General features: G+C 63.2%; 47 protein-coding genes (1 of these 47 only partly in view). 26 read left to right on the plus strand and 21 right to left on the minus strand.

From position 1 onward, the window contains the following. Nucleotides 1-253 precede the first annotated feature (253 nt). On the minus strand, nt 254-1,303 hold the full coding sequence (locus LFL96_RS30785; protein ID WP_281001664.1) for a LacI family DNA-binding transcriptional regulator: 1,050 nt from the start codon (nt 1,301-1,303) through the stop codon (nt 254-256). Nucleotides 1,304-1,495: 192 nt separating this feature from the next. Here LFL96_RS30785 and ugpC point away from each other — a divergent pair, with 192 nt between their 5' ends. The 6 genes from ugpC (at nt 1,496) to LFL96_RS30815 (ending at nt 10,744) form a co-directional block, all read left to right on the plus strand. Then, on the plus strand, nt 1,496-2,650 hold the full coding sequence (gene ugpC, locus LFL96_RS30790) for a sn-glycerol-3-phosphate ABC transporter ATP-binding protein UgpC (RefSeq protein ID WP_281001665.1): 1,155 nt from the start codon (nt 1,496-1,498) through the stop codon (nt 2,648-2,650). 11 nt (nt 2,651-2,661) lie between these two features. Next, nucleotides 2,662-4,662 (plus strand): beta-galactosidase, encoded by a 2,001-nt coding sequence (locus LFL96_RS30795; protein ID WP_281001666.1) that lies wholly within the window; start codon nt 2,662-2,664, stop codon nt 4,660-4,662. Nucleotides 4,663-4,731: 69 nt separating this feature from the next. After that, nucleotides 4,732-5,988, plus strand: coding sequence for an extracellular solute-binding protein (locus tag LFL96_RS30800; RefSeq protein ID WP_281001667.1), 1,257 nt, complete (start codon nt 4,732-4,734; stop codon nt 5,986-5,988). Between the two features lie 53 nt (nt 5,989-6,041). Next, a complete protein-coding gene (locus LFL96_RS30805; RefSeq protein ID WP_281001668.1) occupies nt 6,042-7,025 on the plus strand; it encodes a sugar ABC transporter permease in 984 nt (327 codons plus the stop codon). 10 nt (nt 7,026-7,035) lie between these two features. Beyond that, on the plus strand, nt 7,036-7,887 hold the full coding sequence (locus LFL96_RS30810; protein ID WP_281001669.1) for a carbohydrate ABC transporter permease: 852 nt from the start codon (nt 7,036-7,038) through the stop codon (nt 7,885-7,887). 214 nt (nt 7,888-8,101) lie between these two features. Beyond that, on the plus strand, nt 8,102-10,744 hold the full coding sequence (locus LFL96_RS30815) for a response regulator (protein WP_281001670.1): 2,643 nt from the start codon (nt 8,102-8,104) through the stop codon (nt 10,742-10,744). Nucleotides 10,745-10,824: 80 nt separating this feature from the next. Here LFL96_RS30815 and msrA read toward each other — a convergent pair whose 3' ends face one another. The 3 genes from msrA to LFL96_RS30830 form a co-directional block, all read right to left on the minus strand. Then, entirely contained in the window at nt 10,825-11,334 is a 510-nt protein-coding gene (gene msrA / locus LFL96_RS30820; protein ID WP_281001671.1) for a peptide-methionine (S)-S-oxide reductase MsrA, read from the minus strand. A 219-nt stretch (nt 11,335-11,553) separates the two neighbouring features. After that, complete coding sequence (gene bfr / locus LFL96_RS30825; RefSeq protein ID WP_281001672.1) at nt 11,554-12,030, minus strand: bacterioferritin; 477 nt, start codon at nt 12,028-12,030, stop codon at nt 11,554-11,556. 241 nt (nt 12,031-12,271) lie between these two features. Next, nucleotides 12,272-12,850, minus strand: coding sequence for a TetR/AcrR family transcriptional regulator (locus tag LFL96_RS30830; RefSeq protein ID WP_281001673.1), 579 nt, complete (start codon nt 12,848-12,850; stop codon nt 12,272-12,274). Nucleotides 12,851-13,207: 357 nt separating this feature from the next. Here LFL96_RS30830 and LFL96_RS30835 point away from each other — a divergent pair, with 357 nt between their 5' ends. Further along, nucleotides 13,208-14,317: an FAD-dependent monooxygenase gene (locus tag LFL96_RS30835; protein ID WP_281001674.1), complete on the plus strand. Its 1,110-nt coding sequence runs from the start codon at nt 13,208-13,210 to the stop codon at nt 14,315-14,317. Between the two features lie 212 nt (nt 14,318-14,529). Next, nucleotides 14,530-16,719 (plus strand): catalase/peroxidase HPI, encoded by a 2,190-nt coding sequence (katG, locus tag LFL96_RS30840; RefSeq protein WP_281001675.1) that lies wholly within the window; start codon nt 14,530-14,532, stop codon nt 16,717-16,719. 104 nt (nt 16,720-16,823) lie between these two features. On the opposite strand, the gene LFL96_RS30845 is transcribed toward katG, so the two are convergent. The 14 genes from LFL96_RS30845 to LFL96_RS30910 form a co-directional block, all read right to left on the minus strand. Further along, entirely contained in the window at nt 16,824-18,146 is a 1,323-nt protein-coding gene (locus tag LFL96_RS30845) for an MFS transporter (protein ID WP_281001676.1), read from the minus strand. A 186-nt stretch (nt 18,147-18,332) separates the two neighbouring features. Next, nucleotides 18,333-19,259, minus strand: a complete 927-nt coding sequence (locus tag LFL96_RS30850; RefSeq protein ID WP_281001677.1) for a glyoxylate/hydroxypyruvate reductase A — start codon at nt 19,257-19,259, stop codon at nt 18,333-18,335. A gap of 67 nt (nt 19,260-19,326) precedes the next feature. Continuing rightward, on the minus strand, nt 19,327-20,094 hold the full coding sequence (locus LFL96_RS30855) for a class II aldolase/adducin family protein (protein WP_281001678.1): 768 nt from the start codon (nt 20,092-20,094) through the stop codon (nt 19,327-19,329). Between the two features lie 344 nt (nt 20,095-20,438). Next, on the minus strand, nt 20,439-20,702 hold the full coding sequence (locus LFL96_RS30860; RefSeq protein ID WP_348638433.1) for a DUF1629 domain-containing protein: 264 nt from the start codon (nt 20,700-20,702) through the stop codon (nt 20,439-20,441). Between the two features lie 260 nt (nt 20,703-20,962). Then, nucleotides 20,963-21,550: a DUF1629 domain-containing protein gene (locus LFL96_RS30865; RefSeq protein ID WP_281001680.1), complete on the minus strand. Its 588-nt coding sequence runs from the start codon at nt 21,548-21,550 to the stop codon at nt 20,963-20,965. Between the two features lie 427 nt (nt 21,551-21,977). Then, nucleotides 21,978-22,472: an SMI1/KNR4 family protein gene (locus LFL96_RS30870; RefSeq protein WP_281001681.1), complete on the minus strand. Its 495-nt coding sequence runs from the start codon at nt 22,470-22,472 to the stop codon at nt 21,978-21,980. 12 nt (nt 22,473-22,484) lie between these two features. Continuing rightward, nucleotides 22,485-26,738 (minus strand): RHS repeat-associated core domain-containing protein, encoded by a 4,254-nt coding sequence (locus tag LFL96_RS30875; protein WP_281001682.1) that lies wholly within the window; start codon nt 26,736-26,738, stop codon nt 22,485-22,487. Nucleotides 26,739-26,753: 15 nt separating this feature from the next. Beyond that, on the minus strand, nt 26,754-27,227 hold the full coding sequence (locus tag LFL96_RS30880) for a DUF1795 domain-containing protein (protein WP_281001683.1): 474 nt from the start codon (nt 27,225-27,227) through the stop codon (nt 26,754-26,756). Nucleotides 27,228-27,283: 56 nt separating this feature from the next. Further along, the gene (locus LFL96_RS30885; protein WP_281001684.1) at nt 27,284-29,410 is read right to left on the minus strand and encodes a type VI secretion system Vgr family protein; all 2,127 of its coding nucleotides are present in this window, start codon (nt 29,408-29,410) and stop codon (nt 27,284-27,286) included. 479 nt (nt 29,411-29,889) lie between these two features. Beyond that, nucleotides 29,890-30,408 carry a hypothetical protein gene (locus tag LFL96_RS30890; protein ID WP_281001685.1) on the minus strand — a complete coding sequence of 173 codons (519 nt, stop codon included), beginning with the start codon at nt 30,406-30,408 and terminating at the stop codon, nt 29,890-29,892. Nucleotides 30,409-30,559: 151 nt separating this feature from the next. Beyond that, the gene (locus LFL96_RS30895) at nt 30,560-31,042 is read right to left on the minus strand and encodes a TonB family protein (RefSeq protein WP_281001686.1); all 483 of its coding nucleotides are present in this window, start codon (nt 31,040-31,042) and stop codon (nt 30,560-30,562) included. Between the two features lie 286 nt (nt 31,043-31,328). Further along, nucleotides 31,329-31,727 carry a biopolymer transporter ExbD gene (locus LFL96_RS30900; protein ID WP_281001687.1) on the minus strand — a complete coding sequence of 133 codons (399 nt, stop codon included), beginning with the start codon at nt 31,725-31,727 and terminating at the stop codon, nt 31,329-31,331. Continuing rightward, complete coding sequence (locus LFL96_RS30905) at nt 31,724-32,419, minus strand: MotA/TolQ/ExbB proton channel family protein (RefSeq protein WP_281001688.1); 696 nt, start codon at nt 32,417-32,419, stop codon at nt 31,724-31,726. Before LFL96_RS30905 ends, LFL96_RS30900 begins: the two co-directional genes overlap by 4 nt. A 30-nt stretch (nt 32,420-32,449) precedes the next feature. Then, nucleotides 32,450-34,606, minus strand: coding sequence for a TonB-dependent receptor (locus tag LFL96_RS30910; RefSeq protein ID WP_281001689.1), 2,157 nt, complete (start codon nt 34,604-34,606; stop codon nt 32,450-32,452). Between the two features lie 543 nt (nt 34,607-35,149). On the opposite strand from LFL96_RS30910, the gene LFL96_RS30915 reads away from it, so the two are divergent. The 7 genes from LFL96_RS30915 to LFL96_RS30945 all read left to right on the plus strand — a co-directional run bounded on the left by LFL96_RS30915 (nt 35,150) and on the right by LFL96_RS30945 (nt 41,776). Beyond that, complete coding sequence (locus LFL96_RS30915; protein WP_281001690.1) at nt 35,150-36,394, plus strand: cyclic nucleotide-binding domain-containing protein; 1,245 nt, start codon at nt 35,150-35,152, stop codon at nt 36,392-36,394. Between the two features lie 72 nt (nt 36,395-36,466). Continuing rightward, entirely contained in the window at nt 36,467-37,231 is a 765-nt protein-coding gene (locus LFL96_RS30920; RefSeq protein ID WP_281001691.1) for a flagellar motor protein, read from the plus strand. 7 nt (nt 37,232-37,238) lie between these two features. Further along, nucleotides 37,239-37,961: an OmpA family protein gene (locus tag LFL96_RS30925; protein ID WP_281001692.1), complete on the plus strand. Its 723-nt coding sequence runs from the start codon at nt 37,239-37,241 to the stop codon at nt 37,959-37,961. Nucleotides 37,962-38,116: 155 nt separating this feature from the next. After that, nucleotides 38,117-39,001, plus strand: coding sequence for a helix-turn-helix transcriptional regulator (locus LFL96_RS30930; RefSeq protein ID WP_281001693.1), 885 nt, complete (start codon nt 38,117-38,119; stop codon nt 38,999-39,001). Nucleotides 39,002-39,045: 44 nt separating this feature from the next. Beyond that, complete coding sequence (gcvA, locus tag LFL96_RS30935; RefSeq protein ID WP_281001694.1) at nt 39,046-39,996, plus strand: transcriptional regulator GcvA; 951 nt, start codon at nt 39,046-39,048, stop codon at nt 39,994-39,996. A gap of 62 nt (nt 39,997-40,058) precedes the next feature. Further along, the gene (locus LFL96_RS30940; protein WP_281001695.1) at nt 40,059-40,574 is read left to right on the plus strand and encodes a RidA family protein; all 516 of its coding nucleotides are present in this window, start codon (nt 40,059-40,061) and stop codon (nt 40,572-40,574) included. 2 nt (nt 40,575-40,576) lie between these two features. Next, nucleotides 40,577-41,776 carry an aminotransferase class V-fold PLP-dependent enzyme gene (locus LFL96_RS30945; RefSeq protein WP_281001696.1) on the plus strand — a complete coding sequence of 400 codons (1,200 nt, stop codon included), beginning with the start codon at nt 40,577-40,579 and terminating at the stop codon, nt 41,774-41,776. Nucleotides 41,777-41,859: 83 nt separating this feature from the next. Here LFL96_RS30945 and LFL96_RS30950 read toward each other — a convergent pair whose 3' ends face one another. Then, a complete protein-coding gene (locus LFL96_RS30950; protein ID WP_281001697.1) occupies nt 41,860-42,153 on the minus strand; it encodes a DUF1330 domain-containing protein in 294 nt (97 codons plus the stop codon). A gap of 262 nt (nt 42,154-42,415) precedes the next feature. Here LFL96_RS30950 and LFL96_RS30955 point away from each other — a divergent pair, with 262 nt between their 5' ends. The 3 genes from LFL96_RS30955 (at nt 42,416) to LFL96_RS30965 (ending at nt 45,260) form a co-directional block, all read left to right on the plus strand. After that, nucleotides 42,416-43,459, plus strand: a complete 1,044-nt coding sequence (locus tag LFL96_RS30955) for a helix-turn-helix domain-containing protein (RefSeq protein ID WP_281001698.1) — start codon at nt 42,416-42,418, stop codon at nt 43,457-43,459. A 295-nt stretch (nt 43,460-43,754) separates the two neighbouring features. Next, complete coding sequence (locus tag LFL96_RS30960; protein ID WP_281001699.1) at nt 43,755-44,345, plus strand: sel1 repeat family protein; 591 nt, start codon at nt 43,755-43,757, stop codon at nt 44,343-44,345. A 168-nt stretch (nt 44,346-44,513) separates the two neighbouring features. After that, nucleotides 44,514-45,260 (plus strand): hypothetical protein, encoded by a 747-nt coding sequence (locus tag LFL96_RS30965; RefSeq protein ID WP_281003908.1) that lies wholly within the window; start codon nt 44,514-44,516, stop codon nt 45,258-45,260. Here the strand turns inward: LFL96_RS30965 and LFL96_RS30970 are convergent. Continuing rightward, nucleotides 45,253-46,164, minus strand: a complete 912-nt coding sequence (locus LFL96_RS30970; RefSeq protein WP_281001700.1) for a LysR substrate-binding domain-containing protein — start codon at nt 46,162-46,164, stop codon at nt 45,253-45,255. The genes LFL96_RS30965 and LFL96_RS30970 overlap by 8 nt on opposite strands. 113 nt (nt 46,165-46,277) lie before the next feature. On the opposite strand from LFL96_RS30970, the gene LFL96_RS30975 reads away from it, so the two are divergent. Both LFL96_RS30975 and LFL96_RS30980 read left to right on the plus strand, forming a co-directional pair. After that, nucleotides 46,278-47,576, plus strand: coding sequence for an MFS transporter (locus tag LFL96_RS30975; RefSeq protein WP_281001701.1), 1,299 nt, complete (start codon nt 46,278-46,280; stop codon nt 47,574-47,576). Between the two features lie 82 nt (nt 47,577-47,658). Then, entirely contained in the window at nt 47,659-48,189 is a 531-nt protein-coding gene (locus tag LFL96_RS30980; protein WP_281001702.1) for a lipocalin-like domain-containing protein, read from the plus strand. Between the two features lie 194 nt (nt 48,190-48,383). Here LFL96_RS30980 and LFL96_RS30985 read toward each other — a convergent pair whose 3' ends face one another. Next, on the minus strand, nt 48,384-50,093 hold the full coding sequence (locus LFL96_RS30985; RefSeq protein ID WP_281001703.1) for a S53 family peptidase: 1,710 nt from the start codon (nt 50,091-50,093) through the stop codon (nt 48,384-48,386). A gap of 699 nt (nt 50,094-50,792) precedes the next feature. Between LFL96_RS30985 and LFL96_RS30990 the strand changes: the two genes are divergently transcribed. The 6 genes from LFL96_RS30990 to LFL96_RS31015 form a co-directional block, all read left to right on the plus strand. Continuing rightward, nucleotides 50,793-52,718: an SMP-30/gluconolactonase/LRE family protein gene (locus LFL96_RS30990; RefSeq protein WP_281001704.1), complete on the plus strand. Its 1,926-nt coding sequence runs from the start codon at nt 50,793-50,795 to the stop codon at nt 52,716-52,718. 111 nt (nt 52,719-52,829) lie between these two features. After that, nucleotides 52,830-53,162, plus strand: a complete 333-nt coding sequence (locus LFL96_RS30995; RefSeq protein ID WP_281001705.1) for a DUF2322 family protein — start codon at nt 52,830-52,832, stop codon at nt 53,160-53,162. 433 nt (nt 53,163-53,595) lie between these two features. Next, nucleotides 53,596-54,654: a glycosyltransferase family 2 protein gene (locus LFL96_RS31000; protein WP_281001706.1), complete on the plus strand. Its 1,059-nt coding sequence runs from the start codon at nt 53,596-53,598 to the stop codon at nt 54,652-54,654. A 194-nt stretch (nt 54,655-54,848) separates the two neighbouring features. Beyond that, a complete protein-coding gene (locus tag LFL96_RS31005; RefSeq protein ID WP_281001707.1) occupies nt 54,849-55,928 on the plus strand; it encodes a hypothetical protein in 1,080 nt (359 codons plus the stop codon). After that, the gene (locus LFL96_RS31010; protein ID WP_281001708.1) at nt 55,925-56,683 is read left to right on the plus strand and encodes a hypothetical protein; all 759 of its coding nucleotides are present in this window, start codon (nt 55,925-55,927) and stop codon (nt 56,681-56,683) included. Before LFL96_RS31005 ends, LFL96_RS31010 begins: the two co-directional genes overlap by 4 nt. Then, nucleotides 56,680-57,671, plus strand: partial view of a hypothetical protein gene (locus tag LFL96_RS31015; RefSeq protein WP_281001709.1) — the 5' portion only. It continues 154 nt past the right edge of the window; 992 of the gene's 1,146 nt are visible here — the first part of the coding sequence; it begins with the start codon at nt 56,680-56,682; the stop codon falls past the right edge of the window. Before LFL96_RS31010 ends, LFL96_RS31015 begins: the two co-directional genes overlap by 4 nt.

The following is a 57,671-nucleotide window of genomic DNA, read 5'->3' on the forward strand; positions in this document are numbered from 1 at the left end:
CTTTGCGGGGATATCTGCAGAGACCGTGCCAACTGCATGGGAGGTGGGGGCGAACGCGGTGGCGTACGCGCGACGCTTGTGCGGCGAGGGTTCGCGAGTGCGGGGCCGGCGCGGGGAGCGGCGTTATGCAGCGCTTGCTACGTAACGCGCACGCGAGTGTTACGGGCGTTACGGGCCTTTGGGGTGTGATGGAGATGAGGGGACGTGGCTTGCGTGCGAAGGTCGCGACAATCCTGAGGACCGTACGACGGCGTCACCGCGCGCGCGGCGCGCCGGTCGATGCGCGCACCACCAGTTCGGGCGGCGACGAAATGCGCATCGGCACCTCGCTCGTGCCGCGTCCCGCCTGCCCATACGACGACTCGATCAGCTCGCGCAACAGCGACACCGCGAGGCCGGCCACCTCGACGGTCGGCACGGCGACCGTCGTCAACGCGGGACGCGATTCGCGCGCGAGCTGAATGTCGGTGATGCCGATCACCGACAGATCGTCCGGCACGCGCAGACCGAGGTCCGCGGCGGCGTGCATCGCGCCGAGCGCCGGCAGGTCGTTGGTCGCGAAAATCGCGGTGAGTGCGGGGTCGGCTTCGAGTAGCGCGCGGGCTGCGTCATAGCCGCCTTGAACGGTATCCACCGCGTGCTGGACACGGCTGTCCGGCGCGGCCGCCGCGCCCATCACGCCCGCTGCGCTCAAGGCATCGACGAAACCCTGATACCGCGCCGCATGAATACCCGACGCCTTGCTGCCGACGATCGCACCGATCCGCCGATGCCCGAGCGTCAGCAGATGCGCGCCCGCCAGCTCCCCCGCGAGGCGGAAATCCACCGCGACGCACGGCAGGCCGGGCGGCTCGCTGGGCCGCTCCCACATGCACAGCACGACCGGCGTGCCGCGCGCTTCCGTGGTGTGCAGGTCGGCGAAATCGAGGTTCGCGTTCGTCACCAGCACGCCTTCGGACAGCGTGCCGGCAATCTGGTCGAGATACGCGCGGCCGGTCTGCGGATCTTCATTCGTATTGCAGATGATCACGAAGTGGCCGCTCTCGCGCGCCGCGCGTTCGACGGCCAGCGCGAACTCCGGATAGAACGGATTGGCGATGCTCGACACCATCAACGCGAGCGTCGGCGCGCGGCCCTCGGCGAGCGCGCGGGCGGCGAGGTGCGGACGGTAGCCGAGCGCATCGACGGCATCGAGCACCCGCTGGCGGGTCTGCTCGCCGACGCGGCCGCGATTGCGCAACACGTTGGAAACCGTGGCGGGGGTGACGCCGGCATGGCGGGCAACTTCGCTGAGTGTTGTCATGGCGCAATCAATATATGGGACGGCTGCCCGGCATTTGCATCGACGGCAAAGGCGGGGCACCATCTATCTCACAAACAAACGATATCGGAGACAGGCAACACCCAGCGATCGCATGCGGTCGATTTTTTTCGGGTTTGCTGATTAAGCGCTTAATCTCCGACTTCGAGCCGATTAAATCACGGAGTCGATGCGATGGCGAGCATTTCCTTAAGAGGCGTGCAGAAAGCGTATGGCGACGGCGCGCCGGTGATTCGCGACGTCGATCTGGAGATCGGCGAGAACGAGTTCTGCGTATTTCTCGGGCCCTCCGGCTGCGGCAAGTCGACCTTGCTGCGCATGATCGCCGGGCTCGAAGACGTGACGGACGGCGACCTGTCGATCGGCGGGCGCCTCGTCAACGACATCCCGGCCGCGCAACGCGGCGTGGCGATGGTGTTCCAGAGCTACGCGCTGTTTCCGCACATGACCGTGTTCGAGAACATGGCCTTCGGCCTGAAACTCGCCAAAACCCCCAGGGACGAAATCGACCGCAAGGTGCGGGAGGCTGCGCGCATCCTGCAACTGGAAGCGTTGCTCGAGCGCCGGCCGAAGGCGCTCTCCGGCGGCCAGCGGCAACGCGTGGCGATCGGCCGCGCGATCGTGCGCGAGCCCGGCGTGTTTCTGTTCGACGAACCGCTGTCGAATCTCGACGCCACGCTGCGCGGCCAGACGCGGATCGAAATCGCGCGGCTGCACAAGCAGTTCGCCAAAGCCAGCGTGGTCTACGTGACGCACGACCAGATCGAGGCGATGACGCTCGCCGACAAGATCGTGCTGCTGCACGCGGGCAAGGACACCGAGCGGTACGGCAGCATTGCGCAGATCGGTGCGCCGCTCGAGTTGTATCACCGGCCGCGCAGCCGCTTCGTCGCGGGTTTCATCGGCTCGCCGCGGATGAATTTTCTGCCGGGACGGGTCGCGTCGATCGATCGGCAAGGCGTGCTCGTGACGCTCGATCACACGTCTGAAAACGTGCGCGTGCCGGTGAATGGCGACGGCCTCGCCGTCGCGCAGCCGGTCACGCTCGGCGTGCGCCCCGAGCACCTCGAATTCGTCGATGCCGCTTCGGCCGCGACCGGCGACGCGGTGCTGACCCGCACGGTCTCGCTGGTCGAACAGCTCGGCGAACACAGCTACGTGCACCTCGATCAGCCCGGCGACACGGTCCTGATCGCGAAAGCGCCGGGCGACACGCGGCTCGAACCCGGCGCTGACGCCCATCTGCGCGTGCCGCATGCGGCCTGCCATTTGTTTACCGAGGACGGCTTCGCCGCCGCTCCGCTCGAATCCGTCGAACACTACGCATAGAGGACATTCGGATGCGCCTAGGAGTCTGTTATTACCCGGAACACTGGCCCGAGTCGATGTGGGCCGACGACGCCCGCCGCATGAAGGCGCTCGGCATCGAGCAGGTGCGGATCGCCGAATTCGCGTGGAGCCGCATCGAGCCGACGCCCGGCGAATACGACTGGGGCTGGCTGGACCGCGCGATCGACGTGCTCGGCGCGGCCGGCTTGCAGGTCGTCATGTGCACGCCGACGGCGACGCCGCCTAAATGGTTGATCGACCGTCATTCCGACATTCTCGCGATCGGTGCGGACGGGCGTCCCCGCGCGTTCGGCTCGCGGCGCCACTACGATTTTTCATCGCCGTCGTATTTCGTTGCGTCGGAGAAGATCTGCACGGCGGTGGCCGAGCGTTACGGCAAGCATCCAGCCGTCGCTTACTGGCAGACGGATAACGAATTCGGCTGCCATCACACGGTGGTCAGCTATTCGCCGGCGGCCGTCGGGCGTTTTCGCGAGTGGCTGAAGGCCCGCTACACGACGGTCGATGCGTTGAACCGCGCGTGGGGCACGGTGTTCTGGAGCATGGAATACCGCAGCTTCGACGAGATCGATGCGCCGGTCGCGACCGTGACCGAGGCGCATCCGTCGCATCGTCTCGACTATCGGCGCTTCGCGTCCGACGAGGTCGCGCGCTACAACCGCATGCAGGTGGAGATCATTCGCGCGCATTCGCCGGGGCGGCCGGTCGCGCACAACTTCATGCAGTTGTTCACCGAGTTCGATCACTACAAGGTCGCCGCCGATCTCGACGTCGCGTCGTGGGACAGCTATCCGCTCGGTGCGCTCGAAGAGCAATGGTTCGCGCCCGAGGTGAAGGCGCGCTGGCTGCGCAGCGGCCATCCGGACTTTGCGTCGTTCAATCACGATGTGTATCGCGGCATGTCGAAGCTGCCGTTCTGGGTGATGGAGCAGCAGCCGGGGCCGGTGAACTGGGCGTTGTGGAATCCCGCGCCGTTGCCGGGCATGGTGCGGCTATGGAGCTGGGAAGCGTTCGCGCACGGCGCGGGTTGCGTGTCGTATTTCCGCTGGCGCCAGGCGCCGTTCGCGCAGGAGCAGATGCATGCCGGACTGAATACGCCGGACAACCGGCTCGACATTGGCGGCAACGAAGCGGCCCAGGTGGCGGACGAGATTCGCGCGGTGCTGGCGGCGGATGCCGATGCGAACGCGACGATCCGCGCGAAGGTCGCGCTGATCTACGACTACGAAGCGAAGTGGCTGTTCGAGATTCATCCGCAGGGGGCGGACTTTCACTATCCGCGCTTCGCGTTCGAGTACTACTCGGCGCTGCGTGCGCTGGGTCTCGATGTCGATGTCGTGCCGGTCAATGCGCCGCTGGACGGTTACCGCATGATCGTGGTGCCGCCGCTGCCGGTGGTGCCGGACGATCTGGGCGCGCGGCTCGCGCATTCGGGCGCGCAGGTGGTGATCGGGCCGCGCAGCGGGTCGAAGACCGCCGATCTGCAGATTCCCGCGAATCTGCCGCCGGGCGCGTTGACCTCGGTGTTGCCGCTGCGCGTGTGGCGCGTGGAATCGATGCGGCCGAATGTGACGGAGGCGGTGCGCTTCGTCGATGGCGCGGACCGAGGCGAGGCAGCGGAAGGTGTCGACGGATACGCGCGGCATTGGCGCGATTTCATCGAAGCGGACACCCGCGCCGATACATCGCTCGACGTGATCGCAAGCTTTGATGACGGCCATCCCGCTTACGTGCAGAGCGGAACGTTCCACTACCTCGCGAGCCTGTTCGACGATACGCTGACCACGCGCCTCTTCGCGCGAATCGCCGCACAGGCCGGCCTCGACACGACGCAGCCCGGCGACACGATCCGCATCAGCCGGCGCGGCGCGCTGACCTACGTGTTCAACTACGGCGATCAGACGCATACGCTCGCCGATATCGACGACGCGGCGTTCGTGGCCGGGTCGCGCGCGGTCGAACCGCAAGGCGTCGCGATTTACCGATCCTGAACACGGCTTCCAGTCATTCCACGCAGCAAACACAACGACGCAAAACCAGGCACAAAGGAGACAGGCAACATGAAACTCAAACCGGGCAAGATGCTGTTGACACTCGCGCTGGCTGCGGCGGCCGCGGGAACGTCCGTCGTCGGCACGGCGGCGCACGCGGGCACGCTGACCGCCAACATCGCGTTCAAGGGCGCGAGTCAGCGCGCGGTCTGGCAAGCGGTCGTCGACGACTTCAAGAAGGCGCATCCTGGCATCGACGTGAAGGTGTCGTTCATCGACGAGGAGGCGTACAAGGTGCAACTGCCGGGCTGGCTCTCGACCGTCGCGCCGGACATCGTCAACTGGCACGACGGCGAGCGCATGGCGTATTACGCGCAGCGCGGCCTGTTCGAGGACCTGAGCGGCGACTGGGCGAAGAACGGCTGGAACGACATGTACGCGTCGACGAAGGAAGCCTCGTCGTACAAGGGCAAGCAATACGCCGCGCCGACCGTGTACTACTCGTGGGGGATGTTCTATCGCAAGGATCTCTTCCAGAAGGTCGGCATTGCCGCCGAACCGAAAACCTGGGACCAGTTTCTCGACGCCTGCAAGAAGCTGAAAGCCGCCGGCATCGCGCCGATCGCGGTGGCGGGCCGCGATTCGTGGACGCTCGCCGGCTGGTTCGACTATCTGGACCTGCGCCTGAACGGCAACGCGTTCCATCAGAAGCTGATGGCGGGCGATATCGCCTACACCGATCCGCGCGTGAAGAAGGTCTACACGACGTGGAAGCAATTGATCGACGCGGGTTATTTCATCGACAACTCGCTCTCCTACGATCTGGATGCGGTGCAGCCGTTCCTGTTCCAGGGCAAGGCCGCGATGATGCTGATGGGCACCTTCATCACCGGCGGGTTCCCGCCGAACGTGAAGCAGGAGATGGGCTACTTCCAGTTCCCGATCATCGACGCGAATGTGCCGACCGCCGAGGATGGTCCGGTCGAATCGCTGCATATTCCGTCGAAGGCGAAGAACAAGGCGGACGCGCATACCTTCCTCGCGTTCGTCGAAACGCCTGAGATCGGCGCGAAACTGGCGACGGGTCTCGGCTCGCTGTCGGCGAACAGCAAATCGCCGGAGCCGGAAGATCCGATCTCGAAGATCGGCTTCCAGATTCTGTCGAATACGAAGGGCGGCATTGCGCAGTTCTACGATCGCGACATGACGAAGGAAATGGCCGACGAAGGGATGAAGGGCATGCAGCAGTTCATCTCCGATCCGTCGAAACTCGACGCCGTGCTCGCGCAACTCGAACAGACCCGCAAGCGGATCTACAAGAAGTGAGCGGCGGCGGCCGCGAGGCCGCTGCTTCGTCATTTTTGCTACTCGACAGGAGAATGATCGTGTCGCAATCCGTCACCCGTCACACCGTCGGCGGTTCCGCCGAACCCGCGGGTCCGGGCTTGCCCGCGGCGGGCGGCGCGCTCGGCGGCCACCCGCGCCGGGCCGCGCGCCGGCGTGGACCGTCGCCGACCGCGCGCCGCCAGCGGCGGGCCGCATTCCTGTTCCTCGCGCCCGCCTGCGTGATGGTGGCCATCTATGTGATCTGGCCGATCCTGTCGACCATCCGTCTGAGCTTTTTCAACTGGGACGGGATGACCGAGCCGTCGTTCGTCGGGCTCGCGAATTACATCGAGCTGTTCCAGACGGCGACGTTCTATACGGCGCTGAAGAACAACCTGATCTGGCTGCTGCTGTTTCTGCTCGCGCCGCCGGCGGGTCTCGCGGTCGCGTTGTATCTGAACCAGGCGGTGGCGGGCATCCGCATCGTCAAGTCGCTGTTCTTCGCGCCGTTCGTGCTGTCCGGCGTGGTGGTCGGTCTGATCTTCTCGTGGTTTTACGATCCCACCTTCGGCCTGCTCGCGCTGATTCTCGGTCACGGCGTGCCGGTGCTCGGCGACCCGCGCTACGCGACGTTCGGGATCGTGTTCGCGGCGCTCTGGCCGCAAACGGCCTACTGCATGATTCTTTATCTGACCGGGCTGACGTCGTTGAACGCCGAACAGATCGAGGCTGCGCGCATGGAAGGCGCGCACGGCTGGTCGATGCTGTGGCACGTGATCCTGCCGCAATTGCGGCCCACCACGTTCATGGCGATCGTCGTCACCATCATCGGCGCGCTGCGCAGTTTCGATCTGATCTCGGTGATGACGGGCGGCGGTCCGTTCGAAAGCTCGACCGTGCTCGCTTATTACATGTACGACCAGGCGATCAAGTATTACCGCATCGGTTATTCGGCCGCGGTGGCCGTGGTGCTGTTCGGCATCATGCTGGTGTACATCGTCTATCACTTGCGGCGGATGCTGCGCGCCGAGCAATAAGGAGCCGTTCATGTTTCCGATTCCGATCGACAAATGGAAGCCGGCAACGCGCCGCGTGTACAAACTCACGTTGCCGCTCGCGCTGCTGATCTGGCTGCTGCCGATGCTCGCGGTCCTCGTCACCTCGGTGCGCTCCACCGAGGAGTTGAGCGAAGGCAATTACTGGGGCTGGCCGAAGCACTTCGCGATGATCGACAACTACCGCGAGGCGCTGACCACCTCGCCGATGCTGCATTACTTCTGGAACAGCGTCCTGATCACGGTGCCGGCCGTGGTGGGATCGATCGCGCTCGCCGCGATGGCCGGTTTCGCGCTGGCCATCTACCGTTTTCGCGGCAACTCGACCTTGTTCGCCACCTTCGTCGCGGGCAATTTCGTGCCGGTGCAGGTACTGATGATCCCGGTGCGGGATCTGTCGTTGCAGCTCGGTCTCTTCAATACGGTCAGCGCGCTGATTCTGTTCCACGTGTCGTTTCAGACCGGCTTCTGCGCGCTGTTCCTGCGCAACTTCATCAAGCAGCTGCCGTTCGAGCTGGTCGAGGCGGCGCGCATCGAGGGGGCGAACGAGTGGACGGTGTTCTTCAGGATCGTGCTGCCGCTGATTCGTCCCGCGCTGGCGGCGCTCGCGATCCTGGTGTTTACGTTCGTATGGAACGACTACTTCTGGGCGCTCTGCCTGACCCAGGGCGACGATGCCGCGCCGATCACCGTCGGCGTCGCCGCGCTGAAAGGGCAGTGGACCACCGCGTGGAACCTGGTGTCGGCGGGATCGATTCTGGCAGCGCTCCCATCGGTGGCGATGTTCTTCGCGATGCAGAAGCATTTCGTGGCGGGACTCACGTTCGGCGCGACGAAGGGATAGCAAGCTGAATGGCGGCGCCCGAACAGCCCGCGCATCGGCAAGATTTTCTGGTGATGGATGGAGAAGTTAGCCCGCCTCGCGCGGGCTTTTTTTCGTCCGCACGCGCTTTTGTCTCCTGGGGGCCGGATGGTATGCTGGGGCGGACGTGCCGGCATGTCATTCAACAAGAGCAGCTTCAGGTTCTGAAGCACGAACGACCAAGACAAAGAGCAACATGAAAGCCATTTCAGGAGGCCTCCGCTATCTCGACCGGGTGGTCACCGACGCCGCGAAAGTGTCGGACCATAGCGTGCTGGCGGTCGGGGTGATCGGGACGATCGGGCATCCGCTCTACTGGTTCTGGTGGACCTTCGTCGACCCGCAGCCAAATGAAAGCCTGGCGATGCGGGCGCTCGGCACGCTCGCCTGCGCGCTGCTGCTGTTGCGCCGCTTCTGGCCCGCGCCGCTCGCGCGTCTCCTGCCGTGGTACTACTTCGCGACGGTCGCCTATACGCTGCCGTTCTTTTTCACGTACTACCTGTTGACCAGTCATTATTCGATGCTCTGGTCGATGGCCGAATTGGGCATGATGTTCTTCCTGATCGCCATCTTCCCGTCGTTCGTTGCATTGGCAATCAATCTGGTGGTGGGCGTCGGACTGGCAATTCTGTGGGCGCGGCTAACGGTTCCACAGGCGGTCTATGTGGACGCGCATCTGTTTATCTACACGTATGCGCCGGTCTTTCTGTTCGGGATCGTCGCCGGCATTACGTTCAATTACACCAACGTGAAGCGTGTCGTCGCGCAGGCGCGCAATGGCGCGCTGCGGGCGCTGGCCAGTTCGGTCGCCAACGAGATGCGCGACCCGCTCAGCCAGTTGCGGCACGTGCTGGATCGCGTGGAAGAAAGTCTGCCGGCCGCCACGGATGAGAACCCGTCGCCGGTGCTGTCGCCCGACAAGGCGGCGCTGCTGTACCGGCATCTCGCGCATGGGCAACTGTCGATCGATCGCGGCCTGCGCATTATCGCCATGACGCTCGACGAAGTCAGCGCGCGGCCCATCGACTCGGACCGCTTCACCTACGTGAGCGCCGCGGCCTGCACGCGCAAGGCGCTCGACGAATACGGCTTCGGCGACCCGAAGGAGCGCGCCAGGGTGCGGCTCGTGGTGCTGGAAGATTTCACCTTCAAGGTCGATGAAACGGTTTACCTGTTCACGCTGTTCCACCTGATCAAGAACGCGCTGCATTTCATGTCGTCCGATCCGGCCGCGACGCTCACCTTGACGGTCGACCGGCAAGCGGTGCTGGTGCACGACACCGGGCCGGGTATCGCACCCGAGATGCTGCCGCATCTGTTCGAGGCGTTCCGCAGCACCGGTGACTCGGCCGGCGCCGGGCTCGGTCTCGCTTATTGTCAGCGGGCGATGCGCGCGTTCGGCGGCACGATCGGCTGCCGCTCCGAGCTTGGCAAGTTTACGCAGTTCACGCTGGAATTTCCGCCGGTGTCCGAGGACGACATCGCGGCTCACGAGCAGCGGGTGGTGGAGCGCGCCACGCCGTTCTTTACCGGCAAACAGATTCTGATCGTCGACGACGAAGTCGCGCCGCGCGACCGGGTACGGCGCGCGTTGCAGCGGGTGGGCGCGACCGTCAGCGAGGCGGCGGACGGCGCTGCGGCGTTGAATCTGCTGCGGGAGCCGACGCCGCGCGATCTCGTGCTGATGGACATCAACATGCCGGTGCTCGACGGCTACACCACCACCGAGAAGATCCGCGCCGACAGCGAGAGCCCGAACGCGAACGTGCTGGTCGTCGCGTACACGGTGGAGTTGGGCAACGCGGCCCGCGTGCTGGCGCGGCGAGCCGGCATGGACGAACTGGTCGCCAAGTCCGGCAGCACGGTCGATCTGATTCGCGCGTTGCAGGCCTTGCTCGAAAGCGGCAGCCGGCATCATCCGCCGCAGCGCTTCGAAGGCTTCACGGGCAGAACGATTCTGGTCGCCGACGACGATCCGTTCAGCCGGCGCGTCACGCGAGCCTATCTGGAGCGATGCGGCGCGAGCGTCATCGAGGCGGAACATGGGCGTGCGGTGCTCGCGCGTCTGCACGAAGGCGTGGCCGTCGATGCGATCGTGATGGACATGAACATGCCGGGCATGGGCGGCGTGGAAACGACCGCACTGATCCGCGTGCGTGCCGATGCTTATGCGCAGGTGCCGATCGTCGCGTTGACGAGCAATGCGGATATGGAAGCGGTGCAGCGCTGTCTCGCCGCGGGCATGAACGAGGTGATGATCAAGCCGGTGCAGATTGGTTCGCTGTACGCGTCGCTGTCCAGGCAGCTTGCGGCGCGGCAATTCGCGCCGCGACATGTCGAGCCGGAGGCGCGCGCGGAACGGGATGATTCGCTGGAAGTGGCTACGTCCACGCTGACGTCTATGTCTGCGTCGGAGTCCACGTCATTGCCGCAGACGGCGGCAAGCCAGGCCGTACCGCTCAAGGAGGGGCCGTTGCTCGACGAGAGGCACTTGCAGGAACTCGTCGCGCTGGATCTGCTGGATCAGACCTTCCTCAACGGCATCGAGCAGATCAGCGAGACGGTCGCGCGGCTCGCCGCGAGCGTCGCGGCGAACGATCTGCCGTCGACGCATGGCGCGCTGCATATCCTGCTCGGCGTCAGCGGCAATATCGGCGCGAAGGCGCTGCATCAGTTCGTGCGGCAGATCTATCCGCGCGTGGTGGACGGCGAGTGGCCCGCGCAGGCGGACTGGCTCGCGCAGATCTGCTCGCTGAGGGATCGCTCCGCGCCGGCGTTGCAGACGTATTTCGCGGCGGTGAAGGCGCAGGGCGATCGGCGGGATGCGCTGAGTGATTGAAGGCGATTGAGGCGATTGAGGTGAGCGGCCCGGTGATTCTGCTCGACGGCGTCGACGAACACCATCGGGCCACGGACATCCTAGGCTGAGGTGGTCGGCAGCTTCCAGCCTGCCCGCACGAAGTGGCACGTATAGCCGCCGGGGTTGTGCACCAGATAGTCCTGATGCTCGGGTTCCGCTTCCCAGAACGGGCCGGCCGGCACGATTTCGGTGACGACCTTGCCGGGCCACAGATCGGATGCATCCACGTCGGCCACGGTCTGCAAGGCGATCTGCTTCTGATCGTCGCTCAGATAGAAAATGGCGGAGCGGTAGCTCGTGCCGACATCGTTACCCTGACGGTTCTTCGTGGTCGGATCGTGGATCTGAAAGAAGAACTCGAGAATCCGCCGGAAGCTGATCCGCTCCGGATCGAACACGATCTCGACGGCCTCCGCGTGCGTGCCGTGATTGCGATAAGTCGCGTTGGGCACGTCGCCGCCCGAATAGCCGACGCGCGTGGACAGCACGCCAGGTTCGCGGCGCAACAGTTCCTGCATGCCCCAGAAGCAGCCGCCGGCGAGCAGGGCGGTCTCGGTTTGTGTCGTCATGTCGATCTCTCCTTGGATGGCGCAGTGTCCAGACTGTGCTATGTGCCGGCGAATGCGGTTCGCCAGTAGCCGGTCGATACGATACCGGAACGGCGACACTTGCGCAGCGCGGCAGCAAAGACCGCGGTGAGGTCGATCGTTGTAAGACGGGCGCGCGGGGCGCGTAATTGGCCGACGTCAATCGGCAAGCCGATGCCGCGCCGGGCAACGCCGATCAGCTCAGCTCGGCGAATCCATACCCGACTGCTGGTAATTCTGAATGCCGACCTTGTCGATCAGATCCAGATTCGTTTCGAGCCAGTCGATGTGTTCCTCGGTCTCGTCGAGGATGTGCACGAGAATTTCGCGGGAAATATAGTCGCGCACCGATTCGCAATAAGCGATGCCTTCCTTGCACGTCTGCTGCGAAATCTTTTCGAGCTTCAGATCGCACTCGAGAATCTCTTTCGTCTCTTCGCCGATCAGCAGCTTGTGCAGGTCCTGCAGATTGGGCAGGCCGTCGAGCATGAAGATCCGTTCGATCAGCAGGTCCGCGTGCTTCATTTCGCCGATCGACTCGTCGTATTCGTGCTTGCCGAGCTTGTCGAGACCCCAGTGCTTATACATGCGGGCGTGCAGAAAGTACTGGTTGATCGCGGTCAGTTCGTTCTTGAGTTGCGCGTTCAGATATTCGAGAACCTTGGGATCACTTTGCATATGACCTCCCTGGAGGAAACGGAGGGAACTGGCGACATGCCGGAGCGGGGCGGCCGGCGTTTCGCCGCGCATTCTTTCCGGTCGCTGTTGGTGACGGGTCTGATGATTGACGCGTCGCGCGCGTGTCCCGGACCTCGCTAGTCCAGCTTAGTGGATTGAACGGGCGATGCACAGAATGAGAATCGTTGTCGGAACGTAAGCGACGTGTAGGGGTTCGCGCGATGCCCTCAGCCGTAACGGCTCATGCGGAAACCGCGAGATAACCGAACACCGCTCGTTCGACACGCGCTACCAGCGCGTCGCTATCGTCCTCCTGATGCTGCCCCGCAGCATCCACCATCCCGTGAATGATGGCGAACAGATCGCGCGGCACGTGCGGCTGATTCGCGATCAAGGTATCGCCGAGACAGCGGCGGAAAATCGTTTTCATCAACGTATCGAGTTGATGCACCTCGTCGCTGACGGGCAAGCGCGCTTCCTCGGAATCGAGCAGACGGGCGAGGACCGGCCGCCGCAATTGATGCGCGACGGCGACGCGAATCAGCGCGCGCAGCAGATCGGCCTCGTCGGGCAGGTCGAGCAGGGCCTTCAGACTGACCGCGAGCGCCGCGTCCTCGCGTGCGATCAGCGCCTGCGTCAACGCGGTCTTGTTCGGGAAGTACTGATATAGCGAACCGATGCTCGCCCCTGCGCGTTCGGCGATCGCGTTGGTCGTATAGGCGTCGAAACCGCCGCGCTCCAGAATGCTCGCCGCCGCGTCGAGAATCGCCGCGACCGTGGCGGCCGCGCGCTGCTGACGCGGCAATTTGCGCGGGCTCACCGTGTCGTGATCCGGACTTTTCGCGGTTCGCGTGCGAGCGGTCGATGCCGTCGTGGCCTGGGTTTGAGACGTTTTTTTCGCTGCACGCATCGTTGCGGACCGGGTGGCAAGCCGAGGAAATGTGAGCTTGCCCGATTCCGCCCATTGCGTCGATGCGATTTTCGCCGGCTTGACCGCGCCACGCGGCCTTGTGTCCGCGAGCCGCGCGGCGCGGTCAAAGCGAGTAGGAGAAGCCGCCGCCTGCTCATACATTAGACCCACCCCATCAACGAGGAATCGACGCGATTCACCCGGCGTTTCCGGTGCGGCGGCAACCGGATGCAGGCAACGGGACAGGGCCGCGAGGAGCGAAGGTCGATGCGAGTCATCATTGCAGGCGGCGGGATTGTCGGACTGAGCGCCGGGATCGCATTCAAGACGATCGGCTGGGACGTGCTGGTCTGCGAGCAGGCGCCGGAAATCCGCGCGGCGGGCGCGGCGATCGGCTTGTGGCGCAATGCGCTCGACGTGTTCGACGAACTGGGCGTCGGCGAGGCCATCCACGCGATCGGCATGCCCATCGAAACGTGGTTCTACGACGCGGCCGGCGCGCGTTATCGCGCGCCCGGTTTCGCGCTGGCGGACCATGCGTTCACGCTGGTGCCGCGTCCCGAACTGAACCGTCTGCTGGCCGACGCGGTGGGGCGTGCCAACATTCGCGTCGATACCCGGGTCGTCGGCTTCGACGAGCAGGCGGATCATATCGACGTGACGCTGAACGACGGCACGCTCGAACGCGCGGATCTGCTGCTGGGCGCCGACGGCGCGTACTCCGCGGTGCGGGCGCAGCTGCTGCCGGGTCATGCCGCGCGGGAGCATTCTGGCCATCACGTGTGGCGCGGCATGCTGGCGGCCGGCGACGAACCCGCCGAAGGCTCGGTGCTGACTGTCGGCCACCGGCGCACACGCGGCGGTTACACGCGAACCTATGGCGATCAGGTCGTGTGGATGGTGAATCAGTTCGACAGCGCGACGCCTGCCGGCACGAAGAAGGACGAAGCGTTGATCCGCGCCGCGCATCTGAACGACAACGGCTGGAACGATGCGCTGGTGAAGCTGATCGAGCGCACGCCGGAAGCGCAGATCCTGCACAACCCGATCATGTTCGTGCCGCCGTTGCCGCGCTGGACCGCCGCGCGTGTCGCGCTGATCGGCGACGCGGCGCATGCGCTGTCGCCGCATATTTCGGCGGGCGGCACGCTCGGCGTGGAAGACGTGCGCGTGCTGGTGAACGCCGTGACGAAGCAGGGCGATCTCGCGGCCGCCCTGTCCGCGTATGAGGCGAACCGCATCCCGCATTACACGCGCGTTCACGAACTGGCCTACGCCGTTGAACTGGCACGCGACGCGCATGAATACGCGCGCGAGTATGCGACCTTCAGTCACTGGATGCTCAACGACGGTTATCGCGCCTCGCGCGCGGGCTGACATCCTGCGCGTCTTGCGAGCACATGCAACGCCGCGACGCTACTATGTCTGCCCGGCCCACGGACGCGTGACCATTAGGTTTTATTGGCGTGCCGCCATCAAGTAAACCTATTTCCGCCTTCGGTGGCGAGCCACTAGGATGTGGGCAGGACCCTTGCCCGACCCCACACGGGCAGGCCGCGTGTAGCACGAACGATCCCAGGAGGAAGCGCATGTCGACTGAAGCGAAGTGTCCGTTTAACCATACCGCAGGCAGTGGTACGTCAAATCGGGACTGGTGGCCCAATCAGCTGAACCTCAAGATCCTGCATCAGCATTCGTCCCTGTCCGATCCGATGGGCCAGGACTTCAACTACGCCGAGGCCTTCAACAGCCTCGACCTCGCGGCCGTGAAGCAAGACCTGCTGGCCGTCATGACCGACTCGCAGGACTGGTGGCCCGCGGACTTCGGTCACTACGGACCGTTCTTCATCCGCATGGCGTGGCACAGCGCCGGCACCTATCGCACCGGCGACGGCCGCGGCGGCGCGGGCTCCGGTCAGCAGCGTTTCGCGCCGCTCAATAGCTGGCCCGACAACGTCAGTCTCGACAAGGCGCGCCGCCTGATCTGGCCGGTCAAGCAGAAGTACGGCCGGAAAATCTCCTGGGCCGATCTCATCATCCTGACGGGTAACGTCGCGCTGGAATCGATGGGCTTCAAGACCTTCGGTTTCGCGGGCGGCCGCGAGGACGTGTGGGAGTCGGACGAAGACGTGTATTGGGGCACCGAAACCACGTGGCTCGGCGGCGACAAGCGCTACTCCGGCGTGCGCGATCTGGAGAACCCGCTCGGCGCGGTGCAGATGGGGCTGATCTACGTGAACCCCGAAGGTCCGAACGGCAACCCCGACCCGCTCGCGGCGGCGGTGGACATTCGCGAGACCTTCGCCCGCATGGCGATGAACGACGAAGAAACCGTCGCGCTGATCGCGGGCGGCCACACGTTCGGCAAGACGCACGGCGCCGGTCCCGCATCGCACGTCGGGGTCGAGCCGGAAGCGGGCAGCATCGAAGACCAGGGGCTGGGCTGGAAGAGCACGTTCGGCACCGGCAAGGGCAACGATGCGATTTCGAGCGGCCTCGAAGTGATCTGGACCACCACGCCGACGCAATGGGGTAACGGTTTCTTCGACAACCTGTTCGGCTACGAATGGGAACTGACGAAGAGTCCGGCCGGTGCGCATCAGTGGAAACCGAAGGGGGAAGCGGGCGCCGATACCGTGCCCGATCCGCACGATCCGTCGAAACGCCGCACACCGTCGATGCTGACCACCGACCTCTCGCTGCGCTTCGATCCCGCTTACGAAAAAATTTCCCGGCGCTTCCACGAGCATCCCGATCAATTCGCGGATGCATTCGCGCGGGCATGGTTCAAGCTGACGCATCGCGACATGGGGCCGCTTGCACGTTATCTCGGCCCCGAAGTGCCAGGCGAGGAACTGATCTGGCAAGACCCGATTCCCGCCGTCGATCATCCGCTGATCGATGCGCAGGACGCGGCCGCGCTCAAGGACAAGGTGCTGGTGTCGGGACTGCCGGTGTCGCAACTGGTGTCGACGGCGTGGGCGTCGGCATCCACGTTCCGCGGGTCGGACAAACGTGGCGGCGCGAACGGCGCGCGTATTCGTCTCGCGCCGCAAAAGGACTGGGAGGTCAATCAGCCCGCGCAACTGGCGAAGGTACTGGACACGCTCGAAGGCATTCAGCGCGAGTTCAACGCCGCGCAGTCGGGCGGCAAGCGCGTTTCGCTCGCCGATCTGATCGTGCTGGCCGGCAATGCGGGTGTCGAGCAGGCCGCCAAGCATGCCGGTCACGACGTGACGGTGCCGTTCTCGCCAGGGCGCATGGATGCGTCGCAGGCGCAGACGGATCCGGATTCGTTCGCCGTGCTCGAACCGCTCGCGGATGGATTCCGCAACTACCTGAAGGGCAAGTACACGATCACGGCCGAGGCATTTCTGGTCGACCGGGCGCAGCAGCTGAAACTTTCCGCGCCGGAGTTGACGGTGCTCGTCGGCGGCCTGCGGGTGCTCGATGCGAATTACGAACAGAGCCAGCACGGCGTGTTCACCGAGCGCCGCGAGACGTTGACCAACGACTTCTTCGTCAATCTGCTCGACATGCGCACGGAGTGGAAGCCGGTGACCGACGCGAAGGACGTCTTCGAAGGACGTGACCGCGCGACGGGCGATCTGAAGTGGACCGGCACGCGCGTCGATCTGATCTTCGGTTCGAATGCGCAGTTGCGTGCGGTGGCCGAGGTGTACGGCAGTTCGGATGCGCAGGAGAAGTTCGTCCGTGACTTCGTCGCCGCGTGGGGCAAGGTGATGAATCTGGATCGGTTCGATCTGGCCGAGGGTTGATCGGCACGTGATCGGGGACGCCGTCATCATCGTCGTTCATCTCTCCAGGATGATCGCTTGATGCGGCGGCCCGACTTCATCGAACCCGTTGATGACGCGCTAGCTCATGCCGCGTCGGCGGCTGGCACGATCCGCTCTGCTTCGATATCGCCTTGCCGGCTCTTGTAGCGCGCGAGGCCCACGATGCCGAACAGCGACACCGCCGCGAGCAACGAGAAGAACAACGCGAGCGGCAGCCATTGCCCTTGATAGCGCTGCGCGAGCATCGTGCCGATCAGCGGCGTGGTGCCGCCCGCGATCGTGCAGCACAACTGGTACGCGATCGAAATACCCGAGTAGCGCAGATGAGTCGGAAACGCCGCACTCATGAAGCCGGCCACCACCGCATACGTGGCCGACAACACCACGACCGCGAACGCGATACCCACGACGATCGCGACCGGATTCTGCGTATTGACGAGGATGAACATCGGATACGGCGTGAGCATCGACAGAATGGCCGCGCCGCTCAGGAAGCGGGCTTCGCCGATCCGCTCCGACAGCCACGCGGAAACCGGTTGCGACAGCAACTGAATCACGGTGACGATGAACAGGCAGTCGAGGATCAGCGACTTCGGCATCGACAGATAACTTGTGACGTACGAGATCATGAACGTGTTGGTGAAGAAGAAGCCGGCCGAACCGATCGTGGTGGCCGCCGCGGCGAGCAGGATCGGATAGCCGTGCGACTTCAACACGTCCTTGACCGGCGATTTCGCGGTTTCACGCGCGGCCTTCATCCGTTCGAACTCCGGCGATTCGTTGACGCCGACACGGATCACGAGACCGATCGTCAGCAGCGCGAAGCCGGCGAGAAACGGCAAGCGCCAGCCCCACGCGACGAAGCTCGCGTGATCGAGCGACGTGACGAGGCGAAATGCGATCAGCGACAGGATCAGACCCGCCGGACTGCCCATCTGCGGGAACGATGCGAAGAAGGTTTTGCGGCCTTCGGGCGCGTGTTCGCTCGACATCAGCACCGCGCCGCCCCATTCGCCGCCCACCGCGATGCCCTGCAGGATGCGCAACAGAATCAGCAGAACCGGCGCCCATACGCCGATCGATGCATACGATGGCAGCAGGCCGATGCCCGTCGTCGCGACGCCCATCAGGAACATCGTCAGCAAAAGCATTTTCTTGCGGCCGAGCCGGTCGCCCCAGTGACCGAATACCGCGCCGCTCAGCGGCCGCGCGATGAAACCGACCGCGAAGGTCGCGAACGATGCGAGCGTGCTGACGAAATGATTGGTGCTCGGGAAGAACACCTCCCCGAGCACGAGCGCGGCGGCGGTGGCGTATGTGTAGAAATCGTAGAACTCGACCGTCGTGCCGATGAACGCGGCAAACGCCGCGCGGACGGGCTGTGGAGCAGGTGCGGATCGGTGCATGGCGGACCCTTTGGCTGGGGATCGGAACGGATCGGAACGAATAGGCCGCAGCCTCGTGGCGCCTTGATCCGGCTGCGTGTGCGGTTGTTATCGCGTGCCAATATTCGTTTGCCAAATTGCGCTTTTTGATCTTCGGTATTAGCGCCGCTAATGTGGGACCTGGATGGCGGGGGCGAGCATGGGCGATCAGTATCCGCGCGCGATGTCGACGAGATTGAGCAACGGTTCGCCGCGCGCGAGACGCCGCGCGTTGTGCGCGATCTGCGTGCCGATCGTTTCCGAACTCGCGACGGATGCCATGTGCGGCGTCACGACGAGATTCGGCGCGCGCCACAACGGATGATCGGCGGGCAGCGGCTCGGTCGGGAAAACGTCGACGATGGCGCCGCCCAGTTGACCCGTGGCGAGCGCCGCGCTCAGATCCCCGGGCACCAGATGTTCGCCGCGACCGACGTGGATGAGCTTCGAGCCGGGCCGCAGTCGCGCGAAGGTCTGTGCGTTGAGCAGGCCGCGCGTTTCGGCGGTGAGCGGCAGCAGGCAGACGAGGATGTCGGTGGCGTCGAGAAACGCGTTCAGACTTTGAGCGCCCGCGAACGTCTGCACGCCGGGCAGATCGCGCGCATTGCGCGCCCAGCCGCGTACCGCGAAGCCGAGACGGTGCAGATCCAGCGCGACGCGGCTGCCGATTTCGCCGAGCCCCATGATGCCCACCGCGCACTGCGACGGATCGCGCTGTTCGTAGCGCAGCCAGCGCTGTTCGCGCTGATTGGCCAGTACGCGATCGAAGTGACGGTGATAGTGCAGCACGCCCCACGTGACGAATTCGCTCATTCCGCTTGCGTGCCTCGGATCGACGACGCGGCAAACCGGCACGGACGGCAAGGTGGGATCGGCCAGGATGTTATCGACGCCGGCCGCGATGCTGTGGACGAGGCGCAGGCGGGACAGCGCGGCGAGCGCCCCGGCGGGCGGGTTCCAGCAGACGGCGATTTGCGCGTCGGCGGCGGCGGGCGTGCCGTGCATCACGACGTCGAGTTCGGGGGCGGCGCGAAGAATCGATGGCATGAGATGTGACATGTCGTAGTCACGGCTCATCAGAACGAGTTTGGTCATGGCGCGAGGGTTCGCATGCGCGGGGCGCGCATGCGGGTCGTTGTCGAGGAAGGACGAAGCGGAAGGGTTAGCGGCGATAGTCGTTCTGCGGGTCTTCGATCAACCTGAGGGCGGCGCGCCACGCGAGCTGCGCGATCTCGGCGGAGTCGTCGCGGTTGAACTGGCTCGACGTGAGTTCGCAGACCTCGCGCGACGGGAGGCGCAGCGCGCTGCCGCCCGCGAGGGCGTTGATCTGCGCCTGGCATGCGCGTTCGAGGAAATAGATTTCGTGGAAGGCTTCGGCGGCGGTGGCGCCGCCTGCCAGCAGGCCGTGATTGCGCAGGATCATCGCCTTGTGCGTGCCGAGGTCGCGCACCAGGCGCTCGCGTTCGCCGAGGTCGAGCGCGATGCCTTCGTAGTCGTGATAGGCGAGCCGGCCGTAGAACTTCAGTGCATGCTGGCTGATGGGCAGAAGGCCTTGTTCCTGTGCCGCGACGCCGATGCCGGCGGCGGTGTGGGTGTGAATCACGAAATGCAGATCGTCGCGCGCGGCGTGCACGGCGGAGTGGATCGTGAAACCGGCGGCGTTGACGCGAAAGCGCGCGGGGTCTTCGGCGGCGCGATCGTCGATGACCTTGCCGGTGTGGTCGATCTTGACGAGATCGGAGGCGCGCATTTCGTGGAACAGCACGCCGTAACGGTTGATCAGGAACGTGGGGGTGTCGCCGGGCAGACGCGCGGTGATGTGCGTGTCGATCATGTCCGTCATGCGGAAATGCGCGATCAGACGGTAGAGCGCGGCGAGGTCTTCGCGGGTTTGCTGTTCAATGGTGGTCGATGATGAAGCGGCGAGCATGGTGGGGAGGGCTCCTCGTGTGGGCGCGTTGGGCGGGGCGATAGGGATAGTGGTGGGTGGAGTGTAGACGTGTCAAATTCGTTGTGTTTATTTGGGGCATTAGGGGGGTGAATGGGGGAGGGGGTGGTTTTGGGTGGTTTTGGGTGCTGCTGGGTGGGTTCCGCGGCCGCTTGCGAATCGAGCGTTCCGGTCGATTTTTCTGTCAGGCAATTAGAGCGCCGGCTTTTCCGGGCCTCGTCGTTGACTTGTTCAAGATGTGGCGTTTCGACGGACCACGTCCATGAGCCGTAACTGATCTGCTTTGGTTGGACACATTCACGCAACTTCGTCAGAGCGGCATCATATTATTTAGTTGAGCCGCGAGATAGCGGAGCTGGTTCTTCAAAATCAAACTCTCTTGATTTATTGTTTTGCGCTGCTTCCTTGAGCTTCTCAGAAACAAATGTCGAGGAAGGTTTCTCCTTTATTCGGAAAGTGTCGGCATTCTGAACTCGCTTCTCAATCAGGATAATTTTATTGAAGACTGCGGCTTGCGGATATGTCTTGAAGATCGATTCGTTCATATCAACGGCATCGTCTACGGTTCGAGTCACATGACAACTCTTCATAGATTAACCTCCACCGTTTCGGATGATTCGCCAGAGGGTAGAGCCTTTTGTAGGCGGGTAGGAATGCTTTTAGTGAGGAAGCAACTTTTGTAATGCTACTTCCACGCGTAGTAAGCCTTGGCTTCGTTTCGCTTTCGTGATCCAAAAAACCAATTCGGAAGCCGATTCAATGTACGGTATGTCTCCATCGATGTTAATTTTTTGTGCGGCCGTGGGATGATTCAGTAAGCTCGATCAATTTTTCCATGGGCCCGAAGTTGTTAAATATTAACTAGCGGAGTTAGATTGGCAAATAGTGAGGCCGATTGTATGGCTTCTGCGAGAGGTGATGCGATCACTGGATCAATCATGATTATGTTTTTGACAAAAAAGAAGGTTGCGTCACCAGCTTTCTGTTTGTCGATTGCGAGTGATTTAATATTTTTTATCGTAAAGCTGTCTGGATTTTCGCCGCGCTCTAGTCGACTTAGGGCGAGGGGTTTTCCAGCATATTCTGAATTTCGATAGTCAAAGCAATCTATTTTTTTGTTTGTGTGGATGAGAAAATACGTTTTTTCAGTTGACTTTCCATTGTGATAGTGCGTCTCGCATTTTTCGATCTGCGTGTCATTCTGAAAATCGTGGATTAATGACGCCAATTGTTCAGATGCAAAAAAAGCTCCAGACGTTGTCAGGAAAAAATCTGCTTTCAATTTTCGAACGGCTTTGTCCATCTTTACATGGATTTTGACGTCGCGGATGTCCACTGGAAGCCCCATCTGGTAGTAGCCGGCTAAACGAGGTACAAACTCCACGTCGCCGTCGACAAATCCCGTTTGGTACTCATGCCGCAAAATAAAATATTTCATATTAGACATTCTCTAACAACAAGATCGTGTTCCGGCTGGCCGTGGGTCAGTGCTTTGCAATCTAATGTTATCGGAACCCGAACTCATTTTCATGCTGCACTCGATCGATCCGATTTTTATTCGGCTTCGAAAAATCGCGTTCAGGCTGCATCACAATAAGATTCCAAGCGTCTGCGCCATGCAAATATTTTCCCAAAACGAGAGCTTAGTTGCGCTCATTGGAACGGTCGAGCCACGATTTACTGCCGCCCTGAGGTGGTTTCGAACGGTTCGACACTTCGAAGGTATCAAGGTGTGCTGCGTAACCGTTCGATACTGTTTTATTAGTAAGCTCAATCGATGCAGGTAAATGCTGGTCTGGAAGTTGGGATAAATATATTAAATTCACCCATTCGCCCGTATTCGGCCTGCGACCAGGAATGACGCGTTAAATTTTGTCTTCGTACTCGTCTTCACTTATCATTCCGTTAATAAAATCACTGAGAGAATTTGCTACAAATTCGATGGCTTCATTGTTATTGTCGTCGACTACGTCTCTGTTTAATAAATGAATTTTTTGGTCATCGAGGTCCATCAAAAAGGGGAATCCGCTAACATCAAATCCAAATGGGAGATATTTTTTGGGGTCAAACAGTCTTTGATGTTCGCCGAATTCAATGTACTCCTCTTCCAATGTTTCTTGTTTTTCTCGAGTCTTATATTTGATCGGATAAAATCCGTTAAAAGTTATTTCGTCGGCCTCCGACGGACTGCTGTCTTCGGGTACGTAGTACATTTTAAAAACGTCTGGCACTCCGCCGTTTCCACGTAGATAATGATCCCTCAAAGTTGAGGGGAAGGTTATATTGAATCTGGATTCAATATAACTAAAATCATCATTATTTAGCGGGGCGGCGAATTGAATTAGCTTAAGTCTAGACATGATTTTCTCCTGTTAGCAGCCACTGCTCTTGGTATCTCGCCAGCCTTTCTTCTCCGCAAAGGCTCTGGCTTCGGTTTTTCCGTATTTGGTTCCACTATATTTCTGATATTGAGAGACCCCGCCATCGTGGGAAATTGAGCTATGTATTTTTTTGTCCACAAACTGCATGGTGACTTCGCCGGTTTCTGGATTGAAATCGCTCATGTGATGCCAGGTATAATCCTGCGCCTCTGATCTTGGAATTCCAGATTTCAAAAACGCCTGCGTATCATCTAAGCCTCTCGCACCTTGCATTTTGATAGTTACAATGCTTTTTTGACCTTCACCCGCCGGGAAAAGACCATTTTCGGAAAAGTCGACGCTCGGTACTCGTGCAGCCCAACCAAGTGGATCAATCCACACCTTCGGATTCGGCGCATACCCATACAGATTCTCCCCACCCAACACCCCAATCGGATCCTGGCTAACAAACCGCCCCACATCCGGATCGTAATACCTGAACGTGTTGTAATGCAGCCCGGTACTGTCATCCGCATATTGCCCGGCAAACCGCAACGGTTGATCGGTCCGCGCAAGCGGCAACACATCCTCGCCATGCTCGACCTTACCCCACGCCGAATAATGCCCCGCCCAGGCTAATTCCCCGGCCTCATCCGTCACCTCCAGCGGCGCGCCGACGAGATCGGTGTGGAAATGATAGACACGCGCCTTGCGCTTCGCTCCCTCGATCACAACCGAAGCAAACGCTTCCGCAATGACCTCATCCACCCGCGCGACCGGCGAATACGCAGCCTCAGGGCTATACACATAGCTGCTCACACCAGTCTCGCGAATCTCCTGCACCATGCGCAGACCTTGCCATACGAAGCCGCGATGTTCAGGCGCGTGATGCAAACCGAACGTATCTCGCCGTGTCTCCGTTTTGGCGGTCCGTCGACCAAGCGGATCGTACTGAAAGCGCGCCTCCACGACACCGCGAATGTTTTCCGTGCGCACAGCGATCAGCCGATCCTGCGCGTCGTACTCGAAATGCTGAACCCGATTCGCGCCCTTGCGCTTCGTCGCGAGATTTCCCCACGCGTCATATTCAAAGCGCAGGTCTTGCCACATCCGCAGCCGGTTGCCTTCCACGTAACCCCGGCTGGCACGTTGCGCGTCATCGAGCAGATTGCCCGCTGCGTCCCATGCGAATGTCTCGACACTATTCCCTGACGCGCGGAACTGTCGCAACAACTGTCCCGCCGGATCGTATCGATACTGCGTGCTGCCGCGCAGACCGTCGTCCAGCTCAGCCAGTTCTCCATTCGCATCGTATCGATAGCTGCGCCAGAACTTGCCGGTCGATGCCTGGATCGCCTTCGTCGCGACATCAGCGGATTCCCACAGCCGGCGACCCAGCGGATCGTAACCCGTGCGATGCAAAAGGTGCCCTTGCGAGCGCGTCACTTCACGATGAAGATCGTCGCGCTCGAAATCGCTCACGACCTGATCGCCGCTTCGGATCTGGTGCACATGTCCCGAGCCGTAGCGCAGCGTGTCGATCGGTTGTCCGTGCGGGAGCGTGAGCGTCGTGACATGGTCCAGTTCGTCGAGCGCATAGCGCACCGCGCCGTGGACGCCATGCTCCGCGACCAATCGGCCTGCCTTGTCGTACTCGAACTTCAACGTGTCCGGTTCGATGCCCAGCTCAATGCCCGCGTCCGTCGGCACGCGTTCGACGGTAAGCAGCCGGTCGCCGATATCGCGGCTGTAGCGTGTGACTTCAGTCCCGGTGGATTGCGCGATCAGATTGCCCATTCTGTCGCGTTCGAACTGAACGACTCGCACAGGTCGATCAAGCGTGCCGCCAGGCTTGTTATCCACCAAAGATGGATCGGCCACACCGGTAGTTTCGATCGACCGCAAGTCGCCAGTTTCGTCATAGGCAAACCGCCGCATCAACCCATCAGGCCGAGTCTCCGATTGCAATCGCGCGCCTCGATCGTAGCTGAATATAAAGCGTGCGCCGGTATCGCTTGCGAGTTCCGTGAGCTGCCCTTCGCTGTCGTACCGATAGTGCAACCTGCGACCGGACGGGTCGACGGCTTCGAGTACCTGACCACGCGCGTTGCGCAACCATTGCCGGATTTTTCCGCCGGTACCAATATGCCGAACCGGCAAACCGGCCGGGTCATAGTCGAATGTTTCTTCGCTGCCGTCGGGCAGTAGTACGCGCAACGTTTCGCCAGTCGGCCGACGCGTGTAGTGCACGCGTTCGCCAATCGCATTCTCTGTCGCAATCAATCGGCCCAGCGCATCATACTCGTAGCGCGTGACCTTGCCGGAGCAGTCGGTGTATTCGACCAGTTCGCCGAGCCGGTTCCATTCGAGCGTCTTGCGTCCGCCGCGTGCATCGATATGTGCGTGGGGCAGGGCGGTCAGTGCTTCGGGATATTCGTATCGATCGGTTCGTCCCAGCGGATCGCGCGTGTTGAGCAACCGTCCTTGACGATCATAAGTGGCTCGCCAGATGCTGCCGTCGGGCAGCGTCACTTGCGCGGGCCGGAGGCTGTTGGCGTCGTAGCGCGTGAGCGTGGTGCGTCCGAGCGGATCGGTTTCCGCGATGATGCGTCCGGCGTCATCGTATTCGAACGCGATTTGTCGATCGCCGGGTAGATGCACAAGACTGGGAAAGCCCGCTTGACCGTATTCGATCGCGTAGCGAGCGCCATCCAGATCCGTGCATTCGATCACCTGGAACTGCGCGTCATATCGCCAGCGCGCTGTGCGGCCGTCCGCGTGGCGGACCCAGCTTTCGCGCGCGTCCACGTCGTAATCTAGCGTCCAGCGTTCGCCTTCGCTGGTATGCGTCGCGACGACGCGTGATTGACCGGCGACGTCTGCCCATTCATAGCCGCAAGTAAAGCCGAGTGCGTTGGTGTGGCTCGTCATCAAACCATCGGCATACGTGAAGCGACGGACGACCGCACCGTTGGCGTCGGTGACCGAAACGAGTTGGCCGTCGTCGTCATAACCGTACGCGACCTGTACGATACGTTCGCGGTCGTGGAGCGTTGAAACCGTCGCCAGCCGGCCACTCGTTGCCTCGTAGTCCAGCGCGACCTGCATGCCACCACTGGTCAGAATTTCGCGCACGCGTCCGAGGCTGTCGCGCTCATAGTGCAACCATTGTCCGGCCTGATCTTCCACGCGGCGCACCCATGCAACGCGGTCTGTCGTCGTGTCCAGTCTGCCGAAATCGTAGTAGGTCTCGCTCAGGTCGTAGAGCACGTAGCGGCCATCGGGCGTGCAGGTCAGATAGCGTTGTTCGCTTTCGCTGAACGCAGTATGGCCCGGCTGCACCAGCGGGAAACCGCTCTCGCGGCCTTGTGCATCGATGTACCAGAGCCGGTCGTCGCGTGCTTGCAGGCGCAGTTCCCACGGCAAAACCCAACCGCGGCCGAGTGTGCCGATCTGGCCGAGGTTGCTCGCGTAGAAGCGTCGCACGACGATCGGTAGCGGCCCTGGCACGGCAAAATCCGTTTCGTCTTCTGCGAGCAGTACTTTGCGGCCGGTGGTGATATCGACCGGATGTCCGAACAGGCCACCCATGACCCGACTGACGACTGGCGCGGCCACATAACGCCCAACGGCCTCGCCGATCACATAACCGCCGATGAATTTCGCGGCACACGGCAGGACGGCACGCGATAGTCCACCGGCCGCCTTGATGAGTCCTGCCAGGCCGCCGACGAGTCCAGCGAGTGCGAATGCCCAATCGACAGCGGTGCGCAGCCACGGCGGTACTTCGTCGTCGACGGGAAGATACGTCGCGGTGCCGCCGCCCATGAAGGTATTGTGCGAGCCGTCGCTGATCGATGCGCCGCACGTGATCTTGTCCTTCTTGCGCGCGGCGGGTTTGCCGTTGATGAATACGCCCGCCGAGCCCTGCGCGACCAGTGGCGTCGGACTGTGTTTGCTGCACGACACCGCGCTCGCCGTGGTGTAAGCGGCGGCTTGACCGTTGACGAACACATTGGACGAGCCTGTCGTTATCGACCCGCTTGTCGAGGTGAACATCTTGCCGATGGCTTCCCCTAAGCCAAGGATCGCGCTGGCTCCGATACCGGCCGCCAACCCCGCGAGCAACGCCACACCGAAGCCACAGGTGAAGGTGGCGAACGCGACCGCCGCGATCAGCGCGACGCCCAGCACCGCGCCGACCAGAAAGCCAGTCAACGCGCTGGTGTGCTCGATCGGATCGGTGACTCGTGCGGCTTCGAACATGCTGGGTCGCTCCGCTTAGAGCTGGACGGATTCGTCGGTGCTATCGGACGGCTGTTGATAACCGTCGAGCCAATCGCGCCACAACGTCTCGAAAGCCTCATCGAACGGGCGCGGACTCGACGCGGTGAGAATCAGCGCACGTCGCGGCGCCACGATAAATGCCGCTTGCCGTTGATGAACCGTGCGATCGCCGTTGCGGTAGCTCGCATCGATGCGCTCGCCCGTCAGAGCGGCTTCGCCGGCGCCAAGCTGTTCGGGCTCGCGGTTCAACAGCTTGTGACCCGGCATGCGCTTCCTGAGTTGGCTGAGCTGGCGATCGATATAAGCGGACAGCGTTTCGTCTTCATTCAGCCAGTCGCGCGCGACGCTGAGGTTCGGTTGCTTCGCCGTATCGGCCGGAACGAACAGATTGGTGGTCCGGTCTTCGAAGCCAGGCGGCAGCAGAAGGCTGCCTTCGTGAAACTGGATGCGGGTCGTGTCGTCGGTCATGTTGGTCGTGGTAGGGGCGTGCCTGGCGTGGAAATCGGGCGTCGAAACTTAACGGCTCAATCGTCGGGATTGATGTCGGTGCGGGTGGCTTGCACGACGATATGGTCCGCATCCAGGTGAATCACGGCCGATCCTTTGTGCAATTCAATCGCATCCGCTGTCATATGTATCGACGTTCCCCCCTCTCCCCCCACCTTGATCCAAAGCTCCTTCGCCTCGATCGTATGCACCCCCGCCGGCGTCTTATGCGTCGTATTTCCCTGCGTCACCGTGTCCTGCAGATTCCCCACCGACACCGTCGTCAGGTGATCGCCCTTCGCCACCGCGATCGACCGGTCGCCCTTCAACACCTGCGTGGTCTGCGCGTTTTCCACCACGGTATTCATGTCCTTCTGCGCGTGCATGAAGAACTCCTGCGAACCGTTCACGTCGGAGAAGCGCATCTCGTTCGAGCCCGCGCCTTTGTGCGTCTGACTCTTGATGCCCATCGTCTGGCCGCCGGTGTCGTGATACGGATTGCCCGACTCGCCGTTGAACACGCGCCCGACGATTACCGGGTTATCCGGATCGCCCTCGTTGTACGCGACGATCACTTCCTGACCGATACGCGGAATCGCCGAGCCGCCCCAACCGTTGCCGGCCCACGGTTGCGATACGCGAATCCACATCGAATCCGAGCCGTCCATCTTGCCGCGGCGGTCCCACATGAAATGCAGCTTCACGCGGCTGCCGTCGGTGAAAATCTCCTCGCCTTTCGGGCCGACGACGATCGCCGCCTGCGTGCCGTGCATATACGGCTTCGGCGTGCGACGCTCCGCGCGAAACGGCACGTCGACGGGCAGGCACGTGAACGTGTTTCGGTAAGGCATCTTCGCGTCGTGACGCGTGAAGTCGTTGACCGCTTCGTGACGCACATGCAGCAGCGCGAATTGCTGGTTGTCGTATTTCGACACCGGATGATTCACCAGCGTGAACCGGCCTGTCGTGGTCATCCGCCACGCGTAGCCGCTGCCGGTGAATTGGCGCGCCTCGGCTTCTTCCGCCTCCATCGCATAGCGCGCGTAGCGTTCGCCGTCGCTGCCGAGGTCGTATAGCGACTGATACTGGTAACGCTCCGTCTTGCCGATGCCGGGGTTCTTCAACGAACCGGTGGGCATTTCCACGTGCATCAACGGCGACGACGGCGCGTTGTAGTTGAAGTCGCGAAACGTCACCTTGCCGACGCGAAAGCTGAATGCTTCATCCCAGCGGTCGATGCCGTTCAACTCGCTGGCGGCGCTGTCCGCGTAGTAGGGAACGGTCTTCATGTTGTCGATCGGCGCGAAGAAATCGTTGCGGTCACCGATCAGCAGCACGTGTTTGTCTTTCTCGTGACGGAACGTCCAGAACATGCCTTCCTGTTCCATCAGCCGCGCGCAGAAGTTGTAATAAGACTCCTGGTACATCACCACGTATTCGAGTTTCGGACGCGTGCCGCGAATGCTGAAAGAGAAGTCGGAAAAGCCGAGTTCCTGAAAGATCCCGGTGAGGATGTCCTGTGCCGACTGGTTCTGGAAAATGCGGCAATCGGTGGAGCGCGTCAAAAACCAGAGCCATGGCACGACGGTCATTTCGTAACGCGTGACAGTGCCGGAATTGCCGACGCGGCCAAACGACGCGACGTAACCATGAAAATACCGTTCGCTATTTCCGGGCGATGTCGCGACGATCTTTGTCGGCGTGAAATTGGCGCTCTGCGATTCGAGCGTGATCTTGACGCGCTGTCCGACAATCTGTTCGATTTCGATGTCGCTGCGATGGGACAGCAGGTCGAGATGAATGTCCGGCAATTGGCACAGGTGTTCATCGGCCACCAATGCATTCACCAGCAGTACATCATTACCGAGTGGTGTATCGATTTTGACGAAGCGGTTTTCCTGCGTCAGGCGCGGTTGTGCGCCGCCGGCGCTATTGATGGCGTCCGCGATCGATGCGGGTGTTTTGCCGATCAGCGAGAGCCCGCTCTGCGCGAGTTGCATTGCGCCCGACGCCCCCGCCATCAGTCCCGCGCCCGGCATGCCGGTTAGCGAAGCGACCTGCGTGGCGAGGCCCGCGAGTGAACCGAGATTGCCGAGCGAGCTACCCGCGCCGTTCGAGCCCACAGGACTGCCGCCGAAAGCGCTGCCATTCGATGCAAAACTCATAATTAACTCCGCCAATCCATGAAACGGGCATATCGATAACACCGTGCGTTAATGCCGCATGCGTTATGCGTGCGCGGTGGCACGAGAAAGATACGTGATGGAAATGCGATGCGGTTCTTTTGAAAAGGCGCTCAGTTTAGCGGCGCTTGGCGAGCGGGTTTGTTACAAAGTGTGTTCGCCGCTGAGATTTAACGATTCGAAAAGAAAACGAGTGAACGATGGCTAAATTTCACGCGATGTAAATACAAGCCGCGTATGAAATATTCGTGACAGGTGTGCGATTTCGAGCATCGCGCTGTCGCAGTATGGTGGAGAGAAAAGAAGAATCCGATTGCAGAGACGTCGAGAGAACTTTCTTGCTGCAATAGAAAATGCACGCGCGTAGTGCGCGTGCATTTGCTGGCGGGCGTATGGTTCGCCGCCAGAAGTACTGCCTGAATCGATCAATTGCGCCGCGCGCTACTGCGCACTAACGAACACTACTGTGCGCTCGTGGTCGTTGCGTTCGCAACCGCTACACCCTTCATCTTTCTCACTGCGTCGGCCGCCGAAGGCGCGAGATTCTGTTTCGCCAGCGAAGCGTCGAACGCTTCTCGATGCGCCTGTTTCGCCTGTTCATAATCGGCATCCAGTTCGGCAATGCGGCGCTCGTACCAACCCTTCACGCAAGCTTCGTCGCTGCAATGATGTTGACGCCACAACCATTGGTGCGTGCGCGCCGCTTCGAGCGCGGCAGCGTCGAGCGTGGTGTCCTTCGCGCGTTGCCACGAGACGGCGAGACGATCGTCGAGTGCCGACAGCGCGGGATCATGACAGACGATCTTTTCGGATGCGGACAACTTGCCGGTGCATTTGAAGCTTGCCGCCGAGGCTTCGACGCTCATCGTCGCGCCCGAAGCGATCAAGCCGATCGCGAACAACGTGGACGGTTTCAGCAGGCGTCGAAAAGTAAGAACGATCGAAGCGGTGGAAGCGGAAACGGTATCGAAAGTGGACATGCCGAGCCTTTGTCGAGTGAAGTAATCGGGAAAGCGATTGCTGTCACGGCAGAATAGGGCGGTCACGATTTCGCGATCGGTGGAGCAGGCGCTGCGAATCCAGGGTGATTACAAGAACTTCCCGGTTCTTTACTGGCGTGGCGTACTGGTCTCAATCCACATTGAAGTGCACGCGAATGTCCTGCCTGCTTTCCATCGGATGACCGGCTTGCATGGCGGGCGAGAAACGCCACTTGCGCAATACTTCCAGCAATAGTTGATTCAGGCGCGGGTTCGGCGTGGCTTTGACGAGATCCACGTCGATCGATCCGTCGGCGTGAATCGTGAAGCGGGCGGTCGCGACGGTTCGATAAGCCTGGTCGCGCAGGTCGTCGGGAAGCTCGGGCAACGGTTGGGCGATCGCGCGCGCGGTGGTATCGCCAGGCGATGTCGTGGTGGACGCCGCGCGCTGTGTTTCGTTGTTCGTTGCGCTCGCACTCGGCGCCGGCGTTTCGGGCGCGGAAATGGGCTTTTCCGTCGACGTCGACGTCGACGCGGTTGCCGCAGGCGTTGCGTTCTGGTCGACACGCCGATCATCCGGCACCGGCGATTTGACCGTGATGTGTGGCGACGGCGCGTGAACCGGACGAGCCACCTCCGGCTTCGATGGCCTCACTGGAACCGAGGGCACCGCCGCAGTTGCAGGCTGGGTCGACAAAGCGCGTGCCACAACCGGCCGGCCCGGTTCGACGGGTGGTTCCAGTTCCACCAGCCGCATCTCCACCGGTGGTTGTTCGCGCAACGTTGTCCGCGCTGGTGCCGCCAACCATTGGGCCGCCACGAACAACGCGCCAAGGCAGAGCAAGGTGGCGAAAAAAACCGCCAACGTCATTCGAACAGCCGGGGCATCGTCCGCGTAAGCGGTTAAACGCATCCGTTGCCTATTCACGATGAACCGCGACCAGAAAACGCTCCGCGCCAGCCCGTCGCGCCGCGAGCATCGCCTGGACGACGACGCCATGGCCGGCCGCATCGTCGGCGGCGATCACGACGTTGCCGTCCGGCTGCAATAGCCGTTTGACCGCCGGCTCGATCTGATCGGCCTGCACACGCAGATGATTGACGAACACCACGTTGTGGCTATCCACGGAAATCGTCAGCGGCTCGTGCGCATTCAGCGCTTGCGCGCGGCCGGCGGGCAGCGTGATCCTGACCGCGTCGAGTCGCTGCATCGCGAGCGAAGCGAGCATGAAGGTCGCAAGCAGAAAGAACATCACATCGATCATCGGAATGATTTCGATGCGACCGCGCCGGGCCGCGCGCGAGCGTTTGAATTTCACGCCTGCACTCCCGCTTCGAGATGAGCCGAAGCGCCGGCTTCGACGACGGCCTCAGGAGAAATGCCATCCGCCGCGAGCCGTGCCTCCCCCAATCGCGCATTCGCGAACGCTTCGAGCTCGTCCATCAAACGTTCAAGCCGCCGCGAAAAATAGTTGAACGCAAATAGCGCGAACAACGCGACCACCAAGCCGATCGCGGTCGCCACCAGCGACTGCGCGACGCCGCCAGTCACGCCGCCCGGATCGACGAGCCCCGCGCCGCCGAACAACTGGAACGAATGCATCATGCCCACGATCGTCCCGAGCAAACCCAGCAGCGGCGCGGCCGTCACGATGGTTTCAAGCACCCAGAAGCCGCGGCTCATGTCGCGCTCGATACGCGAGGCCAAGGCTTGCGCATTCGCCTCGCGCAACCATAACGGCGTGTGCGGATCGGGCGCCCAGGGGGCGCTCATCCGCCGGAACGCGTTCTGCTCGCCCACCGCGCTCAGTCGCGCGGACCAATCCATCCGCGCAGCGGGCACGGCGATCTGATAAGCGTCGCGTATCGACGCGGGCAAACGCCCGGACCGCGCGAACACATAGCCGCGATCCAGAATGATCGCCACCGCCGCGACAGCCAGAATCGCGAGCGGATAAACGACCCATCCGCCCACGCGTACCGCTGTCAGTACATTCGTCCACTCTTGCATGACCTACCTCTACGCAACGACCTGACCGATTCAGAAATGCTTGGTGATGCCCGCATAAACGGCGAAATGCGGACCGTACTGCGGCGCGCCGACACCGATGCCGGAGCCGTCGCGCAACTCGTACACACGGTTGAACGCGTTGATGACCATCAGGCGCGCATCGAACTTGCCGATCAACGGCTGATTGAAATGCTGGATCACGCCGAGGTTGATCTGCGCGTAGACAGGCAGACGGTCGGTATTCGCAAAGCCGCTACGCAAACCGGTGCCGACGAGACCATCGAACGTGAAGGTGGTACGGCCGAGATCGTAGGCGCCGCCGAACGACGCGGTAATGCGCTGATCGTGGTCGAGGTACACCCAGTGATTGTTGATGTAGGCCAGTTCCGCCGGATCGAAGTTGAACTGCGCGGAATCGATGTCCTTGCCCTGCGCGCGGCTATACGCGATGTTCAGATACGCGGACAGGTTGTCCTGTTTGTAGTTCGCGGTGAATTCGAGCCCGTACACGCGGCCGTATTGATAGTTGAACGGCGTGTAGATGAGCGCGGTTCCGAACTGGCCTTCGTCGAGCAGATTGGTCGATTTCTTGTAGTACGCGTCGAGGCCGACCGTCAGGTTCGAGCCGAGACGCTGCGTCACGCCGAGATCGAAATAGTGACTGCGTTCCGGTTGCACCTGGTCGTTCTGGCTCGACGGACTCTGATTGGTCGTGCCGTTGAAACGGTTGATGGTCGAGCCCGACACCAGCTCGAACGCGGGTGGCGTGAAATAGCGCGCATAGCCTGCGTGAAACGTAGTGGTCGGCGTCAACGCATAGACCAGCCCGATGCGCGGGCTCAACTGGCTCGCGCTGACGTACTCGTCCATTTTGTCGTAGCGCAGACCGTAGTTCAGCGTGAGCTTGCTGGTCAGTTTCCATTCGTCCTGCACGTAAGCGCTATACAGGTAGCCGGTTTTGCTGCTCGAATCCTGAATGTTGAACGGCTGGTCGGAGAGTTGGTTGCCCGCATCGTCGACGGCGAAGACGTTCACGCTGTCGTCGAATACCGCATGCTCCTGCTGGAAGAACACGCCGGCGCGAATCGTGTGCTTGTCGTTGAGCCGCCACGTGGTATCCACCTGCGCGCCGTTGGCCGAATTGCTGTGGAAGTCTTTCGATGCCACGCCGTTGAACAGCAGATCGCCGACCGGGTCCGGGTTGAACTGGGTGCGCGTGTAGCGCGTGAACAACGCGACCTGATAGTCGAGCGCGCCGCCGTTGGTGCCCTGCAGCGCGACCACCGCGAAGTTGTTCAGCTCGGACTGCGTTTCGTTCAGTTGACTCGAATCGAAGGTGTTGTTGCCGTTCAGCGTGAAGTTGGTCGCGAGACCCGGCGTGTTGGGAATCTGGAACTGGTTGCTGGTGGTGCCGAACATCAGGCTCACGCGAGTGAGCGGATTGATGATGTACGACATATAACCGAATGCATCGCCCTGACGCGTGTGATCGTGAATCGCGCTCGCGCTGGAGGTCGGGTTCTCGATGCCGAGATTGTTCACGCCAAGCGAGCCGCTGAAGTAATAGCTGAACGGCCCCTGACTGCCGAACACATCCGCGCTGGTCTTCAGCGTTTGATGGCTGCCGCCGAACACGTCGATCGAGCCGCCGTTGCCCGTATCGCCGGTCTTGGTGCGGATGTCTACCACGCCGGCCGTGCGATAGCCGTATTGCGCGGGCAACGCCCCGGTCAGCAGATTCACCTGGTCGATGATGCGCGTGTCGAGTGCCTGCCCGAAACCGCTGATCGGCTCGGGAATGATGATGCCGTTGATCCGGTATTGCAGATTCGCGTGATCGCCGCGCACGTGCAGTTGCCCGTACGAGTCGCTGGCCACGCCGGGCGCCTGCAGCAGCACCTGGTTGAGCGGCGTGTCCTGCCCCGCGGGCAGCGCGTCGATATCGGCCTGGCTGAAGCGGTACACGCTGCTGCCGGTCTCGGGCAGCAAGCCGTTGCGCGCGCGGTCGAGCCGTTTGGCGTTCACCTGGACGTCGAGCGTATCGTTCTTCGTGGCGGTTGCGCCCGATGTATCGGGGGCGGTGCCGGTTGGCGCGCTTTCGTCCGTGGCGGCGTGGACGTGGGCGGAGAGGCCGGAGAGCGCGAAGAGCAGGAGTACGGCATGGGAGACACGCGTGCGGTTTTTCATCGTTATGGCGAGTGTGTTGGCGACGGGATGGAAGCGTTTTCGTCGAGTTGACGGTGTTGCTGTTTTCTGCGGACGAGCGAGGCCGGCGTGGCGGGTCCGCCCCACGCGAGATTGTCGACTGCTGTCTTAGGCCTAAAATGTTATAACATTACATAAAGTTTGGAAACTAAAAGTTGAGGAGCGTGTCAGGCGAGGCGCGTGGAGAAGGGAACTCTCCCGGTCGAAAGAGGGAGGCGCGCGAGTGTGCCCACGAAACGAGGCGAAGAACGATACGGCATCCTGACGATCAATCCCGGCTTGCAGTCCACCTCGACTTAAGCAGGTGGCGATCACGACAACCACATGCACCAGTTGTTGACGACATCCCGCAAACCCTTGCCCAGTAAGGCCGCCAAACGTTTGCGCGATTCCCTCCGACGAATCCATGCACTAAAGAAATGCATTGCGCATGTCGTTATCCCGTCAAATAAGTCAGGACCATCGGGCCTCCGCGCGTGCCTGAGCGCGGAAGCCCGAGGAATCAGCTCTTCGGGGGAATGAATCTTGAATCACCAACGATCGCCATGGTCGCGCACAGCGGCACCGGGCGAGGTCATCTATTCGGAAGGCTTCGCAGGCGACGCCGTCATCTACGTCATCGCGGATGGCAAAGTCGAAATCTCCACGCAGTGCGATGAAAAGAAAGTGATTCTCGCGACCTTAGGCAAGGGCGAGTTCTTCGGCGAAGCGGCGTTGCTGCCGGCCGAACCGCGCGCGCATACCGCCAAGGCGCTCAGCTTCTGTCAGTTGACCGTGATCGCGGCCAATATCGTGGAAGAGGAACTCGAGCGCGTGTCGCCGTTGCTGCGCCATATCGTGCGCACCATGATCCGCCGCGCGAAGAAGAAGGACGACGTGCTCGCCACCAACACGCACGCGGATTTCCTGCCGGGCGTCGTGTCGTACGCGCATGTGCTGTCGCTGATGGCCGGTATCGAAAGCAACGATCGCGCGGATGGCCGCATGCGCCGCGCGAACGGCGACGAGTTCTCGGTGCCGCTGCCCGAAGTGATCAAGAAGTGTCACGCGATCGCCGGTCATTCGCGTCCGCATGTGATGGCCATGCTCAAGCGCATGGAAAAGCTCAATCTGGTCACGCTCGAACCGGGCCGCTCGGAACGCATGAGCAATCTGCCCGCACGCTATTCGGCGTACGACGGCGCCACCGGCCGCCAGCTCGTCACGTTCGACCCGTTCCGGATCACCGAGCGCGCGCAGCAGGTTGCGGATCACGATCTGGATCTGTCGATCAGCAGCGAACTGGAGCTGATCGAACTGGACGATCTGGAAGCGCTGATCGGCGTCGAGAAGAAGGTGATTCTCAACAAGCTCTCGCATGCGGAAATCGCGGACGATCTGTTTGCGTTCCGCAAGACCAAGGTGCTGAACTACGTCGAGGAAAAGGGCATCAGTTATTTTTCGCGTCGCACGGTGCGCGGCGCGGGCGATCTGAAATCGCTCGACGACCTGGAGTTCGTCGATCAACGCACGCTGTTCGAAGCCGTGAGCGCATTCGATACCTACGACCTCGCGAAGCTGCTCTCCGCGATCACCGGGCAACCGGTGGCCGAGCGCTTGATGTCGGTGATGACCGAGGCGAGGAAGAAGGAAGTGTCGTGGGTGATGCGTCGCGAGATCAAGATCGATCCGCTCGAAATCGCTGAAATCGAAATGCGCTTCCTCGATACGGTCCGTGCACTGAAGGCGCCGGCGGGCAACGCGGCGCCGTTGTCCAGTGAAAACGTCTGACGCGGTCAGCACGATTGAGCCGATGATTTTCTCCGCGGAGCCGAAGGCCCGCGCAGCGCTTCGAGAGGACGTATGGATCTGTTGACGCTATTTGGCGCCGTGTTCGGCGTGGCGGCGATCGTCGCCGGGTTTTCGCTGGAAGGCGGGCATTTTTCGACGCTGTTCCAGCTGGAGGCATTCGTCATCGTGCTGGGCGGCACGTTCGGCGCGGTGATGATCCAGAACACGTGGGCGCGTTTCTTCGACGGCATCAAGCAACTGCGTCTTGCATTCGTGACGGCGCGGCAGGTGGATCGGGAAAGCCTCTCGGTGCTGCTCGAATGGGGCGATCAGGCGAAGCTGAACGGCATGCTCGCGTTCGAATCGATCGACTCCGGCGGGATCAGTCCGTTCGCGCGGCGCGGCCTCGAATTGCTCGCGAACGGCGTGTCCACCGCCGTGCTCGAAGACGCGTTGCAACGCGAGCTGGATGCGTACGAACGCAATCACGTGGCCGCCGCGCGCATCTGGCAGCAGGCCGGTGGTTACGCGCCGACCTTCGGCATTCTCGGCGCGGTGCTCGGACTGATTCAGGTGACCGGTCACCTGCTCGACCCCGCGCAACTCGGGCAAGGCATCGCCACCGCATTCATCGCGACGCTGTATGGGCTCGCGTTGGCCAATCTGGTGTTTCTGCCGCTGTACGGCAAGATTCGCTCGCAGGTGGATAGCGAGTTGCGCTTCAGGCGGCTCTATTTCGACGGCTTGCTGGCGATCTCGCGCAAGGAGTCGCCGCATACGATCGAGACGCGTCTCGCCGGCGACGTGCGGGCCAGGTCGGCGGAATTGCTGGGGTAGCGGGCGTATGAACTCACTCTCGGGCAACTCCGGCAACGCGGGAAGCCGCCGCTTCAAGGCGGATAAAACCGGCTATCAGGAAACCGACGACGAGGGCGACGGACAGTCCGGCCGCTGGCTGATTTCCTACTCGGACCTGATCACGACGCTGATGGTGCTGTTCCTTGCGCTGTACGCGCTGCAACTGGCGAAGAACCGGGATCTGGAAATCAAGGCGCTGGCGCAGCGCACGGCGAATAAGGTGAACGTGCCGAATGCGCCGAGTGCGCCGGCCCCCGCATCCAGCTCCCCGGATGCCGCCAGGAAACAACTCCTGTCGCTGCTGGCGCCGCTGCAAAACGACCGGCGCATCACGATCGCCAGCGCGACGCAGGGGATCGAGATCGCGATCAACGCGCGCATCCTGTTCAACTCCGGCGACGCACGCCTGCTGCCCGAATCGTTCGACGTGTTGAGCCGGATCGCCACGGTGCTGCGCGAGCGTTCGAAGAACAACATTCTCGTGGAAGGCCACACGGACAACGTGCCGATCGCCACGGCGAAATTCGAATCGAACTGGGAGTTGTCGTCGGCGCGCGCGGGCGCCGTGGTCCGTTTCTTCGCGGACAAAGGCATCGAGCCGCACAGAATGGCGGCGATCGGCCGCGCGGACAATTTCCCGCTGATCATCGGCGACGACGCGGCGGCGCGCGCCGCGAACCGGCGCGTGACCATTCTGGTCGAGTATTGAACGAAGTGCTGGCGAACAGGCAGTGAGCAAGCGATAAACAGGCAGGTAAAAACGCAAACCCGAGCGCGCCCGTAGCGCCCGCACTCCCCGAGCCGTTCCGCGCTAAAGTGTCGGCTGCACTACCGTCGAACGCTGTTCCGGGAGCTCTTCACGTCATGCCAGTCACCACCTTGCCGGACCCGGCCGTCGCCGTCGATGTCGATACGTCGCTCGGCCGTTTTCTGCGCGACCGCCGCACGCGTCTGCAACCCGGTCCCGACGCCCCAGGCCGTCGCCGCACGCCGGGCTTGCGGCGCGAGGAAGTCGCCACGCGCGCCAACGTGAGCGTCGCGTGGTACACGTGGCTCGAACAGGGGCGCGGCGGTCCGCCCTCGAACGAAGTACTGGAACGGCTCGCCCGCGCGCTCGAACTCGACGCCGCCGGCCGCGAGATGTTGTTCCTGCTCGCGCAGCAGCGTCCGCCGCCACTGAGTCCGGTCGCCACGTCGAGCGTGACGCCGGCATTGCAACGCGTGCTGGACGGCATGCCGCTCCATCCCGCGATCATCAAGACACCGACATGGGACGTGGTCGCGTGGAATGCCGCCGCCGTTGCCGTGCTCGGCGATTACGCGGCGGTGCCGGCACGCGAGCGCAACGTGCTGCGGCGTCTGTTCGGCGATCCGGCCATGCGCGCCTGCCAGCCGCATTGGCAGGAGAGCGCGCGAGTCGCCGTCGCGGTGTTTCGTTTCGACATCGCGCGCGGGGGCGGTTCCGTCGAGGCGTTGGCGCTGGCCGCCGAACTGCAGGAGAGCAGCGAGGATTTCCGTCTGCTGTGGGCCGAGAACGAAGTGCTCAATCACTGGGGCGGCACGAAGCAGATGATGCATTCGGTGGCCGGACCGCTGACGCTCGAATACACCGGTTTCCCGGTGGCGGGCGCGGAGGGTTTGAGCATGGTGGTGTTCACGCCGGTGTCCGCCGGCGATGTCGCCGCGGTCGAGTCGCTGGTATCGCGCAAGGCACGCCAACCAGGCAGCACCACAAGCCGCGCCCCTTGATGCGTTCGACCCGAACCGCCTTGATCTGATCCAACCTTTTCCCGATGCGCGTGTCCCGCCCCTTACCGCCGCTCCTATCCCTACGCGCATTCGAAGCCGCCGCGCGTCTGCTCAGTTTCAGTCACGCCGCGAATGAACTGTTCGTCACGCAGAGCGCGATCAGCCATCAGATCCAGAAACTGGAAGCCGACCTGGGCGTCGCGCTGTTCGAGCGACGCACGCGCGCGGTCGAGTTGACCGCTGCGGGCCACCGCTACTACGCGCGCGTGCATGAGGCATTCGACCTGCTGCGGCTCGGCACGCACGAGATTCGCGCGCCATCGGACGAACGCGGCAGCTTGAGCGTCGGCATTCTCGCTTCGTTCGCGACGCGCTGGCTCGCGCCGCGCTTGCAGGCGTTTGCCGCCGCGTGTCCGCGCATCGATCTGCAACTGCGTCCCGAGATCGCGCTCGCCGACGTGTCCGGTGGCGAAGTCGACGTGGCGATTCGCTACGGCCTCGGCGGCTGGCGCGGTGTGCAGGCGCAACGCTTGATGTCCGAGCGTTTGTCGCTGGTGTGCGCGCCGTCGCTCGTCGCGGGCAGGAAACGCGCACGCAAGCCGCAGGATCTGTTGCGCTATCCGCTGCTGACTTCGTACTCGCGGCAGTCGTTCGAATGGGATGCGTGGAGCCGTCGCTTCGGTCTCGACCTCGCGCAGGCTCAGCAGGTGCAATTGCACGACTACAACATCGTCGTGGAAGCGGCGCTGGCGGGACAAGGCATCGCGATGGGCCGGCACCGGCTGATCGCGCGGCAACTGGAAAGCGGTGCGCTGATCGAGGCATTGCCCGGCGCGACGCTGGACGACGCGCGCATCGGCTGGTGGTTCGTCGCGCCGAAGGGGCAACTCGGCGCGGCCGCCACGGCGTTTCGCGACTGGCTCGCCGCGACCGCGAAAGAAGACACGCAGGATTCGACGCATGAGTTTCATTCATCCGTCGTCGCAAAGAATTGATTGGTCAGCGCGTGGCATGCGCCGCTAGCATGAGCCTTCACTCTTCGTCCGGACTCTTCGATATGACTTCTTCGACCGCCTCTGCTGCTACTTCTGCTACTTCCTCCACCTCGATCTCGGCACGCGTCGCCAGCCTCGGCCTTGCGCTCGAAGCCGCCGCGTCGCCCGCCGCGAATTACGTGCCGTTCGTACTCGACGGCCATCTGCTGCATATCTCCGGGCAGGTTTCGCGCAAGGCGGGCAAGGCCGCCTTTCTCGGCCGTCTGGGCGACACCATCTCGGACGAATTGGGCACCGAGGCGGCGCGGGCGTCCGCGCTCGGCGTGCTGTCGCAGATTGCCGCCGCGACCGGGGACCGGCTGGACCGCGTTGCCCGCATCGTGCGGCTGCGCGTCTTCGTGGCGAGCACGCCCGATTTCGATCGGCACAGCACGATCGCGAACGGCGCGTCGGATCTGATGGTCGCGGTGTTCGGCGAGGCCGGACGGCATTCGCGCAGCGCGGTCGGCGTCGCGTCGCTGCCTTCCGGCGTGGCGATCGAAATCGAAGCGGTGGTCGCGTTGACCGCTGGAGACTGACCATGCCCGCTTCTCTTTCGAACGCTGCGGTGGCGGCATTGCGGGCGCTGACGCCGGGCACGCGGCGCATCGTGCATTTCAATCATGCGGGCGCGTCGCTGCCCTCGTCGGCGACGGTGGACGCGATTCACGCGCACCTGATACGCGAGGCCGACATGGGGCCGATGGAGGCGGGCGTCGCGGGACGCGAGCAGAGCGAACGGGCGCGCGCGCTCGCCGCGCGGCTGCTGAATGCGCAGCCGGCCGAGATCGCATTGACCACGGGCAATTCGACCGGCTGGGGCGCGGCCTTCGCCGCGTTGGGGGCGTGGCAAGCGGGCGATCGAATCCTCGTCGGGCGTCATGAGTGGGGCGGCAATCTGGGCGCGATGGGCGTCGCGGCGCAACGCGCGGGGGCATCGATCGACGTGATTCCGTGCGATGCAAACGGCGCGGTGGATCCCGACGCGCTCGAAGCGATGCTCGACGAACGCGTGCGTCTGATCGCGCTCACCTGGTTGCCGGCGAACGGCGGCCTGATCAATCCGGCGGCCGCGATCGGACGCGTCGCGCGTCGCCATGGCATTCCGTATTTCATCGACGCGGCGCAAGCGGTCGGGCAAATCCCGGTCGATGTCGTCGAGCTCGGCTGCGACGTGCTGAGCGGCGCGGGCCGCAAGGCGCTGCGCGGTCCACGTGGCACGGGGCTGTTGTATGTACGACAGGCGTTCCTCGTGAACCTGACGCCGCCGTTTACCGATACGCAATCCGCGCCGCTGAACGCACGCGGCGAACCCGTGCTGCGCGACGACGCGGCGCGCTTCGAAGCATCGGAGGCGGCACTCGCGCTGCATTGCGGACTGGCGAATGCGCTCGACGAAGCGCTCGATATCGGCATTGACGCGATCCGTGCGCGGATCGACGGCCTTGCTCGAGGACTGCGCGCGCGGCTTGCCGACTTGCCGAAGGTGACGGTGCTCGATCTGGGCATCGAACGCTCGGGCCTGGTGGCGTTCAATATCGACGGGCACGACGCCACATCGGTGCAGCGCGCGCTGGCGGCGCGGGGCGTGGTGATCGGTGGGAACGGGGCGAGCTACACGCCGTTCGACATGACCTCGCGCGGCCTGAAGGAGATCACGCGCGCGTCGCTGAGTTATCTGACTACGGATGAAGAAATCGAACGCTTGCTTGTCGAGTTACGTGCCATAGCAGAGCGATAAAAAACGGCGCGATAAAAAGCTAAACCATAAAAAACGGGGCGGCTCCCGCGGGAGCCGCCCCGTTTGCATCGACTTCGCTTCAGTTATTCCGTGCCGCGCACGATGCGCAGATCGCGCTCCACGCCATCGCCCAGCGCTTCGAGCGCCTTCTTGTAGGCGTCGCTTTCGTAAGCGGCGATGGCCTGCTCGTAGCTCGGGTACTCGATCACCACCGTGCGTTCGTTCAAGCCTTGCTCGCGTGCTTCCTCGGCGACACCCCGCACGATGAACTTGCCGCCCGCCGCCGCGACGGCCGGCGCCGCGAGTTGCGCATACGCGGCCAGTTTCGCCGGGTCTTTGGTCGCGCGATACGAAGTTACCCAATAGCCCTTGCTCATATGAATCTCCTGGTTCGGTGAAAAGTGGTCGCTGCGAGTGGTCGCCGCATGGCGGCGACCGGTTGAATCCGCTTCGGCATTATGTCGCTTTCCGGCGTCGAGAGTGGCGCGGCGCGACGATGGCGGGGATAGCGGCGCCGTGCCGCCGAGCGAATGGCGGCGAAACGCGGCGAGGTGCAGCACGGTGCAGCGGTCCACGCGACGATTTGTCTTACAGAATGCTAGCATTGCGGGGCCCTTTCATCGATCAAGAGGATCGAGATTGAATCCCTATTTCTATCGCTTCTGCACCGACGCTTATCCGCACGAGCAACGCTTCGAAGTATGGCGGGACGAGATCAACCCGATCTTCGACGTGGATATCGACAAGTCGGTCTCGCCGCGTTTCAACTACGACCTCTCGACCGGCTACGTCGGCTCGATACTGACCGGCTGCGGTTCATGGGCGGGACAGCGCGAGCCGGTGCCGTACCGGGTCAAGCGTTCGCCGCAACGTATCCGCTCCGACGGTCTCGACCATTTCTATCTGTGCCTCGGCATCACGCATTCGCTGGCCGGCTATGCCGCGCGCCAGCCGATCCATGCGCAGGCATCGACCATCTACGTGCTCGATCTCGCGCGCGAACTCGACTCCGAGATCGTCGCGGGCGACACGGTGATCCTGACGATCGCGCGCGATCTGCTGATGCCGCGCATCAAGTCCACCAACCTGCATGGCGCGGTGCTGCAAGGACCGTTGAGCGCATTGCTCGGCGATCATCTGATTTCGCTGCGGCGCCAGTTGCCGCATCTTGCGCCCGCCGACATGCCGCACGTCGAGCAGGCCACGCTCGCGATGGTGTCCGCCGCGCTCGCGCCGTCGACCCCGACGCTCGCCGACGCCGAAGGCGAAATCAATCGCGCGGTGCTGCAGCGCGTACGCCGCTATATCGACGCGCATCTGAAGTCGGCGGAACTGACGCCCGCGCGAATCTGCCGCGACGTCGGCATTTCGCGCGCGCAGTTGTACCGATTGTTCGCGCGCGAATCGGGCGTCGCGTTCTATATCCAGCAACGCCGGCTGGAAAAGATCCGGCAGATACTCGAAAGCGCCAAGGGCCGCGATCAGCATCTGTCGACGCTTGCCTTCCAGTTCGGCTTCAAAAGCGACTCGCACTTCAGCCGGGTGTTCCGCCAGGCATTCGGCTGTTCGCCACGCGAGGCGCGCGATCGTGGCGCCGCGCGCGAAGCGCGTCCCGCGTTGCCGCGCGACGAAGCGAACCGCCTCGGGTCGCTGCGCGACGTGCTCGGTAAACTCGAACAGTAAAGCCGTCGGCCACAAACGCCAGCCACAAGCGTCAGCCCGAAACGGCAAGTGCTAAACGGCAAGCGCTAAACCCACGCCCTGAAAACCACCCCGAGACGCCCAGACCAGAACCGGAGACGCTGAGGCAAATTCCCCCGCCGCATCGCTGCTACGATTTTCCGGCCTGATCGACGAGCGTTGCAAAGCGCGTTTCGATCGGCACGGAAACACGGAAAGCCGCGTCGATGCGCGCTCGACCCTGATCGCAGCCCGCCCTTCGACGCCCATTTGCAATCACCGGAACCGGGGATCGGGGATGAAGTACCGACTGCTTGCAGCGTCGGCTGTTCTGGCCGTGGCCGCTTGCGCCAACAATCCATCGTCAAGTTCCGTGGTGCGCATGTGCGACGACCACGGTTGCGCCGACCGCCCGAAAAATCAAATCCCGCCCGACGCTACCAGCAGCGCGCGCGACACCGACACGGACGGGCGCATCGCCGCCCTGAAAGCAGCCGGGGAGACCAGCCCGCGCGCCGCCTACGATTTGGGCCTGCGCTATTTCCGCGGCGACGGCGTGCGCCAGGACAGCTACCAGGCGCTCGTCTGGATGCGCAAGGCCGCCGAGGGCGGCGATCTGCCCGCGCAGAAAGCGCTCGGCACCTTCTATCTGTTCGGCCTCGAAGAGATGGGCTCGGACCCGCGCGAAGCGGAGAAGTGGCTGCTGATCGCCGCGGGCCGCGGCGACAAGGAGTCGGCGAAGCTGCTCGAACAGGCGCGCGCCGCCAAAAAATCCGACGAGGAGTATTACCGCTGGCAGAACGACATGCGCGCGCTGTACTCGGGCTACTGGTATTCGACGTACCCATATCGGGGTTACTGGCGCGAACAGGTCTGGTACGGGTATTGATCCGCGCGACGAAAAAGGCCGCGGCCGACGGGCGATACACGACGCTGCGAGCCGGCACTTGATCCACTTCACTAAGCACATCGACACATGAACTCAGATTCCACATATCGGGGCATCAAGGGCGGACTCTCGATCGTTTTGATCGGCATCCTCAGCGCTTGCGGCGGCATGGTTTCCACCGGCGGACAAAGCGCGGGCGTCTCGGGCGCGGCCGGCGGCGCGGTGAGCGCCGGCGCCGATGAAACGCTCGAACGCTGCACGGCGCCGCTCGGCACGATCGCCGTCGACGACGGCCGCAACGCCGACTGGTTCGGCCCGTTCGGCAGCGCCACCCAGGTCACGACGATCGAGCCGCTGTTGCGTCTTGCCGTCCAGCAGTCGAACTGCTTCGTGATCACGTCGATCGGCAATCAGAAGACCGACGCGCGGCTGTCGCGCATCACGTCGCTGCAACGCAATTCGGACGAATACCGCGCGGGTTCGAAACAGCAGAAAGGCCAGCGGGTGGCCGCGGACTACTACATGGAGCCGCAGATCGTCATCAACGATTCGGCGATCGGCGGCGTGTCCGGCGTGATCGGCGGATTGATCGGCGGCAATGCGCTCGGCAAGCTCGCGGGCGGCATGCAGTCGAAGGCATCGGTCGTCACGTTGACGCTGTTCGACGTGCGCTCGGCCGTGCAGATTTCGGCGGCCGAGGGCAATTCCACGGCCACCAATTACGGTGCCGCGCTGGCCGGTCTCGGCCCGGGCGTGGGCGGCGGCCTCGGCGGTTTTTCGAAGACGCCGGAAGGCAAGGCGACCGTGGCCGCATTCATCGACGCCTACAACAAGATGGTCGTGGCGTTGCGCAGCTACAAGGCGCAGGACGTCAAGGGCGGGTTGGGACGCGGCGGGCAGTTGCAGGTCAACTGAGCGGCGCGAGGGCGACCGCCGCCGGCAGATGCGCCGCGATCGTTTCGGCGATGATGTCCTTCAGCCGCCGCACCGCCGGTTCCAGACCACGCGCGCCGTCGTGCATCGACACCTGCAGGACCGGTGCGCGCACCGTGGGCAGCGCGAGCGCGTCGCCCACCACCTGAAGCCGCTCGGGCAAACCCGTCGCGGTACGCAATGTCACGCCGAGGCCCGCTTCGACCGCGGCCCACAAACCCGGCAGGCTGGGACTCGTGAACGCGATGCGCCACGGCCGTCCCGCTTTATCCAATGCTTCGAGCGCGCGCTGCCGGAAAAAGCACGGCGTATCGAACAGCACCAGCGGCAGCGGCTCGTTGCCGTCGCTGCGCCACGATCGTTCCGGCTCGGCCGGTCCAATCCACACCAGATCGACCGTGCCGACCGGCTCGGCATCGGCACGCGCTTCCTGACCGAGCGACAGCACCAGATCGAGCTCGCCCTTGTCGAGCTTTTCCAGCAGCCGCCGGTTACCTTCGACCACTGCTTCGATCCGCACCGCCGGATGCGCGCGCTTGAAGCGGCCGAGCACGGTGGGCAGCCACGTCTCCGCGAAGTCGGCGGGAAAGCCGATCCGCACCAGACCGTCGATCGCGAAACCGCGCACCGCCGCGACCGCTTCGTCGTTGAGTTCCAGAATGCGCCGCGCGTAGGCGAGCATCACGTCGCCGGCGGCGGTCAGCGCGAGGCCGCGGCCCTGCTTCTGGAACAGCGCTTCGCCGACCAGCTCCTCGATCTTGCGCAACTGCTGGCTGACCGCCGACTGCGAGCGCCCCAGCCGACCGGCCGCGCGATTGAAGCTACCGAGCTGCTGCGCGGTGACGAGCGTGCGCAGCACGTCCATGTCGAGATTGATGCGGTTCATGGTTCGATTAACCGTTCTGTTTTGCGAAACTGTCGAATAAGAAATATTCAATTTTCTTATTATTCTAGGACGTTTAAGGTTCCCGAATCGAACAATTTCGGGACCTTGATCGCGTGACTCCACCTACCGTTCGGCTGTATGGCGCGACCGTCGCCAGTTCCAGAATCGGCACGGGTTTCTTCTTTCTGATCAACACCTGGTTGATCGTCGACATCACCGGGCGGGCGTCGAGTGCGGCGCTCAGTCTGATCATGACGGTGCTGCCCGGCTTGCTGCTATCGCCCGCGATCGGCTTGACGATCGATCGCGGCGATGCGGCGCGTCTCGCGTATCGCGCCGATCTGTTTCGCTGGGTGATGCCGCTCGCCTACGCCGCGATCTACGCAAGCGGACACGCGAGCGCGCCGCTGGCCTACGCGATCAGCTTTCTCGTCGCGCTCGGCAATGAAGTTCAGGTGCTCTCGTGGCGTGCGGCGCTGGTGCGCCACGCGGGCGCCGACCAGGTGCTGCGGCTCAACGCGACCACCGTCGTCACCGGACAAACCGGGCAGATGCTGGGCGCGGCGGCATCGGGCGTCGTGCTGGCATCGATCGGCGCGGCGGCGACGGTAGCTGTCGCGAGCGTCACGTATCTGCTGGCAGCGCTGTTCGGCTGGCTCACGGCGCGTCGTCTGACGCACGCGGCCGGTCTTCCGGCTCATCTTCCGGCTCATCTTCCTGCACAGTCAGCGCGGCCAGCGGGCACTCACGCGAAGCACTATTGGCGCGATCTGCGCGCGGGACTGTCGCACATTGCCGAGCGGCCCGAGATCGCATTTTTCTACGGCCTCTTCGTTGCCAACATGAGCGTGGTGTTCGGCATGAACGCGATGCTCGCGCCGTTCGTGCGCGAGGAACTGCATCTGGGCGCGGCGGCATTCGGCAAGATCGACGCGGGCTATGCGTTGGGCGCGATTGCCGGCGGCTTCTTCGTCGTGCGGCTCGCGAATCGTTTCGGCCGGCGCGCGGTGCTGTTGCTGGGTCTCGGCATGGCGGCCCTGTGTTTGCTGGCGCTGGCGGAATGTCGTGGACAGGTGGGCGCTTTCGCGGCATACGCCGGCCTCGGCGCCTGTTTTCAATCGAGCATCGTCGCGCTGAGCGCCGCGCAGTGCGCGACCGACGCCGCCTACCAGGGACGCGTCAGCGCCACCTTCAATGCGATGAACGGTCTCGCGGGGCTGATCGTGTACGCGATCGTCGCGGCGAGCGCCGGACATCACCTGTACCGGCAGATTTACGTGGGGCAGGCGAGCGCACTGGCGTTGCTGATTCCGCTCGTGCTGCTCCTGAGCCGTGCGAGCCGGATCGCGCGCGGGTTGACGCCCGCGCCGCCGCCAGCGCCTGCCGCATCGTTATCACCGTCTTCTGGTTGATGTGCGTGTTGGGCGTTCCTCGCCTCGCAACGCTCACGTCGACTTCCAGTTCCTTGACCCGTTCGTTAAATCCCGCTCGCCCATGAAACCCTCCACGATGTTGAAGCTGCTTTTCCCTTTCATGCTGTCCGTGTCCGCGGCCTTCTTTCCGATCGACTCGCGCGCCGCGGGCGCCCCGGACGATGCCACGCCGGAGGCCATGCTTGCCGGCACGTGGTCGCTGGTCGCGGCGGATGTCGTCAAACCCGACGGCACGCGCGCGCGCGACTACGGCGCCGCGCCGGCCGGCATGCTGCAGATCGATCGACAAGGCCGCTACACGCTGCAGATATTCAAGGCCGAGCGGCCGCGCTTTGCTTCCGGCGACAAGCTGAACGGCACGCCGGCGGAGTACGCGGCGGCATCGTTGGGATCGAGCACGCACTTCGGTACGCTGAAGGTCGATGCGGCCGCGCATACGCTGACGTTCCACATCGAACGCGCGTCGTTCCCGAATTGGGAAGGGCAAACGCAAGTGAGGCAGTACGAGTTGAAGGGCGATGAACTCAGCTATCGCGTGACGGCAAGGCCGAATGGCGATGTGCCGATTTCGATCTGGCGCCGGGTGCCGTGAACGATGCGAGCCTGTGCGCTGGCAGGTTCGCTTGAGCCTTCAACGATGTTTTGTTACCCGCGTGAAGCGCCCGCGCCGCCAACGCGCGGGCGCCGATGAATCGGGTAACCACCCCGGCTCATCGGCGCCCAACAGGCATCCACGTCACCCACATCGGTGACGTTACGGGTTAACTCGCGCATCCACGCGAGCGCTTATTTCGCGAATCCCTTGCTCTTGATGTACGAGCCCAGCTTCGCGATATCCACGCTGCCCCATCCCGTCGGATAGTCCCAGCCGGCCGCGGCCTTGTAGCCGTAGCCGCCGTAACCGTTGTTGCCCGACTTCACGTCGTGCACCAGCGAAGGCGTTGAGCTGATCGCGCTGTACAGACTCGCCGCCGGGAAGCCGAGGTTGTTCGAATTGGCGCTCTGCAGACGAGCCCACAAGCCGACGAAAATCGGCGATGCGAGACTGGTCCCGCCGATCTGCTGCAACTGGCCGTAGTTGTAGATCATCGCGCCGGTGCTTTGCGCCGCGTCGAACGAGATGTCCGGCAACAGACGCCGGCTCGGCGTGCCGCTCACCACCGACTGCCACGACGGCTTGCTTTCGTACACGCTATAGCCACCGCCGGTCGCCCACAGCTTGCCGTTCTGATCGAGGCCTTCGTTCCACACGGTCTCGCTCGAATACGCGCCGCCCGACCCGGTGTAGAGCGTCGTGCCGCCCACCGCGATCACGTTCGGCGACGATGCCGGCCACGACACCGAATAGGTGCTGCCGTCCGGATAGCCGCGGTTGTTGCACTCGTACACGCCTTCGTCGCCCGACGAGACCGAGAACGTCTGACCTTGCGCGGCGCCGGCCGCGAAGATGCGGTCTTCGGCCTGCAGCGTGCCGTCCGCGTTGGCGTCGGCTTCGCACCAGCCGAGCGACACGTTGATCACCTTGGCGGTGTCGTCCGATACGGCCTGGTTGAACGCCTGCGTAAGGCCGGTGTTACCCGACGCGCTCTGGTCCGCCATGTAGAACAGCAACTGCTGCACCGCGCCGCCCGCCGAGCCGACGATCGACTGGCTGTCCAGATCCCATTCGCCCTGGCCGTCCTGGTCGTCGCTGTAGTCGCCGCTCGACGAACCGGTCTGGATCGTCTGCGTGTTCACCGACGCGAGGTTGTTCGCGCTGGTGAACTGCTGCAGATCCTGCAGCGTTTGCGACACGCCGCCGATCGTGATGATGCCGACCGTCGTGTTCGCCGCGGTGGGCAGACTGGTCGCGTCATAGATGGTCGGGAACTCGGTCGGATAGTGGGCCTTGGCCGTGCCCGCGGCGAGCGTCTTCGCGGCCGTGCGGTCGCCGACTTTCAGCAGCGTGTGCGCGCGCGCGACGTTCTGCAGACCGAGCACCGAACCGACGATATCGCCGAGGTTCTGCGGCACCTGCGCCGCCGCGGTATTCGCGTAGCCGGCCTTGCCGTTCAGTTCGTAGCGCACCAGCGGCGTATTGAATGCCGACTTGACCGCGCCCGCGCTACCGTCGGCGGAGATCAGCAGACGGTTCGGCGCGACGCGGATGTTGACGAAGCCGTTCTTGCGCAGATGCGCGACGACTTCCTGCACCTGTGCTTCGGTCGGTGCATATTGCGCGACGAACTGCCCGCGCTTGAGGAACTTGCCGTATTGCGCGTTGCCCGGCTGATTCACGGCCTGGGCGAACGCCTTCAGCTTCGCTTCGTCGCGCAGCTTGAGCGTCACCACGATATGCGCGGGTTCGCCGGCTGCGAGTTCAAGCAACGGCGTGGCGCTGAGCGTGCGCGATTGCACCTGCGACGGCGTGATGAAGGCCTTCGTGTCGGTCGGCGCCCACAGCGTCGACGACGTGGATGCCGCGAACGCGGCGCATGAGGCGAGAGCGAGAGGCAAGGCAACGGCCGCGCGACGTTTCAGACCGAAAACCCTTCGATTGACGATTGACGCTTTCAAGTGACCTCCTGAGGTAACCGCGCAAGGAGACGCCCGAATCTACCTTGTGGGTAATTCAGGTCGAATTGGATAAAGATGAAATGCCGTCTCGCGGCGCAGCTTATGGGTGGTAATTAAGGGGTGCCCGTTTAACTATCGTGGGCGACGCAAAATTACCGTTCATTACATGAGATCGGCACCTATCCGAATAGATAGGTGATGCGCGGGCGCGTTATTCGTCTTTAAAGGCCGGTTTCGCTTGAAGCGCCTGTTTTATTTGAGATTTTCGGCGAGATAGGGCTTGCGGGGCCGATGCGAGGCGGCTCCGGGAAGGCAATCGAGGTGAAACTCTAATTAATAATTTTGATCAGTATCATTCCATTTTAATTACAGAATAATTTCATTTGTATTCTGATAGGGGAATGACCGGATTGGTATTTATATTTGAATGTGAAAAGCAATGCGTAAAAGAGGATATCGATTTTTTACCGATTTTCGAAAAGATGAATTGCAATTTTTTCCATCATTTCGAGTCTCTGGCGGCGAGTCGCCATGCATAATTATGCGAAATACACCATGGCAATTTCTTCTCGCCAATCATCAACTTTTCATATGTGGAGAGGTACATTGTCAAAGAGGAATGTCCGGAGAGCGTTGGTCGTGATCAAGCGTCGTTTGCACACAGCATTCCTTCTCGCGGCGTTCGCCGCGTTCGCGCTATTCGCGCAGAACAGTCGCGCGCAGTACAGCACCGACTGGCTCGCCAACACCTTCGGCACACTCGCCACGCATGTCGGCAACACCGCGCGCTCGCTCTGGGTCGCGCCGGAAGGCGTCGTCTACACGGCGTCGCTGTGGGACGAGAACGAAGGCGGCGTCGCGATCTACCAGAACGGCAAAAGCGCCGGCTCGATCGGCGCGCACGCCGATTTCCAGGGCAGCGCGATTACCGGCAACGCCACCTCGATCTTCGCGGCCCTGCAGTACAACCGCTCGTTCGGCAGCGGCTCGGTGGGGCGCTACAACCGCGCGACGCAGACGCGCGATCTGGTGATTCCGGTCAGCACGTGGACCGCCGTGCAGCACGCCGACGTGATCACCGGTCTCGCGACCGCGGGCTCGCTGCTCTATGCGAGCGACGTGCTCGGCAATCGCGTTCGCGTGTACACCACCGACGGCGTCTGGCAACGCGACATCGCGGTGGCGAGTCCCGGCGCGCTCGCGCTCGACGGCGCGGGCAACCTGTGGGTCGCGCAACAGAACGCGGCGGCGATCGTGGAATTCAGTCCGGCCGGCGCAACCTTGAACACGATCCAGATGCCCGCCGCGTCGCGTCCGTCGGCGTTGTATTTCGACGCGGCGTCGGGCCAACTGCTGGTCGGCGACCAGGGTCCGGACATGAACATCAAGCTGTACAGCATCGTGGGCGCGCCGGCGCTCGTCGGCACATTCGGCGTTCAGGGCGGTTATCTCGACACCACCAGCGGCATCAAAGGGCAGGTCGGCGACAAGCGCTTCACCCGCGTGGTGGGCATCGGCAAGGACGCGAGCGGCAACCTGTACGTGCTCAACAATCCGTGGGGCGGCAGTTGGGACATGGGGCGCAACGGCGCGACCGACCTGCATATGTACGACGTCAACGGCAATCTGCAATGGAAGCTGCAGGCGCTGAACTTCGAGGCCGTCGGCGCGCCGGACCCGCTCACGGACGCCGCTTACTTCTACAGCGGCGCGCATGTCTACACCGGCACGGCGGGCGGCAGCTTCGTCGCGAATACGGTGGACCCGTTCACGTATCCGTCCGACCCGCGGCTGAACATGAACGACACGCAACGCGACGAACACTTCGGCCAGCTCGTCGCGGTGGGCGGCAACCGGATCCTCGTCGCGTCCGGGCAGAACCCGGCCGTTTTCTACTTCTATCACTTCAACGCCGCGAGCGGCTACATCGCGATTCCCGACGGCGCGTTGCCGGGCACGCTGTTCAATACCGATCGGCCGGTGACGGGCGGTTTCTGCATCGACAGCCGGGGCGATGTGTGGGCCGGGCTCGACCGCACCAATCACATCTACCACTATCCGTTGACGGGTTTCGACGGCACCGGCAAACCGCTGTGGGGACCGGCCGTCACGATCTCCATTCCGCAGACTATCCGGCCGCTCACGCGCATCGTCTATCTGCCCGAGAGCGACACGATGATTCTCGTGCAGGGCATTGCCGGCAGTTGGGACTGGACGGCGATGCAATCGCGCATCGAGGTCTATCACGGCTGGAGCGCGGGCAATACGACGAAACCTTCGCCGGTGATCAACCTCACCAGCGCGAATCCGAAGTCGATCACGGCTGCCGGCAATTATCTGTTCGTCGGCTACGTGCACACCGTGCCGAATATCGACGCGTTCAATCTGACCACCGGGCAGCTCGACACCACGCTGATCAATTCGAGCCCCGGCACCGTGGATGTGGGCAACGACGTCGATTCCATGTACGGCCTGCGCGCGTATCTGCGCGCGGCGGGCGAGTACGTGATCACCAAGGACAACTACAACGGGTCGAGCATGGTGGTGTATCGCTGGACGCCTTGATGCCTTGACGCCTTGACGCCTTGAGGCGGGCGTCCGGACGGGAACGCGCGTCGGCCGGTCGGATAAAATGCGGGCCGCGATGTATTTTTCCGAACCCAAGGAGTGGTGTCAGTGATTCAACCGAGCAACGTATTCAAGGACAACCTCGCGCAGATGCCGGCTATCGACGGTATCGCGCGTATCGATCTGGTCGGCGGCAACGGCGCCGTGCTGGCGAGCATCGAAAACAAACCGGGCAAGCAGGGCTCGCTCGCGCTGTACAACTACCTGCACCAGACGTTCGGCATGCTCGACGCGAAGGCCGCCGAACACGGCCTCGCGCTGTTCGCCGAACACACGGCCGATGCGCGTAACCGTCCGGGCGCGCATCCGAACGTGGATCTGCTGCTTGCGATCGTCGCGGGTGGCGAACCGCTGCGCATCGACGTGGTGGCGGCGAGCTGATATACGCCGTCTGGCATTAAGCGGCGCGCTTCGTCGGAAGACGGGGCGCGCCGTTTTTTATTCCGGCACGAATGCGACGCCGTAATTGTCGATAATCGCCGCGTTATTTTCTTTTCTACACAACGACTTTTCTTATTTCCCCCCGGAACCGCCGCCTGACGGCGCTTCCAGCGATTCCGCCGATTACCCGGTTTATGAAAGCCGCATAAGCTGAAAAGAAAGCGTACACAGCCGCGAGCAATCCTCTTATCATCTGCGACAGCCGAAAAAATCCCGCGCTTGAAACGGTCGTGACACCCGCCATTGACTGGTATTTTCAATACCTGTTTATGGACGAAACCGCGACGAAACCGCGACGAAACCGCGACGAAACCGCGACCAAAACCACCGCGAACTACGGCGAAAACGGAAAACGATAACAGGAGCGTTTGCAGTGCATCAAAGTGAACGATTAATCGGCCACGCGCGCAGCGTCGCCGCTAAAACCGCTTTGGTATTGGAAACCAACAATCTGCGCGGCGGCGATTCGGCCACCCATGCGCTGGCCAGCCTGAAACGACTGATCGCGCGACTGGCGCGGCAAACGTTGGCGCCGCAAGCGTTCGCGCAATGGATCGTCACGCATGACGGGCTCGACGCCCGCGCGCGCGAGGAGATCGTCGAACTGGCGGGCCGCTCCGTCGACTTCGTCGAGATCGGCGCGCACACCGGCTACTACGACGCGAAGAACATTGGCTTCGATCACGTGGATGCATCGCGTTGCGATTACGTCGCGTTCGGCGATGCCGACTGCCAGCCGGCCGGGAACTGGCTGGAGCGCCTGCTCGCGCCGTTCGGCGAAAGCGGCGCGCCGCCGCTCGCCGCCGTGGCCGGGCGCACTACATACAGCGCGAGCATGACGGGCGCGGCGCTGACCACCATCGACTTCATGTATTTCCCGAGTCCGCTGCGAGAGGGCGCGACGCGCAACTTCTACGCGAACAACGTCGCGTTTCGCCGCGAGGTGTTCGAGCAATACCGCTACGGCAAACTCGACGGCGTGTATCGCGCGCATTGTCAGGTGATGGGCCTGCGGCTGCAGGACGCGGGCGTGGTCGTGCAGTATGCGCACGACGCGCACACGGAACACCGGCTGCCCGACACCTGGCGCGAAACGGTGAAGCTGCGCTGGATGCGCGGCGAGGACAGCGTGGCGCTCACGCCGTACATCGTGCGTGCGTATCTGCCGCGCGCGCTGCAATGGTTCGCGCATAGCGGGCCGATCGCGCCGTGGTGCGTGATGGCGGGGCGCCTCGGCTTCAGCCTGCGCGCGTTGAACCATCAGGGCTTGCCGCCGGTGCGCGGCTGGCGGCGCGCGGTGACCGTCGCGTTGCTGGTCGGCATCTCGTCGGTGGACACGCTCGGCGCGGTGGCGCGCGGCATCGGGTTCGGCTTCGGTGCGCGGCGTGCGCTCAGGCGCGAGACGCAGGCGCTGTCGTATCACCGGCATTGAGATCGCGGGCGCGGGAGATGCGCGGGTAGCGCCCGCTTCTCAGGCCTGGCCGGATACGTGGGCTCGGGCTTTCGTTCGCGTTCCGGCGTCATCGGTTTCTCCTGCCGCTGTCGCGCGTTCGCGCCGATCTCGCCGCCGCTTTGCTTCTTCGGTTTTTCGTTGCTTCGCTCACCACGGATTCTTCCTTCGAAACCATGAACGATATCTTTCTGCGCGCGTTCGGCTTCCGCGCGACCGGCATTGCGCTTCTGCTGTTGAGCACGACCGTCCATGCCGCACCTGTCGATTTCAACGGACGTGGCGTGTTCAACTTCGCATCGGCGAGCGGCTGTCCGTTCGACCTCACGGGCGGTAAGGGCGGCACCGATGCCGGCGCTCAGGCCAGCGCGGACTGCAATCGCGTTGCGCTCGATGCGCAGGACGCGCACGCCGTCGTCGATCCGGCCGCGCACACGATCCTGCTGTCCACCGACGCCGCGCCCGCGAGCAGGACGCTGATCGGCGACGTGCTGCTGCAAGGCAGCGGCGTGGCGGCGAACGGCCGGCGCGTGCCCGTGAGCGTGCAGGTGCTGCTGCGCCGTTCGGGCGACAGATGGAGCCCGGACATTTATGTGCACGCGCCCGTGCGCGGCAAGTTCTCCGATGTGAGGATGGACCCGTACCGCGTCGTCGTGCGTGAGGGCGCGGCGACGCGCGTCGTGTTCACGCCGGAACAGGCGCGCGATCTGCTCGCGCATCCGTCGCTCGTCTCGCGCGTGGCGCGCGAACTGGTGGAGGTGCGTGCGGCCGGTGCGAACGGCGCTCATGCCAATGCTGATACCAACGAAATCACGATCGCGCTCGGCGTCGGCCAGGTGGCGAAATCGGTGGCGCGCGCCCACTTCAGTTCCGATCAAGCCGGCGACGCCGATCTGAACCAGGTGCTCGATCGCGGCAACTGGAGCGTGGAGGTCGAGGCGTTGAGCAGCCAGATTCCCGCATGGGCGGTCAAGCGCGAGCTGTTCCTGTTCGGGCTGGAGGCGAGCCCGGTGTTGCAGGACGTGCGCCGGCGCGGCTTCGACAAACACGACACGCTCGCTTTCGGCGTCGCGAACGGCAAGGGCTTCGTGCGCCTGAATGGCCGCGAGGAAGCCTTCGACGGCGCGGTCGCGTCGGGGCGTGCGTTCATGCAGGACAGTTTCATCGGGTTGATTCTCGCGTGGCGGCGCGATGCCGAGGAGCGCACCGCGTCGGCCGCGCGCGTGAACAAGCGCGCCGCAGGAGCGCCGGCTTGAGTGCGGTCGATCGCGGTGGGATGTTTGCGTGCCTCGCGCCGCCCGCGCCGCGCGGCATCGCCGCGTGCCGCGCATGGATGGTCGATCGCATCAAACGCCGGGCGTTGCGCCGGTTGCATGCGAGCCCGCGCGGTGAACGGCTGGTGCTGCGCATGTACCTCGCCGCCGAGGACGCCACCGAACGCGCGCTTCAGGAAGAGTTGCTGCCGCAGTCGCCGGCATGGTTGAGCCGTCAGTTGCACCAGCACCTCGCGGACGAACAGCGTCACGTGGCGCTCTTCGTCGACGCGCTGCGTGAAGCCGGCGATAACGTCGACGACGCCGGCAACCGTCTCGCACCGGACTGGCTGAGCCGCCACAAGATCGCCGCGTGGGAACGGCTCGCGCGCCGCTACGCGTCGCGCTTCGCGCAGGGCGTGCTGGTGCCGGTCTACGCGACGGGTCTGTGCGCCGAGCAGATGGCGACGCGCGTGCTGACGCGTCACTGCGACGTGCTCGGCGGCGGTCATCCGTTGCAGCCGATGTTCGCCTCGGTGCTCGCCGACGAGCGCCGTCACGTGCGACTGTGCGAGGCCACGCTGCGGCGCATGGTGTCGGCCGGCGAAGCCGCGGCGCTTGCCGCGATGATGCGCGAGATCCGCGCGATCGAAGCCCGTTTCGCGCTGACCGGCGCGCTCGCGATCTACCTCGCGAGCCGTCTGTACCGGCCGGTCGCGCGTCGGCACGACAACGCGATGGGACACGCGACGTCATGACGCCTCACATCATTTACGTCGCGACCGCCGACGCGCGCGGCCATCTGATGCGCGCGCAACTTCTCGTGCACGCGCTGCGCAAGGCCGGCGCGCAGGTCGAGGTGCTGACCACGTCGGACGCGGGGCGGCGCTTTCTGGCGAGCTTCGGCATCGACGCGCCGATCCTGTCGCAACACTACGCGGTGCAGTTCGACGAGCGGCAGAACATGCTGCGCGGCGCGACCAATCGCAACGTCGCGCATTACGTGTTCCGGCCCACGCGGATGCTGCGCGACATCGGCCGTCTGCAACTCGTCGCGCGCAATGCCGATCTGCTGGTCAACGATTCGTTTCATCCGGCACTGCTGTTCATGGGCATGCTGCCCGGCTGGCGGCGCAAGATCCTGCACGTGTACGGCGCGAGCCTGAAGACCGCGCTGCTCGGCAATTTCGACGGCGTGTTGCCGCGCGTGCTGGGCCGCGCGTTCGCGCGCATCGTCGCGTGGCAGATCGATGCGGCGCGCTCGTGCATCGAACACGATTTCGCCTATGAGGCCCGCGACGCGGCGGACACGTTGCGCTTTCAACTGCCGACGCCGGTCGCGCTCGCCGCGCCGCCATCCGCCGAGCGCACCTACGATGCCGCCGTGTATCTGAACCCGCACTTCCGCGACGCCAGTCTCGCCGACGCGCTGCGCGCCGGTCTCGACGATGCGGGTCTGTCGTCGCACTGCGTGGGCGAAGGCTATACCGATCGTGCAGGATGGCAGGGCGTCGATCCGGACTGGGCGAGTTGCGCCGCGCAGGCACGGCTGATCGTGTCGGCGCCGGGGATGGCCGCGCTCGCCATCGCCCAGGTGTACCGGCGGCCGATCATGCTGGTGCTGACCGATCAGCCGGAGCAGGCGAGCAACGCGGAGCGCGCACGGCATCTGGGCTTGCTGCATCGGGTCGTGACCTGGCGCGGCGATGCCGGCGATTTCCGCCGGCAGGTCGCCGACGCTTCGTA

It is taken from the genome of Paraburkholderia sp. D15, assembly GCF_029910215.1.
Classification (GTDB): Bacteria; Pseudomonadota; Gammaproteobacteria; order Burkholderiales; family Burkholderiaceae; genus Paraburkholderia.

What these genes read in the sequence shown, in the direction of transcription:
- LFL96_RS30875 (WP_281001682.1), bottom strand. Translation starts at nt 26,738, where the DNA reads ATGTTCGAAGCCGCACGAGTCACCGATCCGATCGAGCACACCAGCGCG.
- LFL96_RS30860 (WP_348638433.1), bottom strand. Translation starts at nt 20,702, where the DNA reads ATGAAGAGTTGTCATGTGACTCGAACCGTAGACGATGCCGTTGATATG.
- LFL96_RS30965 (WP_281003908.1), top strand. Translation starts at nt 44,514, where the DNA reads ATGGTTTCCACCGGCGGACAAAGCGCGGGCGTCTCGGGCGCGGCCGGC.
- LFL96_RS30960 (WP_281001699.1), top strand. Translation starts at nt 43,755, where the DNA reads ATGAAGTACCGACTGCTTGCAGCGTCGGCTGTTCTGGCCGTGGCCGCT.
- LFL96_RS30800 (WP_281001667.1), top strand. Translation starts at nt 4,732, where the DNA reads ATGAAACTCAAACCGGGCAAGATGCTGTTGACACTCGCGCTGGCTGCG.
- katG (WP_281001675.1), top strand. Translation starts at nt 14,530, where the DNA reads ATGTCGACTGAAGCGAAGTGTCCGTTTAACCATACCGCAGGCAGTGGT.
- LFL96_RS30865 (WP_281001680.1), bottom strand. Translation starts at nt 21,550, where the DNA reads ATGAAATATTTTATTTTGCGGCATGAGTACCAAACGGGATTTGTCGAC.
- gcvA (WP_281001694.1), top strand. Translation starts at nt 39,046, where the DNA reads ATGCGCGTGTCCCGCCCCTTACCGCCGCTCCTATCCCTACGCGCATTC.
- LFL96_RS30980 (WP_281001702.1), top strand. Translation starts at nt 47,659, where the DNA reads ATGAAACCCTCCACGATGTTGAAGCTGCTTTTCCCTTTCATGCTGTCC.
- LFL96_RS30850 (WP_281001677.1), bottom strand. Translation starts at nt 19,259, where the DNA reads ATGACCAAACTCGTTCTGATGAGCCGTGACTACGACATGTCACATCTC.
- LFL96_RS30890 (WP_281001685.1), bottom strand. Translation starts at nt 30,408, where the DNA reads ATGTCCACTTTCGATACCGTTTCCGCTTCCACCGCTTCGATCGTTCTT.
- LFL96_RS30880 (WP_281001683.1), bottom strand. Translation starts at nt 27,227, where the DNA reads ATGACCGACGACACGACCCGCATCCAGTTTCACGAAGGCAGCCTTCTG.
- bfr (WP_281001672.1), bottom strand. Translation starts at nt 12,030, where the DNA reads ATGCAAAGTGATCCCAAGGTTCTCGAATATCTGAACGCGCAACTCAAG.
- LFL96_RS30855 (WP_281001678.1), bottom strand. Translation starts at nt 20,094, where the DNA reads ATGCTCGCCGCTTCATCATCGACCACCATTGAACAGCAAACCCGCGAA.
- LFL96_RS30940 (WP_281001695.1), top strand. Translation starts at nt 40,059, where the DNA reads ATGACTTCTTCGACCGCCTCTGCTGCTACTTCTGCTACTTCCTCCACC.
- LFL96_RS30885 (WP_281001684.1), bottom strand. Translation starts at nt 29,410, where the DNA reads ATGAGTTTTGCATCGAATGGCAGCGCTTTCGGCGGCAGTCCTGTGGGC.
- LFL96_RS30945 (WP_281001696.1), top strand. Translation starts at nt 40,577, where the DNA reads ATGCCCGCTTCTCTTTCGAACGCTGCGGTGGCGGCATTGCGGGCGCTG.
- LFL96_RS30870 (WP_281001681.1), bottom strand. Translation starts at nt 22,472, where the DNA reads ATGTCTAGACTTAAGCTAATTCAATTCGCCGCCCCGCTAAATAATGAT.
- LFL96_RS30845 (WP_281001676.1), bottom strand. Translation starts at nt 18,146, where the DNA reads ATGCACCGATCCGCACCTGCTCCACAGCCCGTCCGCGCGGCGTTTGCC.
- LFL96_RS30920 (WP_281001691.1), top strand. Translation starts at nt 36,467, where the DNA reads ATGGATCTGTTGACGCTATTTGGCGCCGTGTTCGGCGTGGCGGCGATC.
- LFL96_RS30795 (WP_281001666.1), top strand. Translation starts at nt 2,662, where the DNA reads ATGCGCCTAGGAGTCTGTTATTACCCGGAACACTGGCCCGAGTCGATG.
- LFL96_RS30910 (WP_281001689.1), bottom strand. Translation starts at nt 34,606, where the DNA reads ATGAAAAACCGCACGCGTGTCTCCCATGCCGTACTCCTGCTCTTCGCG.
- ugpC (WP_281001665.1), top strand. Translation starts at nt 1,496, where the DNA reads ATGGCGAGCATTTCCTTAAGAGGCGTGCAGAAAGCGTATGGCGACGGC.
- LFL96_RS30930 (WP_281001693.1), top strand. Translation starts at nt 38,117, where the DNA reads ATGCCAGTCACCACCTTGCCGGACCCGGCCGTCGCCGTCGATGTCGAT.
- LFL96_RS30925 (WP_281001692.1), top strand. Translation starts at nt 37,239, where the DNA reads ATGAACTCACTCTCGGGCAACTCCGGCAACGCGGGAAGCCGCCGCTTC.
- LFL96_RS30905 (WP_281001688.1), bottom strand. Translation starts at nt 32,419, where the DNA reads ATGCAAGAGTGGACGAATGTACTGACAGCGGTACGCGTGGGCGGATGG.
- LFL96_RS31005 (WP_281001707.1), top strand. Translation starts at nt 54,849, where the DNA reads ATGAACGATATCTTTCTGCGCGCGTTCGGCTTCCGCGCGACCGGCATT.
- LFL96_RS30810 (WP_281001669.1), top strand. Translation starts at nt 7,036, where the DNA reads ATGTTTCCGATTCCGATCGACAAATGGAAGCCGGCAACGCGCCGCGTG.
- LFL96_RS30805 (WP_281001668.1), top strand. Translation starts at nt 6,042, where the DNA reads ATGATCGTGTCGCAATCCGTCACCCGTCACACCGTCGGCGGTTCCGCC.
- LFL96_RS30970 (WP_281001700.1), bottom strand. Translation starts at nt 46,164, where the DNA reads ATGAACCGCATCAATCTCGACATGGACGTGCTGCGCACGCTCGTCACC.
- LFL96_RS30815 (WP_281001670.1), top strand. Translation starts at nt 8,102, where the DNA reads ATGAAAGCCATTTCAGGAGGCCTCCGCTATCTCGACCGGGTGGTCACC.
- msrA (WP_281001671.1), bottom strand. Translation starts at nt 11,334, where the DNA reads ATGACGACACAAACCGAGACCGCCCTGCTCGCCGGCGGCTGCTTCTGG.
- LFL96_RS30950 (WP_281001697.1), bottom strand. Translation starts at nt 42,153, where the DNA reads ATGAGCAAGGGCTATTGGGTAACTTCGTATCGCGCGACCAAAGACCCG.
- LFL96_RS30835 (WP_281001674.1), top strand. Translation starts at nt 13,208, where the DNA reads ATGCGAGTCATCATTGCAGGCGGCGGGATTGTCGGACTGAGCGCCGGG.
- LFL96_RS30785 (WP_281001664.1), bottom strand. Translation starts at nt 1,303, where the DNA reads ATGACAACACTCAGCGAAGTTGCCCGCCATGCCGGCGTCACCCCCGCC.